This window comes from Streptosporangium fragile, assembly GCF_039534445.1.
GTDB classification, from domain to species: domain Bacteria; phylum Actinomycetota; class Actinomycetes; order Streptosporangiales; family Streptosporangiaceae; genus Streptosporangium; species Streptosporangium fragile.
Genome location: NZ_BAAAVI010000073.1, coordinates 1 through 42,786, shown reverse-complemented (window position 1 = coordinate 42,786; position 42,786 = coordinate 1). Strand labels below are relative to the sequence as shown.

Below are 42,786 nucleotides of genomic sequence, written 5' to 3'. Positions count from 1 at the left end.
CGCCGGGACGGATCGCGCCCCGTCCCGGCGGGCGACCCGGCCCGGCGGGAGTCACATGCGAGACAGGGCGGCCGTCGCGGGCATCGGCATGACGGCCCTGACCCGGCGGTCGGGCAGGACCGAGCTGGAGCTCGCCGTCGAGGCGTCACGGGCCGCGCTGGCGGACGCCCACCTGGAGGCCGGGGAGGTCGACGCGGTCCTCAGCTACCACATGAACGACTCCGCGCCCGTGGTCCAGGTCGCCCGCGCGCTGGGAGTCGAACGGCTCGGCTGGCACAACGACATCACCGGCGGCGGCACCCAGGCGGCGTCGATCCTCGGCGACGCGGCCATGCTCGTCGCCTGCGGGGTCGCCCGCACCGTGCTGGTCTACCGGGCGCTCAACGGCCGCTCGGGCAAGCGGATGAACACCGTCTCCACCGGCCCCCAGGAGCGCTTCACCGTCCCGTACGGCATGGCCGGCCCCATCCCGATGTTCGCCCTGGCGGCCCGGCGCTACCTGCACGAGACCGGGCTCGGCGAGGAGCACCTGCACGCGGTCGTCGCCCAGTCGCGGGAGAACGCGGCGGGCAACCCCCGCGCGCTGCGGCGTGATCCGCTCTCCCTGCGGGACTACCTGAGCAGGCCGTACGTCTGCTCACCGCTGCGCACCGTCGACTGCTGCCAGGAAACCGACGGCGCCTGCGCGCTCGTGATCCGCGACGCGCGGCTCGCGCCCGGCGCCCCGCGAGTCCGCGCGGTGGTCAGGGGAGGCGGGGCCGGCTGCTCCTCGATGGACCGCTCGCCCGACGTCACCGAGATCTTCTCCGCCCACGTCGCGGCCCCCCTGTGGGACGCCTCCGGCATGCGCCCGTCGGACGTGGACGTGGCCATGCTCTACGACGCCTACTCCTGGCTGGTCCCCCGCCAGCTGGAGGACTTCGGCCTGGCCGTGCGGGCCGGACTCGGCGAGTTCCTGCTCGCCCGCCGCCACACCTCGGTCAACCCGCATGGCGGGCTGCTCTCCGAGGGCTACGTGCACGGCCTGAACAACGTGGCGCAGGCCGTCCGCGAGCTCCGGGCGGGCCGGGAGACGGCGCTGGTGACCGGCTTCGGCGGCAGCTACGGCAGCGCCGCCCTGCTGGTCCACGGCTGAGCAGCGGGCGCCGGGTCACCGGGCGGCCGGCGGGTCAGGAGGGCTCCTCCCAGTCCTGGTCCCGCGTCCCGGCGAGCGCGGCCTCCATCGCGTCGAGCTCCTCCGCGAAGCCCTGCAGGCCCCGGGGGCCCAGGCGGCACCAGACGAGCAGCTGGAGCCGGCACGTCTCCGCGTCCGCGTGCCGGTGCCGCGACGCCTGCTGGGCGTGCTGCTCGGCGGCCCACAGCTCCTCGGTGGTGAAGCGGACGCCGTGCTCCTGTTCCAGCCGCCGGATCCGCGGATCGCTGCGCAGTCTCTCGGCGGCGACGCGGCGGGCACGCCGGGCCGCCAGTTCGTCCTGGCCGGGTGCGGGCGGAGCAGGATGCTGCACATCGGGCAGGCGTCGGATCATGAGTGGTTCCCCCTCCGTGCACGACGCTTCCGGAACCTCCGGAGGGTAGGACGCCGGGACGGCGGCGAAGGTTGGCGCGGCCCGGCGGGCCCTCGTCTCCGGCGTCTCCACCGGCGGGGCGGCACCGACGGCATCCGGGGAGCCCCACCGGGTGGTGTCCCCGGCGAGCCAGATCCCGGTTCCCGCCACCCGCATGGGGCGCATCCGGGACCGGGCAGCCGGTCGACGCCTCGGGGATTCCGCGGTTGACGGCGCGGAATCTCCGGACCGGCTCACCGGGGCGGGTTCCACCGGGTGGTGTTCGCCGGGGCCGGGGTCAGGCGATCGGCCCCGCGGACCTCGGGCGCGCGGGCCGGAGCCCGCCCGCCGGGAGGTTCTTCAGCGCCTCGCGGCGGCTCAGGCCGGTGATACCGGTGTGGTCGACGTAGCGGACGACCTCGTCGGGGTTGGTCTTGGCGTACTCGCGCAGGGCCCAGCCGATCGCCTTGCGGGCGAAGAAGTCGGTGTCGGACAGGCTCGGCGCGATGCAGGCGTAGAGCAGGCCGGTGTCGGTGGCGGCCCCGAACCGGTTCTGGCAGAGGATGGCCGTACGGCGCTTCCAGAGGTCGTCGTCGTGGGCCCAGCGCAGCATCAGGGGGCGCATGGTGTCGGGGAAGGCCGCGAGCAGGCCGCCGACGCGGTGGACGGCGAGCTCGTCGACGTAGTCCCACCAGGCACCGGTGACGATCATCTCCTCGTACATCGGCAGCGCCTCGGTCGTCTGGAAGCCGCGGTAGCGGCGGAAGCCGGTCAGCTCGACCGCCGCGTAGCGCTCCTCGCGGTACTCGGCCTCGCGCCACAGGGCCAGCACCGCCTCGCGCCACGCGGAGGCGTCGCCGACGGGATACTCGGTGAAGACCGGCCTCAGCGCGGCGCGGCGGGGCGCCGCCTGCACGCCGAGGAACGGCATGGCCGACTTCATGTAGGCCTGCATCATCGGCGCCTTGGCGGGGTCGGCCGCGTCGGTGAGCGCCGTGCGGACGGCCTTCCGCAGTGTCTCCACGCCGGTCTGCCAGCTCTCGTCCGCCTCGCGGACGGCTCGTCCCTCGCCGGCCGCTCCGCTCGCCGCGCCGGGTTCGCTCACGGGCGTCATGCGTTCTGGCTGCTCCGCTCGCCGGTGGCCAGGCCGTCGAACAGGACCGTGATGTAGTGCTCGGCCAGGCCACCGGTGTTGAGGCGGCCCCCGGGGCGGAACCAGCGCACGGCCACCCAGATGGTGTCGCGGATCATGCGGTAGGTGAGCTTGGGATCGACGTCGGCGCGGAACTGGCCAATGGCCTGGCCACGCTTGATCTGCTCGACCCACATGCGCTCGACCTCGTCCTCCGCCTTGACCAGGTAGTCGAAACGGTCGCCGGGGAGGGAGCGCAGGTAGTTCCAGTCGTTCTGCATGACGGTGATCGCGGCGCGGTGCGGCTCCAGGGTGCTGAAGCCGATGCGCACCATCTCTGAGAGGATCGTGCGCGGGTCGCCGTCTCGCTCCAGGGCGGCGCGGTAGCGGCCGACGAGGTCGTCGAGGAAGGTGGTCAGCACCTCGTCGACGATCGTCTCCTTGGAGTCGAAGTGGTGGTACAGACTTCCGGAGAGGATGCCGGCCTCCTCCGCGATCTCGCGGACGGTGGTCGCCTGGAAGCCCTTGCGGGCGAAGAGCTCGGCGGCGAGCTTGACGAGGTGGTCGCGGCGCTCCGACGCGGAGCCTGATGCGGCGGTGCGCTTCGTCGTGCCCTGGCGCTTGACCGGGGTCGTGGCCGCGCCGGAGTTCTTTCGCATGTTCACGCCTTCCATTATGGGCCCTTGCGCAATCGCTTGTTCACCCGAACACTCCAGCTCACCCCGCATCTCGGATGTAATCAAGCGCTTGCTACATATGGTGACCTCCCGGGTGCCCGCCCTGGCGGCATGCGGTACGACGCGATCTCCCTGCGGCGGACCCGGCTTCCCTCCCGTGTCCGGGGTCGCGTCCGGCGGCGGGCGCGCGACGGAGTGATCATCCGGGCCGCCTCCCATCGCCGGTTTTCCGGCTCCGCCTCCCATCGCCGGTTCCCGCGTCCGTGGCCGTGCCCGCGCCCGTGTTCGTGCCCGCGTCCGGTCCCGGTCCCGGTCCCGATTCACGGTTTCCCGGACCGCTCGGCCGGAACCCTTCGCCGATGAATCCGGGGCTCCGGTGTGCCGGCGGCTCCGGTGTGTACGGCGGCCGCGGTCCCGTCCCGGGCGCCCCCTGGCTCTCTCGTCCCACCGGTCGCGCAGAACTGTGGACCGACTGTCGAAGGCCCATGGTCAGCCCCCTAGAAAATAGGAAACTTTCCTATTAGATTTGCGACATGCCTTCTGGGGAGCGGTTCCCGGAGGTACCGGACAACGTGGTGTCTGCGCGTCTTCGGCATCGGATGCCGACCGGCCGTCAGGCGAGGAGGGGTGAATGAAGCGCGGCCCAGAGCTGCTCCGTCTGGCGGACGCTGTTGTCTTCCCAGGTTTCGTGGGCACGACCCCGCCCGACTGGGTCCGGCGGAGGCTCGGCGAGGGATTGACCGGGGTGGTGCTGTTCTCCAGGAACATCGCCACCCCCGCCCAGGTCGCCGAGCTGACCGCCGCGCTCCGGGCGGAGAACCCGCAGGTGCTCGTCGGCATCGACGAGGAGTCGGGCGAGGTCACCCGCCTGGAGGCCGCAGCCGGCAGCACCCGGCCGGGTAGTTACGCCCTCGGCGTGGTCGACGACGTGGGGCTCACCGAGGAGATCGCCGCCGACCTCGGCCGCGACCTGATCAGGGCGGGCGTCACCGTCACCTTCGCCCCCTCCGCCGACGTCAACTCCAACCCCGACAACCCGGTCATCGGGCTGCGCGCCTTCGGCGCCGACCCCGACCTCGTCGCCCGGCACGCCGCCGCCTGGATCCGCGGCATGCAGTCCGCGGGCGTGGCCGCCTGCGCCAAGCACTTCCCCGGTCACGGCGACACCTCGGTCGACTCCCACCACGGCGTCCCGCTGGTGGCCGCGACCGACGAGGAACTCCGCGACACGGCCCTGCGGCCCTTCCGCGCGGCCGTCGCCGAAGGGGTGCGTTTGGTCATGACCGGCCACCTGCTCGTCCCAGCCCTCGACCCGGCGATGCCCGCCACGCTCAGCGGCCGGGTCCTGCACGACCTTCTCCGGGTCGAGCTGGGATTCGACGGCGTCATCATCACCGACGGCATCGAGATGGCGGCCGTCTCCGGCCCGTACGGGATCGGTGGCGCCTCGGCGCTGGCCATCGCCGCGGGCGCCGACGCGATCTGCGTGGGCGGCGAGCACGCCGACGAGGAGACCGCGACCGCCGTCCGCGACGCCATCGTGGACGCCGTCGTCGAGGGCCGGCTCCCGGAGGAGCGGCTGGCCGACGCCGCCCGCCGGGTCTGTGATCTCGCGCTCTGGAGTGCCTCCGTCCGCCGGCCGGTCGCCGGACCCGCCCCGGCCGCCCCGGACGGCCTCCGCGAGCCGTCGATCGGCCTGACCGCCGCCCGGCGGGCCCTGCGGGTCACCCGCCGTTCCGCCGTCGCGGCGTTCCCGCTGCCCGCCCCGCCCCATGTCGTCGAGTTCGCCCCCCAGATGAGCCTCGCCATCGAGAAGGACACCCCCTGGGGTGTCGGCGAGCCGCTCGGCAAGCTCCTGCCCGGTACCACGGTCACCCGGCTGGACGCCTCGGCCGCGACCGGGGTCGCCGTGGAGGCCGCCCTTGCCGCCGCGTCCGGACGTCCCCTGGTCGTCGTCGTCCGCGACGCCCACCGCCACGCCTGGCAGATCGACGCGCTCACGCACCTTCTGGCCGCCCGAGGCGACACGGTGGTGGTCGAGATGGGACTGCCCGGCCGCTCCGACTTCGGCGCCGTGCACATCGCCACCCACGGCTCGGCCCGCGTCTGCGGGCAGGCCGCCGCCGAGTTGCTCGCCGGCGACGCGGGTCCGGCCGCCTGAGGCTGCGCCGCGGTCACCGCCGGAGCGGCTTGCCGCGGCTCGTGCGCGGCGGCCACCGGGAGCCGCTCGTCACGGCCCGGCCCCCTCCGGAACCGCTCGAAGACCGCTCGGGAACCGCTCCGCCGCCGCGCGGAGCGGTTCCCGCCGCTCTGGACACGCGGCTGAACACCCGGAAAACTCTGGGTGATCGCGGCGAAAGGACCTTGGCATGGACGGGATCTGTGACGGGCGCGTGGTGATCGTGACCGGTGCCGGCAGGGGCATCGGCAGGGAGCACGCCCTGGAGTTCGCCAGGCAGGGGGCGAAGGTCGTGGTCAACGACCTCGGCACCGGCCGCGAGGGAGCCGGCAGGTCCAGCGCCCCGGCCCTGGAAGTGGTCGAGGAGATCCACGACCTGGGCGGCCGGGCGGTGGCCAACAGCGACGACGTCTCCGACTGGGGTGGCGCCGCACGGCTGGTCAAGATGGCGTTGAGCGCCTTCGGGCGGCTGGACGTGCTGGTCAACAACGCCGGGTTCGTCCGCGACCGGATGCTGGTCTCGATGACCGAGCAGGAGTGGGACGACGTGATCCGGGTCCACCTCAAGGGCCACTTCCTGCCGCTGCGGCACGCCGCGGCGCACTGGCGGGAGCGGTCGAAGGCGGGCGACGCCGTGGACGCCCGAGTGATCAACACCTCCTCGGGGGCCGGACTGCTCGGCAGCGTCGGCCAGGCCAACTACTCGGCGGCCAAGGCGGGCATCGCGGCGCTCACCCAGGTGGCCGCCGCCGAACTCGGCCGCTACGGAGTCACCGCCAACGCCGTCGCCCCGGCCGCCCGCACCCGGATGACCGAGGAGGTCTTCGCCGCCACGATGGCCCGGCCCGAGGAGGGCTTCGACGCGATGGACCCGGCCAATGTGGCGCCCCTGGTGGTCTGGCTGGGCTCGGCCGGGTCCCGGCACGTCACCGGGCGGGTGTTCGAGGTCGAGGGCGGCGCCATCTCGCTCGCCGACGGCTGGCGCCACGGCCCGCGTGCCGATCGGGGGACCCGCTGGGACCCCGCCGAGGTCGGCGACGCCGTGACCGGACTCCTCGCCCGGGCCGCCGACCCCGAACCGGTCTACGGCGCCTGACGCGCTCCCGGCCGGGATCCGGAGCGGGGGCCGGACCCGTGGGCACCCTTGGGTAAGGTGCTCAATAGATTTTCGGTGCTTACATGGGGGCTTCATGGCGATCTCCGCGGCGTATGTGACGTCTGCCGACCCGGAGGGTTTCGACGACGAGAAGGAGATCGCCGTCGCGGCCTGGGCCGAGGCCGGGATCACCGGGCACATCGTGCGCTGGGACGACCCGGAGGCCGACTGGGCGGCCTTCGACGCCGTCGTGGTCCGCACGCCCTGGGACTACGTGACGCGACGGGCGGAGTTCCTGTCCTGGGCGCGCCGGGTGGAGTCCGTCACCCGGCTGCTCAACCCGGCCGCCGTGCTGGAGCGCAACACCGACAAGACCTACCTGCGGGACCTGCGGGCGCCGTCCATCCCCACCTTCTGGGTCGCCCCCGGGGAGGCGGTGGACTTCCCGTCCCTCGACGAGTACGTGGTCAAGCCCTCGGTGTCGGCGGGGGCCCGCGACACGATCAGGACCGCCGACCGGGACAAGGCCCTGACGCACGCGTCGCGGCTGGTCGCCGAGGGGCGCACCGCGATGATCCAGCCGTACCTGGACATGGTGGAGGCCGAGGGGGAGACCTCCCTGCTCTACTTCGGCGGCCGGTTCAGCCACGCCGTGCGGCGCAACCCGATGCTGGCCGGCACGGCCGTCGCGCCGGACGCGGAGAACGGCCTGGCCACGCTCCGCACCCCGGACGCCGACCAGATCGCCCTGGCCGAGCGGGTGCTCGCGGAGTTCCCCGGCACGCTCTACGCCCGCGTCGACCTCGTCCGCCTGCCCGACGGCAGCCCGGTCCTCATCGAGCTGGAACTGACCGAGCCCTACCTGTTCCTGCGCTACGCGCCCGGCGCGGCGGCCAACCTGGCCCGCGCGCTGGCCGAGGCGGTCTGACCGTCGCCCCGGCCGCGGCTCCGGGAGCGCGACCGGGCACCCCGCCCGGGGCGGTGCGCGTCCCGCGAGCGGGGACGCGCACCGCGCGGACTCAGTGCGGCAGGACCACCGCGAGCGGTGAGATCCCGGCGGCACGGAGCGCGCCCGGGAGCTTCGCGGCCCAGGGGTGCTCGTGTGGGTCGAGGCCGCCGGGGTTGGCCACGACGAACCTGACCGCGCCACCGGCGGCGCCCTGCTCGGTCCAGGCGGCGCCGAAGCCGTTCAGCACCGCGGCGACCCCGTCGCGGTCGGCGGCCGCGACCGTGACGCGGATCGGCGGCTCCCGGTCCGGGATGGCCGCCGCCGCCCGGGACGCGTCCGGGACCGGGGTGACCGCCGCCCGCGCACGCGCGGTGGGCAGGTCGGCGGTGATCGCATTGGCGACGATCTTCGCGGTGCCGTCGGTGAAGGCCCGGAAGTTCGGCTCGGCGGCGAACAGCACCGCGTGGCCGCCGCCCACCGGCTCGTCCACCACCGCGGCCGTCCCGCCGAGTTCCTCGGCGCCCAGCGCGAAGCCGGACAGGAACCAGTCGGGGGAGTCCGCCGCCGGGTAGGCGGCCACCACGTGCGACGGGTCCGCGGCCCGCATCACCAGGTCGTAGGCGTAGAACTGCATCACGTCCGGCCCGACGCCCTCGCTCAGCGGTCCCTCGGCCACGGTCGTCCGCAACAGCGAGCCGGGCACGTCCGAGGCCGGTTCGGTCAGCGTCACACCGGAGACCCCGGCCAGCGCGGCCAGCTGGGCGCCGCCCGCCCAGCCGACGTAGCGCCCCCCGCCGCCGACCCAGCCGCGCAGCGCGGCGCGGCCCGCCTCGCCGAGGGTGGTGTTCGCCGCGCCGGCGGGGCCGTCCGGAACCAGCAGCACGTCCAGCCCGTCCAGCCTGCCCGCGGCGACGTCGGCCGGCGTGAGCACCCGGTAGGGCAGCTTCCAGTCGCGGTCCAGGCGGTGGCGGAGCCAGCCGGTGGACTCGTTGGCGTTCTGCTCCGGGCCCGCGAGCTGCAGGACGCCGATCGCGCGCGAGGTGGAGAGCCGCGCCGAGGGGGCGTCCACCGGCCTGACCGGGGTCGCGGCGGGCAGCAGCACCTGACCCGAGGAGCCGCCGGAGACGTTGCCCAGCAGCGGCAGGCTCCAGGCGGTGACGTCGTAGAAGTAGGGGAACGGCGTGTAGGTGTCCTCGTTCAGCATGGCCTGAACCCAGTGCTTCTGCCCCTGGGCCAGCGGGATCCAGTAGGTGCCCTTGGGCAGGGTGGTCTTCGCCTCGGGCCTGCCGTACGGCTTGAAGTCCCGGACCGTCAGCGGTCTCGTCAGCTTGAAGACCTGGACGTCCATCCGCTGCAGACGCCGCACGACGAGCTCGGTCTCGGCCTTCTTGGCCGGGTCGTCGGCCCGCAGGAAGTAGTGGCGCACCCGGCGGTCGGGCACCTGGGTGATGACCTCGTTGCCCGGGTTGTAGACCTTGTTCGGCTCCAGGTGACCTTCGATGCCCTGCTTGAGCGCGTCGGCGTACATCCGGTGCCAGGTGGTGAGGATCTCGGTCTTCCGGTCCGCGGCGGCCGAGAGCGAGACCCACTGGGTGAGCCACTGCTCGAAGGTCCGGTCGGCGATCGGCGAGGCGTTGCCCTTCTCGAAGGTCATGCCCGCCGCGTTGAACCCGGCCGTGGGGACCGTGTCGCCGTAGCCCATGTAGAACAGGTCGTAGACGTCGCGGTTGAAGAACGGGATGCCGCGCCCGGTGAACTCGGCGATCATCGCTGAGCCGTAGGTGTTGTTGATCCAGTCGACCGTCGGCTCGGCGATGTCGTGGTAGATCGGGTCGGCGTTCGGCGGGAAGAAGTACTCGGTGCCGCTCATCTCGTGGGCGTCGATGAAGAGCTGCGGCGGATACTTGCGCATCAGCTCGATCTTGCCGTCGGTCTCCGGCTGGGTGCGGGCGAACCAGTCGCGGTTCATGTCGAAGGCGTACGCGTTGCGCCGGGTGTCGGCCTCGCGGCCGTCGGGGTTCTGCGTCGGCAGGATCACCACGACGGCGTTGTCCAGGATGCGCCCGGCCGCGCAGTCGTCGCGCCCGGCCAGCTCGTAGAGGGTCTTCAGCGCGGCGTCGGTGCCGCTCTCCTCGCCGCCGTGGACGTTCCCGGCGACCCAGAGGATCGCCGGGGTCTTCCCGGCCAGGACCCTGGCCGCCGGGGCGGGGGTGAGGGGGTTGCGCAGCAGCTTGATCGAGGCCTCGATCGCGCCCAGGTTGCGGATGTTGCGCGGGGTGCCGACGATCGCGTACTTCAGCGGCCGGCCCTCGCCGCTCGTGGCTAGGGTGCCGGAGACGACCCGGTCGCTGGCCCGGTCGATCGCGGTCAGCAGGGTGTCGGACTCGGCGGTGGTGACCTCGCGCTCGCCGAGGTCGAAGCCGAGCACGCTCTTGGGTGTGGGTACCTTGCCGTGGTAGACGGGAGAGGTCCGGGTGGCGTCACAGGTGCCGGCGGGGGATGCGGCCGGGGTGGGATCCGCCTGAGCGACCCCGGCGGGAAGGGCGACGGCGACGGCCAGAACGGCCGGCGCCACGACCTTGAAGCGCTTCAGCATGAGGTAAAGCTGTCACCTGAAACAGATGACATCAAGGTGTAAATTTTACGCTTACGTTACGGATGGTGCATCGCCTCGCCGAGGTGCGCTCCAGCGCGATCCGGCAGCGCGGGACCGGAGCCCGAGCAGCGGTGCGGCGCCCGGCCCGGCGGGTCGACGTCCCGTGCGCACCGTCGGTCGACGCGGGCTGACGTCCCGCGCTCACTGGCGGTCGGTACCGGCTCGGCCTTCGGCCGGGCCGTCCGCGCCGCCGGGCCACGAGCCGGGCCGTCCGCGCCGCCGGGCCACGAGCCGGGCCGTCCGCGTCGTACGGAGCGAACGCCCGGCTCCGGACGCTAGCTCTGGGCGCTGATGCCGCCGTCCACCGGGATGATCGCCCCGGTCAGGTAGGCGCCGGCCCGTGACGACAGGAAGATGGCGGTCCCCGCCATGTCCTCGGGGCTGCCGATCCTGCCCAGCGGCACGTGGGAGGCGACCGCCGCGCGCGTCGCCGGGTCGTCGAGCGCGAAGGCCATCATCTTCGACTCGAACGGTCCCGGCGCGATGGCGTTGACCGTGATGGACTCCTTGGCGAGCCGCTGGGCCAGGTGGCGGGTGAGCATGTGCACGGCCGCCTTGGCCGCGGAGTAGGCGTAGTTCTCCATGGAGGGCACCCGGATGCCGTCGATCGACCCGATGTTGATCACCCTGGCCGGGGCCTCGGGGCTCGCGGCGGCGCGCAGCAGTGGCAGGAAGCGCTGGGTCAGGTAGAACACGCCCTTGACGTTGATTCCCCAGAGCTTGTCGAAGGCGTGCTCGGGATACTCCTCGAGCGGCGCGCCCCAGGTCGCCCCGGCGTTGTTGACCAGCACGTCCAGCCGTGTCTCCCGCGCCGAGACCGCCTCGAACAGGGCGGACACGCCGTCCTCGGTGGACAGGTCGGCCGGTACGGCGGTGCATCCGAGTTCGGCGGCGGTCTTCTCGACCTCGGCCGCCTTCCGCGAGGAGATGTATACCGTGGCGCCCGCGTCGACGAACCCGGCCGCGATCATCCGGCCGATTCCCCGGGAGCCGCCCGTGACGACGACGGTCTTGCCTTCCACCGAGAACAGAGTCATGTTCTGCAGCATGCCGTACCTCGGCCGTCCCCGTCCATACCGACTGGTCGGTTCATCCTCGGCTCGGGTCGCCGGCGGCTCCCGCTCCCGGCCGTCCTGCCAGGTCCCGGCCGGGAGCGGCGGGATGGGGGCGGACGGGCCGCGCCGGTCAGGGACACCGCCCGTCCTCTCCTCCCGGGTGCCTTCCGGGGCGTGCGTCACCACGCCGAGGCCGCTCCGCCGCCCGCACCACCGCTGATCGGCGCCGGGCGGAGAACGGGACGGAGCGGGGTGGCGGAGAACGGCGCGGGGGCGTCCCCGTCAGAGGCCGGGCAGCAGGCCGTTGCGGAACAGGTCGACGAAGAGCCCGTGGTCGGCCCTGGCCCGGGCGCCGTAGGCGTGGGCGAAGTCGACGAGTGTGCGGGTGAAGCCCTCCGCGTCACCGTCGATCACGGCCACGATCGCGTCCTCGGTGGAGAAGTCGACCAGATCGTGGCTCGACTCGTCGTCGGCCACCGAGTGCATGCGGGCCACGGCCCGGCCCAGGTCGCGGATGACCGAGGCCAGCTCGTCCGGCTCGTTGACGTCGCCCCAGTCGAGGTCCGCCGAGTAGGGGGACACCTCGGCGACCAGCTGGCCCACGCCGTTGAGCGTGGTGTAGCCGAGCCACGGGTCGGCGTACGCCTGCAGCGCCCGCTGCGACTCCGCGGTGCGGTGACCCTGGTGCCTGAAGTAGTGGTGCACCTTCTCGTCGGAGATGTGCCGCGCCACCGCGGGCACCTGGGCCTGCTTCATGTAGAGGATGACGTCGTTCTCCAGGGCCTGGGTGTGGCCCTCCAGCAGCATGTTGTACGACGGCAGCCCGGCCGAGCCGATGCCGACGCCGGTGCGGAGCGCGAAGTCCTTGATCGTGTGCTCGACCGTCGAGACCGCGGGCAGGGTCGTCAGGTAGTCCTGGAAGGCGACCTCGACGGCCTTGCGGGTCTCCTCGTCGACCGGGTAGCGGCCCTCCATCAGGGCGAACCGGCGGTCGAAGTTCTCGATGGTGGTCTCCCTGTCCAGCAGGGCCACCCGCGTGTTCAGCCGGGCCAGCTGCAGCACCCGGTGGAGCACCCCGGTGGTGGTCTCCAGGGTCAGCGAGCCGATCGCGTGGTCCCCGCCGTGGGAGATGCCGGTCAGCTCGGTGAGGTAGGAGTGGGCGAACTCCGTCACCAGGCCGGTGATGACCTCGTCCGACAGCGCCTTGGCGTACCCGATGAGCGCGACGCTGGCCGCGAACCGCTTGAGGTCCCAGATATAGGGGCCGACATACGCCTCGTCGAAGTCGTTGACGTTGAACACGAGGACACCCGAGGCGTTCATGTAGGTGCCGAAGTTCTCGGCGTGCAGGTCACCGTGGATCCACACCCGGCGCGTCTGCTCGTCGAGGAAGGCGTCGTCGGCGAACGCGCCGGTCATGTCCGCGTAGAAGAGACAGGCACTGCCGCGGTAGAAGGCGAAGGGGGAGGCCGCCATCTTCCGGAACTTGCGCCGGAAGGCGGCGGGGTCACGTCGCATGGCGTCACCGAACTCGGTGATCAGGACGTCGAGAATGTGCGCCGAGCGCCCATCGATGCTCATGACACGCACGTTAGGGGATGAGATTGGGACATCACCCGACGCACGATATTACAGATCTGGAACGTACTAATGACCTTTGCGTCCCCGTTCCGGCGTCGGCCCGATCCGGCGGTCACCGCTCCCGGCCCGCTCGGCCGCGTCGGCGTGCTCGCCGACGTCGTGGTCTTCCTCGCCGGGTCTGACGACCGTCGGCTCACGGGCCGGAACGTCCGCGCCACGTGCTGTCCCGGTTGACGGGCCGTGGGGGCGTCCGGCGGCGGGGATGTCCGGTTGCGCGGGCTTTCGCCCGCAGGAGGGCAGGCTGTCCGGCGGGGCCGACCGGGGCGGACGGCCTTCGGATGCGCTCCGGCACCCGAGGGCGTCCGCCCCGGTCGTCACTTCGCCGGGGCGGTCATCAGGGAGGAGAGATGAGCGTCCACGTGGTGCACGGCAGGGGGTTCCCCGACAGCGCGTTGGTGACATTGCACACGGTGGAGTAGAGCCTGTCGTTGTTCACCCGTGCGGTGATCCTCACAGCCACGGGAGCGGCCATGCCATCGATGGGAGGCACGGGGTACACCTGGGAAATGGAGATGTTGGTGACGTAACCACCCTGGCTGCCCGGCACCCCTCTCAAGTTGTGCCACGTCGAGGTGCGGGGGTCCCTGAGCCACGGGACGCCGTTGTGGGCCGTCACGTGGAAGGTGAGCACGGTGAGCGGGGTGACGGACGTCACCACGGACGCGGAGTCGAGCCACGCGTGCGGGTCGTCGTACCGGACCGCCGCGCTCTCGGCGTGCTGGGCGGAGGCGGCGGCCTTCGCCGTGGTGGCGGCGTTCGCGGTACCCGACAGCGCCACAGGTCCGCAGGCCGCCACCGTCGCCGCGACGGCCCAGGTCAGCAGACGACCGGCGCCACGGCTCGGCGTCGCGCTGCTCTTACGAGAAATCAATTGATTTCCCTCCAAGATGAGAAATTGGACTTTCCGGTCACCGCGTTGCGAGCGATGCGAATCAGAGATTCCCGCCCGGCGAAACGTGGACACCTGGGCGAATATTCAATGACGGCAAACAAGTGCTACGTCAACGGGAAAGTCGCCTATCTAATTCCGATGTTTGCAGACTTCTCCCTTCTTGTGGCTTTTGGGAAGCTTGCTGATGGATGGCGTGTCTGGGCTGCTCGTCGGTGACGTCTTAGGTCAAAGGTGTCGTCAAGGGTGAACGGCTGATTTCCTGCGCCTGGTTGGAGAATGCCCCTTATTCTGCATTTTGGGTGATTGTCGAGGCTTGCGGTTTCCGGCGATATAAGAGGGGAAATCGCATATGGTGCGAAGGGTGTCTGTGGCGCGGAAACCGTCATCGGTGGCAGTCGTTCACCGCTCCGGAGAAGACCGTCAGACGCCTGACCGTCACCTGCCCGGCCTCGGACAGCAGGTCCCGGCTCCACTCCACGACCGCGCGCAGCGTCCGGCGCGCGGCCTCGGCGGTGCGGCTGCCGCGTGACAGCGGACGGAAGCGGTCGTCCAGGCGGGCGGCGAGCTCCGGGACGTTGGGTGTGCGCATCACGGTCCGGCCCCTCGGTCTCCCGGGCCCGGACTCCCCGGCTCCACGACCCCAAGCCCCGCCGGTCGCGCCCGTCGCCGGTGGTCCTTTCTTCGGCGGTCATCCGCGCTGCGGTAAGGCAGGGGACATTCGCCCGTCGCCATACGGACATCGCGGACGAAGAAGGTACATCGCGGGGCGCCTGACCAAGCGGCGCCGCCTCGTGATGAGCAAGGAGCCTGACCATGACTGACATCGACCGGCGGGGATTCCTGCGCGGCGGGCTGGCCGCCGCCACCCTGGGCGCGGTGGCGGCCGGGCCGCTCGCGGCGCTGTCCGCGCGCACCGCCGACGCGGCGACCATGGTGAAGCGGTCGTTCAGCCCCGACTACGGACCGCTGTACCCGGTCAAGGATCAGACCACGGGCTTGGAGCTGCTCAAGCTGCCCCGCGGGTTCGAGTACCTCACCCACGGCTGGACGGGCGACATCATGTCCGACGGCCGTCCCACGCCGTCGACGCACGACGGCATGGCCGCGTTCGTGCCGAGCGAGGGGCTGAAGAACAGGATCCGGGCCGGCGGGGCGGGCGGCGCGGGCAAGGGCCACTGGACGGCCCTGGTGCGCAACCACGAGGTGGGCGGCTTCAGCGGCGCCTACGTGGAGCCCGCCTACAACCCGGCGGCCGGGGGCGGCACCACGAACCTGGTGTTCGACACGCGGAAGGGCGAGTTCCTGGAGAGCTGGGCGAGCCTGTCCGGCACCATCCGCAACTGCGCGGGCGGGCCCACGCCGTGGGGGACGTGGCTCTCGTGCGAGGAGACCACCACGATCAACGGTGACATCCGGCACGGCTACATCTTCGAGGTGCCGCACGACGGGATCAGCGACGCCAAGCCGTACCGGGCGATGGGCCGGTTCTCCCACGAGGCCGTCGCCGTCGACCCGGCCACGGGGTGGGTCTACGAGACCGAGGACGCCACGCCCAGCGGTTTCTACCGGTTCCGGCCGAACGTCAAGGGCGACCTCGGCCAGGGCGGCGTGCTGGAGATGATGACGATCGGTTCGTCGCCCTACAGCACCTACGGTGACGGGACGGGCAAGAGCTACCCCGAGATCGGCTGGGTCGTGATCGACAACCCGGACCCCGGCGCCGGGGAGACCAGCGTCGTCCAGCAGGGCATCGCCAAGGGCGGCGCGTCCTTCCGCCGCCTGGAGGGCGCCTGGTACCACGACGGCAAGGTCTACATCGTGAGCACCAGCGGCGGTCCCACCGGGCAGGGCCAGGTGTTCGAGTACGACCTCGCGAGCAACACGATGAAGGTGCTGTTCGCCTCCCCGAACGCGTCCGTGCTGAACAACCCCGACAACATCTGCGTCAGCCCGCGCGGCGGCATCGTGCTGTGCGAGGACGGCTCGGGAGTGGAGTACCTGCACGGGCTCACCACCGACGGGGAGATCTTCCCGTTCGCCGAGAACGCCGTGGTCATCCCGGCGGGCGGGGTGCAGGGCAAGTCCGTGGCGCCGGGCGACTACACCGGTTCGGAGTGGTGCGGCTCGACGTTCGACACCAAGGACGGCGGCTGGCTGTTCGCGAACATCCAGTCTCCCGGCATCACCTTCGCCATCACCGGCCCCTGGCAGAACGGCTCCCTCTGAGAGAGGCGGGCCCCGCCCGCCCCGGTCCCGGAGCCGGGCGGGTCCGCCCCCGGCCCCGGTGACCGCCGGTCTCCCCGGTCCGGGGTCGTCCCCGACGGCGTGGACGATCCCCCCGGACCGGGAGGGAGCCGGGACCGGCCGCCGCCGTCCCGCGGAGGCGGCCCCGTGTTCACCCGGGTGCCGGGTGCCGCGTCATTTCGGCAGGCCCAGCGTGCGCTCGGCGATGATGTTGCGCTGGATCTCGCTGGACCCGGCGTAGATGGTGTCGGCCCGGCTGAACAGGTAGAGCCGCTGCAGGTCGTTGAGCTCGTAGGGCGGCCCGTCGGCGACCAGGCCGGCCCGGCCCTGGACGGCCTGGGCCAGCTCGCCCAGCCGCCGGTGCCACTCCGACCAGTACAGTTTGCCGATCGAGACCTCCGGTCCGGGCTCCCCGGCCGACAGCGAGGTCATCGTGCGCAGCGCGTTCAGCCGCATGATCTCCAGCTCCAGCCACGACCGGACCAGCCGGTCGCGCAGCACCGGGTCGTCGGCGGCCCCGGTGCGCCGCGCGGTGGCCACGACCTCGGCGAACTCCCGCCGGAAGCCGATCTGCTGGCCCAGGGTGGAGGCGCCACGCTCGTAGCCGAGGGTGGCCATCGCGATCCGCCAGCCGTCGCCGGGGGCGCCCAGGATGTTGGCGGCGGCCGTGCGGGCGCCGTCGAAGAAGACCTCGTTGAACTCGCTCGTACCGGTCAGCTGGCGGATCGGCCGGACCTCGATCCCCGGCCGGCCCATCGGCACCAGCAGGTAGGACAGGCCCCGGTGGCGGGTGGAGCCGGGCTCGGTCCGGGCGAGCACGAAGCACCAGTCGGCCACGTGGGCCAGCGAGGTCCACACCTTCTGGCCGGTGATCACCCAGTCGCCGCCGTCGAGGTGTGCCCGCGTCCGCACGCCGGCCAGGTCCGACCCGGCGTCCGGTTCGGAGTAGCCCTGGCACCACAGCTCCTCACCCCGCTGGATGGGCGGGAGGAAGCGCCGTTTCTGCTCGTCGGTGCCATGGTCGAGGATGGTCGGCCCGATCAGCCCCTCGCCGATGTGCCCGACCCTGGCCGGGGCCGCGGCCCTGGCGTACTCCTCGTGGAAGGCGACCTGGTCCGCCAGCGAGGCGTCCCGCCCTCCGTACTCCTCGGGCCAGCCCAGGCAGGTCCAGCCCGCCTCGCCCAGCCGCCGCTCCCAGGCGAGGCGGACGTCGTGGCCCTCGTGCTCGCGGCCCGGCCCGCCCAGCCCGCGGGCGTGCGCGAACTCGCCCGTCAGGTTCTCCTCCAGCCAGGCACGCGCCTCCTCGCGCAGGCTCATGCCACGAACCGGCCGTAACCACCCCGGAAGAACACCAGCGGTCCGCCGTCGCCCTGGACACCCAGCTCGTGGACCTTCGCGACGACGATGACATGGTCGCCCGCCGGGTGTTCCGCCTCGATCGAGCAGTCGAGCCAGGCGAGGGTGTCGCTGATCACCGGGTTCCCGGCCGGGGAGTCGCTCCAGTCGAGCCCGGCGAACTTGTCGCCGCCCCGCCCGGCGAGGGCCGCGCAGACCGGTTGCTGGTGCTCGGCGAGCACGTTGACCGTCTGGACCCGGGCGGCGCGCAGGCGCGGCCAGCTCGTGCTGGTGTGGGCCACGCAGAAGGCGACCAGCGGGGGGTCCAGGGAGACCGAGGTGAAGGAGTTGGCCGCCAGGCCGCACGGTTCGCCGCTGGCGGGGTCGATGGCGGTGATGGCCACCACCCCGGTGGGGAAGTGGCCGAGGACGGACCGGAACCACCGGCTGTCCGCGGCGCCGCCGCGGTGGCCTGCTCCGTCCGCCGGGCGGCGGCCGTCGGATCCGTTGGGCGGGCCCTGCGAAAGGCCAGTATGCATGGCGACTCCGTTGGCGGTGATGCCGCGCCGGGTCAGGACGGCGCGCGGATGACCGTCGGCGTTCGACAGCCGGGTCGCGTGGCTGCTCATCGTCGTACCCGTCTCCTCAATCGCGCCCGAACGGCCTCCGATGGAGTTCGGTGGCGGACGGCATCCTCCACCGTCTGACCGCCATATTACCAAGCGCTTGCTTGGATTGTCGCCGACCCCCGGAAAATCGGCCATCCGGCCCGCCGCGTTCCCGCGGGGGCCGGGTGGAGGGGCGCGGGGCGGCCCGGCGGCGACGGCGGCCGGACCCCGGACGGCGGGCGGGTGCCTCGTTGACATGTGGTGACGCCCGGCCTAGCCTCTGGCCAAGCGCTTGCTTGGATTCGGGAGGGTTGGGTGCGCGGTTTCCGGGACCGTACGGCCGTCGCCGGCGTCGGATACACGCGGTTCTCCAAGAACTCCGGCGTCAGCACCCTCACTCTCGCCTGCGAGGCCGTCCTGGCCGCGCTGGAGGACGCCGGCCTGACGGCCGACGACGTGGACGGCATCGCCACCCACCGCGTCGGCGACTCCGCGCCCCCGTCCCTGCTCGGTCCCGCCTTGGGCATCCGCGAACCGGCCTGGTACCTCGACCAGTTCGGCGGCGGCAGCGTCTCCCACTCGGTCGTCGGGCAGGCCGCGCTCGCGGTCGCGGCCGGGGTGGCCGAGACGGTCGTCTGCTACCGGGCGATCAACGCGCGCTCGGAGTTCCGGATGGGCGGGACCGGCCGGGCGCTGCCCGCCGGGACCGAGGTGCAGTACCAGGCGCCGTACGGCTACGTCGCGCCCCCGCAGCAGTACGCCATGCTCGCCCGCGCCCACATGGCGAAGTACGGCACCCGCCTCGAGCACTTCGGGCGGCTGGCGGTGCTCCAGCGCGCCAACGCGGTCAAGAACCCCCGCGCCCTCATGCGCACCCCGATCACCCTGGACGACTACCTGGCGAGCCGATGGATCGCCGAGCCGTTCCGGCTGCTCGACTGCTGCCTGGAGACCGACGGGGCGTGCGCGCTCGTCGTCACCACCGCCGAACGGGCGGCGGACTTGCGCAGGCCGCCGGTGCTGATCTCCGCCGCGGCCTGGGGCGGCGGCGACTCCTTCCTGTCCGGCGGGCGGGCGGACGTCACGGTGAGCGGCGCGGCCGAGCTGGCCCCGCGCCTGTACCGCCAGGCGGGCGTCGGCCCCGCCGAGATCGACGTGGCCGAGATCTACGACTGCTTCACCTACTCGGTGATCGTGCAACTGGAGGACTACGGCTTCTGCGCCAAGGGAGAGGGCGGGCCGTACGCCGCCTCGGGGGCTCTCGAACCCGGCGGTGAACTGCCGGTGAACACGCATGGCGGGTTCCTCTCCGAGGGATACGTGCACGGCATCAACCACATCGCCGAGGCGGTCTCCCAACTGCGCGGCGACGCCGGTGACAGGCAGGTGGCCGGTGCCGAAGTGGCCCTGTCCACCGCCCAGCCCGGCTACATCCTGCCCGCCACCTCGGCCCTGATCCTCAGGAAGGGGTGAGACGTGCGCCCGGTCGCCGACCGCGACTCCGCGGAGTGGTGGGCGCGGACCGCCGCGGGGGAGTTCTCCGTCCAGCGGTGCGACTCCTGCGGCACGCTGCGCTTCCCCGCCCGCGCGTACTGCCACCGCTGCAGGACCCGCGGGTGGCGCTGGCAGCCCGTCGCGCCCGCCGGGCGCGTCGAGAGCTGGATCGTCAGCCACCAGCCCTTCCTGCCCGGGGCCACCGAGCCGTACGTGGTCGTGATGGTGCGCCTGGCGGACGCCCCGGAGTGCGTCATGTACGGCAACTGGCGCGGCGCGCGGCCACCGGCCGCGGGCGAGCCCGTCCGCGCTCACTTCACCGTCGTGGACGACGGGCTCTCGCTGATCGACTGGGCTCCCGCGGGCGAGGAGGGGAACGGCGCGGGGCGGGGGCGCGGCGGAGAAGGCCCGGCGGGGCGCGGACGGGACACGGAAGACCGCGCGGGGTGAGGGCGCGGCGGGGGACGGGGAACACCCGTGGGCCGGGGTCGGGGAGAGGCGGGAACGCCTGCCGGAAGGTCGAGGGTCGGGGGAGAGGCGGGAACGCCTGCCGGAAGCGTCCTGACGGGCCCCTGTCCTGCCAGGCGCCCTCCTGACGGAAAGCGCGCCCTGGCGGGCGTGGGGGACCCGCCAGGACGCGTTCCGCCCCGGCGCGGGCGGCGGAGGACCCCGGCGAGGGATGGGGTCCTCGGCCGTTAGCCGCGCGCGGAGTCTGTGACGGCGGAGGCGCGGACCTGGGGCTCCGCTTCCTCCGCCGGGTCTTCGCCGGGGGCCGGCCGCCGGTGGTGCCGTGAGATCAGGCGGGCGGCCCCGACCGGGTCGTCGGCCGGATGAGAGGACTCATGTCCATCCTCATTCCAGACAAATACCCCATTTCTACACCAAACGGTTAGATCTGTCAGTACTGAAAGCACGGACATGCCGTTTCCGTTGCTCTGGTAGGTGTGGGTGAACCCCTGGCGGTGCAGCGCGTAGCGCAGTAGACGCGTTGCCTCGCGGGGGTCGTGCCAGGGCGCCTGTGGCGTATCCGGGTGGAGCGGCAGCACCGGTCTTCCCCCCTCGCCCGAGCTTTCGATGGATTTGTACCAACGATTGGATGATGCGGGTCTTGGGAGGTTGGGTCAAGGGGCTGTTCCCCGCTAGAACCAGATCGTCTAGTTTTGTTGGCACAAAGGGGACTAAATGGCGCGGTCAACGCTGTATCAACGGGTGGCCTCCGACCTGAGGAGGACCATCTACTCCGGTGCGCTCGCGCCGGGTGATCAGCTGCCGACCGAGGCGGAGCTCATGCACGCGCACCAGGTGAGCCGCAACACCGTGCGTCTCGCGCTCGGCGAGCTGGTGAACGAGGGCCTGGTCACCCGCACCCCCCGCCGGGGCACCGTGGTCCGGGAACGACGCCCGCTGCTCATGCACCCCCAGCGCGAGCTGCAGCCCCAGCCCCAGGAGGAGACCCGGGAGGCCTTCGCCTGGGCGGTCTCCCAGGAGGGGCGGGTGCCCAGCCAGCAGATCGAGGTGTCGATCGTGCGACCGGCCGAGGAGATCGCCAGCAGGCTCGAACTGGGCGACGACGAGCTCGCCGTGGTCCGCCGCCGCCTGCGGTTCGTGGACGGCCAGCCGTACAACACCAACGACTCCTACTTCCCGCTGGCCCTGGTGGGCGACTCCGAGATCGCCCGCCCCGGCGACATCGAGCGCGGCGCCAACAAGGTCCTGGAGGAGCTGGGCCACCGCCAGGTGCGCGTGGTCGACGACATCTGGGCGCGGATGCCCAACAGCACCGAGGCCGAGCGGCTCCAGCTCCAGCTCGGCACGCCGGTCATCGTCTACATCCGGGTCGGCTACGACAAGGACGACGCCCCCGTGCGCGTCGCGGTGTCGGTCCTGCCCGCGGACAAGCACCTCATCAGGTACGAGCTGGAAAGCCGTTGACATCTTCGTGACCGCCCTGACGGGCCGGCCCTGCGCGCGTCCGCACCGCGGGCGACCACCGGGCCGCGCCCGCCGGGCGGTTGAGCGCGCCCTCGCCCGCTCGCTCGCCCCCTCCCCTCTCCTCTAGACCCCCGGGCATCCGCCTGGTCCGGCACGGGCACCGTACGTCATCGGTCGATGACTGTCCGTGCCGTCTCGTGTACCCGACGCAACGAAGGGATGAATCATGCGTTCCGACACCGGTAGTCCCACCATCACACCCCGGCTCACGCTGCGCAGGGCCACCGACGCCGACCTCGGCGGAGTGCTCGCGCTCCTCGCCGAGGTGGCCGGCTGGCTCGACCGCCGCGGCGTACGCCAGTGGCCCGCCGCAGGCTTCCCCGCCGAGCGAATCGCCCCGCTGATCGGCGAGGGCGTCCTGTACCTGCTGGACGCCGGGGACGGTGCGGGCGTCCCGGCCGCCACCATCGCCCTGGACGGTCACGCCGACCCCGAGTTCTGGACCCCCGGCGACGACCCGCGTGCGGCGCTGTACGTGCACAAGCTGGCCGTCGCGCGCGCCCACGCCGGTCGGGGGCTGGGGGAGGCCCTGCTGGACTGGGCGGGCCTGCGGGTCCTCGCCCAGGGCAGGAGATGGCTCCGGCTTGACTGCTCCAAGGACAATCCGAGGCTGCAGGACTACTATCGGAGCCAGCGGTTCGCACACATCCGCACGGTCGACCTGCCGCACCGCGCCTCGGGTGCTCTCTTCCAGCGCCCCGGGGGCCTGCGGGGCAGGGTGCCCGACGTCGCACCGCCCTTCGCGGACCGCCGCGGGACGTTCGTCCCGGGCATGTCCGAACCACGGCGATCCCAGGACAAAGTCATCCGATAGCCTCATTTCATGACCGGATCCTTGCTTGAGGTGATCGCGCTTGACGTGCGTGATGCCGTCGCGGCCGAAGACGGCGGTGCCGACCGCCTGGAGATCGTCGTCGACATGGCGGCCGACGGGCTCACCCCGGCAGCGGAGACGGTCGCGGCGATAGCCGGCAAGTGCGCGTTGCCGCAGATGGTGATGCTGCGCGGCGACGCCTCGTTCCTGGCCACGCCCGCCTCCCTGGAGGCCCTGGCCCGTGATGCCAAGGTCCTCGCGGAGGCCGGCGCGGCCGGGTTCGTGTTCGGCTTCCTCGACCGCGAGGGAGCCGTCGACCTGGCCGCCACCGAGGCGCTCATCCACGCGGTCGCACCGCTGCCCTGGACGTTCCACCGGGCGGTCGACCACGCGGCCGACGTCCAGGCGGGCTGGCGCGCGATCCGCCTGCTGCCCAACCTCGCCACCGTCCTCACCTCCGGCGCGCCCGGCGGGGTGGCGGACGGCCTGCGGGTGCTCAAGGCCCGGTGCGAGGCCGGTGACGGTCCGCTGATCATGGCGGGCGGCGGCCTGCGCCCGGGCCACGTCCCGCTGCTGCTGGAGTACGGCGTGCGCGCCTTCCACGTCGGCAGCGCCGTACGGGCGTCGTGGTCCGACCCGGTGGACCCGCGCCGGGTGCGCGAGTGGCGTGCCCTGATCGACTGAAGCCGTCCCGGCGTCCCGCGAAGGTCCGTCCCGCCGCCGAGGCCCGTCCCGCGCCTCGGGAGCCCGTCCCCGGCGTTCTCGTGGGGGCGGTCGCCCGGCGGGCCCTCCGGCTCCCGTACGGGTCAGGCGTCCCCGAGCGCCAGGTCGGCGCGGCGCAGGGCGGCGGCCATCGTCTTGACCGTCGCGGGCTCGTCCATCACGCCCCCGCCGGCGTCCCGCTGCTCCTGCCAGGCGCGCACCCGGCGGGCGTACTCCGCGCGGCGCGACAGGTGGAAGGCGTAGACCGCGGCGTATCGGCTGACCAGATGCGAGGGGTGCATGTCCCAGCCCTGGTAGAAGCCGCGGCTCAGGGAGTGACCGACCAGCTCCGCGTGGCGCCGCCACAGGTCGTGCACCGCGTGCCGGTCGCCGGAGGTGGGCGCGGCGGCCAGTGAGCCGTCCGACAGCTCCACTCCGGTCCCGGCGAAGACCGCCTGCATGACGTGCCGGGCGTGCTCGCAGACGGGGTGGTCCAGCCGCTGCTCGTGCGGGGGCAGGGAGCAGCTCGCCGTGTAGTCGAAGACCCCGAAGTGCGCCGCGGCCAGCCGGCCGCGGAGCGCGGCGACCAGGCCCGCCTCGAGGAACAGCACGGTCTGCGGGGCCTCCACCTGGATCTCGAACCGCAGCGTGCCTCCGGCGAGCCCCAGACCGGCCTCCAGCGCGTCGAGGCAGTCGGCGAACTGGTCCAGGTAGGCCCGCATGAGCACCTTGGGGAAGGTGACGACGAACCCCTCCGGCAGGAGCCCGGCCCGCTCGATCACCTCCGTCAGGAAGCCGTCCAGTGTCCTGATGCTCCGGACCGGGTCGCCGTCGGCGAACGACTTCACCCGCAGGCCCCACCGGCGGGGGAGGGTCCCGGCCTCGTGCATGGCCGCGACCGCTTTCGCGGCGGCCGAGGCGTGTCCGTCCTCGGCATCCGGGCGCACGCCGTAGCCGTCCTCGAAGTCCACCCGCAGGTCCTCGACCGGTTCCCGGGCGAGCTTGGCGGCCACTCTCCCGTGCACGGCCCCCGCCACGTCCCCGTCCACGCCGAAGACCGCGGCCAGGTCCTCCTCTGGCAGGTGCCGCCGGAACAGGCCGAGCGCGGCGTCCCCCCATTCCTCGACCGTCCCGGCGCCGAACCGGTCGGCGGGGACGTAGACGGTGTGCACCGGTTGCCACTCGACCGCCCGGTACGGATACAGCGCCGACTGCTCGCGGTGGATCTGCTCGAACCCCGGGACCAGGGCGGCCGGATCGGCGAGCGTGACGCGCATGCTGGTGCTCCTCAGGACATGTCGGTTGGATCGCACCCTAACCGCCCGGACGGCACCGGTCGTCGCGGGGCCGCCTTCGGCGGAGCCTGAGCCGGTCCGTGCGGGCGGAGCGTGCGGGCAGCCGCGTCACGTCCGGGTGCCGGGGCCTCTCAAGGGCGCTTGAGCGTTCCGCAAACGCCTCCGACCGATCCCATCCTCAAGTGCCTTCAACCAATCCCAAGTCAGCCGCAAGCCCCATCCTTCAGAGTTTCGGCGCCATATATCTGTTTTTGATGGGATGACATGAAGAGAACCAAGGGAGTCCTCGCCCTGGCGAGTTCCCTGCTGGCCGCGGTGCTGATCGTGCAGGCGGCACCCGCCTCGGCGGCCCCCGCCGACTCCGCCGGGGCTTCCGCGCCCGCCCGTCCCAAGGTGGCCGTGGCGGTCAAGGCGAGCCCGGCGAAATACACAGGTGAGTGCCCGGCGACCGTCGGCTTCCTGGCGAAGATCAAGGTGAGCCGGCCCACTCCGGTCACCTATCGCTGGCTCCGCGGCGACGGTTCCAGGACCGCTGCGCGGACCGTCACGGTGAACCAGACGAAGTGGGTCAAGGACCGCGCCACTTTCGACAGCGGTGCGAAGGGCTGGCAGGCCCTGGAGGTGCTGAGCCCGCGCCACCTCGTCTCGAAGCAGGCGAAGTTCGTGATCTCCTGCACGGCGCAGGCCGACAAGGGCGGGATCGACGTCGTCCGAGCACACTCCGGGCAGGGCTCCGGGGACGGCGGTCCGGTCGGCTCCGGGCGGAAGCCGGAAGGCAGTTCCGGGAACGGCGGCTCCGGGAACGGCGGCTCCGGAGACGGTGGCCGTGTCGACACCTGGGCCACGGTCGAGGCCTCACCCGCGTCCTACACGGGCCCGTGCCCCTCGACGGGGGTCCGGGTGAACTTCACCGGGGCGATCGAGGTGTCCCGCACCCCCGCGAAGGTCCAGTACCGCTGGATCGACAGCGACAACGGCGCCGGCCCGGTGCAGACCCTGGACTTCGCCGCCGGCGCCACGACGCGCCGCGCGGTCTCCCCGGACGGCCGCTCCGTCAACGCGACCCACACCGGCTGGCGCTCCATCGAGATCCTGAGCCCGAGCCCGTCCAGCTCCTACCGCGCTCCCTACTCGGTGACCTGCAAGAACAGCACCCCGGACCCGTCGCCGAGCCCGACCCCCGACCCGGTCGGGGAAGTCGTCTCGGTGAACAACCTCGAGGTGCTGCCGGGTGACGGAGGGGAGTGCCCGGTGGCCACCCGGGTCAACGCGACCATCACGGTGTCGGCGGCGGCGAAGACCGTTTACTACAGGGCCGTCGTCCAGGGCTCCAAGCAGGAGGTCACCGGCACGACGGAGATCCCCGGACCCGGTCTGACCAAGACCGTCCAGCTCTCCTTCCCCTTCGGCAACCAGAGCGACAAGATCGTGGTCGAGGCGTGGGTCTCCCCGGAGAAGAAGGTCACCTCCGCCCCGCTCGACTTCACGGTCACGTGCGGCCCGCAGGTCACGGTGTCCGACGTGCGGACCAGCCCCTCGTCCTACGAGGGGGAGTGCAGCGTGCACAAGCCCCTCACGCTGCGGCACACCGCCAAGGTCACCGTTTCCAGCGCCCCGAAGTGGCCGGTCACCGTCACCTACATGTGGCGCTGGAACAACGGCGGCTACTGGGACGAGACGAAGCCCTTGACGTTCGACAAGCCCGGCACTCAGGACATCTCTCATGAGACCAGGGCGTACTACAGCAAGCGCGATGAAGTGGTGATCGCACAGGTCCTGTCCCCCTACAAGGCGACCGCGGAGTCCGCTCCCTACTCCGTGACGTGCACGACACCCGCCAAGAAGAACTGAACGGCGTCCCATGGAGATCGTGACCGGTCCGGCCCGGACCGGTCACGATGCCCGTTTCCGGTGTGCTGCTCTTCACCGGTCTCAACCCGACCACACGTTTCAGCCACCATAATTAACGATCTCAGTGTGAATATTGGTAATGAGGTGACATGAACGGATTCAAGGGACTGTCCGCGCTGGCGGGGTCCCTGCTGGCCGGCCTGCTCCTGGTGCAGGCGGCACCCGCCGCGGCGTCCGCCGAGGGAACGGCCGCGGGATCGGCCGCCGCGCGGCCGAAGGTGACCGTGACGGTCAAGGCGACCCCGGCCAAGCACGCCGGCGCGTGCCCGGTGAACGTGACCTTCACGGCGAAGATCAAGGTCGACAAGCCCACCAAGGTGGCCTACCGCTGGCTCCGGGGCGACGGCTCCAAGAGCCCGGTCAAGGTCGTCTCGGTCAAGAAGACCAAGACTCTGAAGGACCGCGCCACCTTCAAGGGCGCCCTGAAGGGCTGGCAGGCCCTTGAGGTGCTGGAGCCGCGCCGCGTCGTCGCCAAGAAGGCCGACTTCACGATCTCCTGCAAGGCGACCGGCGGCGGTGGCGGCGGCGAGAACGGTGACAACGGCGAGGCGGTCCCGCCGGCGGACTCCTCGGCTCCGGCGCCCGGCGGCTCCGACGGCCAGCAGGGCGGCCAGACCGCAGAGTGACACCGTGCCCGGCCCGCGCGGCCACCGGACGACGTGGCGGCCGGGTCCGGCCGGTAGCCCGTCCCCGGTCCGCCCGCGGGCCGGGGACGTCGGCATCCTGGGAGCATGGATTCCCCGGGACACAGGAGATACGAACCGGAGCCGACGGCGCCGTCGGCTCTCGCCGAGCCGTCGCCGTCGCCGTTGCTTGCCGCCGGGCCGTCGCCTCTCGCCGAACTCGACGATCCCCGGCTCGCCCGCGCGGGCGTACGGGTGATCCTGAAGCGTGACGACCTCATCCATCCGCTCCTGCCGGGCAACAAGTGGCGCAAACTGAAGTACAACCTGGCGCTGGCCGCCGAATCGGGTCACGAGACCCTGCTGACCTTCGGCGGCGCCTACTCCAACCACGTGCGGGCCGTCGCGGCGGCCGGCGCCCGCTTCGGGTTCCGGACGGTCGGCGTCATCCGCGGTGAGGAACACCTGCCGCTCAACGACGTCCTGGCCTTCGCCGCCGGCTGCGGCATGCGGCTGGTCTACATGAACCGCACCACCTACCGCGTCAAGGACACCGCGCCCGTCGTCGAGGCGCTCCGGGAGGAGTTCGGCCGCTTCTACCTCCTGCCGGAGGGCGGCAGCAACGAGCCGGCCGTGCGCGGCTGCGCGGAGCTCCCCGGAGAGATCGACGTGCCGTTCGACGTCGTCTGCTGCCCGGTCGGCACCGGAGGCACGCTGGCGGGCATCGCCGCCGGGCTGGGGCCCGGCCGGCGGGCGCTGGGCTTCTCGGTCCTGCGCGGCGGGCGCTTCCTGGCCGGGGACGTCGCCCGGCTGCAGACCGCCGCCTACGGCGAGGTGTCGGCCAACTGGACGATCGACGACGGCTTCCACGCCGGCGGCTACGCCAGGCGCAGCCCCGAACTCGACGCCTTCATCGACGACTTCGCCGCCCGGCACGGCATGCTGCTCGACTGGGTGTACGTGGCGAAGATGATGTGGGGGATCTTCACCCTGGCCGGACGCGGGACGTTCCCGCCGGGGACCACCGTGATCGCCGTGATCACCGGACCGATGGCGGACGCCCCGCGGTAGGGCGGGCGTGACCCGGACCCCGGACCGGCGGCCGGGAGCCCGCGGCCGGGGAAGCCGCGGCCGGTGGACGAGGGAGCCCGCGGCCGGTGGACGGCCCCGGGACCGGCGGCCCGAGCGCGGGACGCCCGCGGTGGGACGCCCGCGGGGTCACCGGCCGCAGGCGGTGAGCATGGCGGCCAGGCCGAGCAGCTTCACGCGCTCGCCGCGGTCGAGGGACTTGGCCAGCTCCGCCTCGGCCGCCTCGATGGACAGCCACTGCTCGTACGTGACGGGCGAGACGCCGCGGGCGGCGAGGAGGTCGTCCAGGTCCGCGTGGCGTACCGGCTCGCGGCCGGCGAGGTCGGCCAGGAGGGTGCGGACCGTCTCGGCGGCGTCGGACTTGTTGGTGCCGATCACGCCGGTCGGGCCGCGTTTCAGCCAGCCCGCGACGTACTCGCGGTCGCGGACCCGGCCCGCCTCGTTCGGCACCGTCATCGTCGACTCGGAGAAGGGCACGCCGGGCAGGGGCACGCTCCGGTAGCCGACCGAGCGCAGCACCATGCCGACCGGCAGGGTCTCGAACTCACCGGTGCCCGTGACCCGGCCCTCCACCAGCCGGGTGCGTTCGAGCTTGAGGGCCTCCACCCGCCCCTCGCCGAGGATCTCCACCGGCCGCATCCAGAACCGCACGTCCACCAGCCGGGGCCGGCCCGCCAGGCCGCGCGCGGCCCAGCTCTGCAGGACCTCCACGTTCCCCCGGACCTGCCGGGACGCCGCCGTGACGTCCGCCCGGCACTCCTCGCGCCGCACGCGCACGTCCGCGTTGGTCAGCTCGCCCAGCTCGCGCAGCTCCTTCAGGGTGAACTTGGCGTGCTCGGGGCCCCGGCGGCCGATCATGTGGATGGTCCTGACCCGGCTGGCCGCCAGCCGCCTCAGCACCTCCTCGGGCACGTCCGTGGCGCGCAGCTCCTCGGCGGTCTTGGCGAGGACGCGCACCACGTCGACCGCCACGTTGCCCACGCCGATCACCGCGACCTCGGAGCTGTCGAGGACGAAGCGGTCGGCGGGCACGTCGGGGTGGCCGCAGTACCAGTTGACGAAGTCGGTGGCGGCCACGCTGCCCGGGAGGTCCTCGCCGGGGATGCCCATCCGCCGGTCCACCATCGCGCCGGTGCAGTAGACCACGGCGTCGTAGCAGGCGAGCAGGTCGGCGGCGTCGACGTCCTTGCCGAACTCGACGCCGCCGAGGAACCGCACGTCCGGCAGTTCCAGCACCCCGCGCAGGTAGCCCGCGATCGACTTGATCGAGGTGTGGTCGGGGGCCACGCCGTAGCGCACCAGCCCGTACGGCGTCGGCAACCGCTCCAGCACGTCCACCGTGACGGGCCCGGTGGCCTGCTTCATCAGCGCCTCGGCCGTGTACAGCCCGGCAGGCCCCGATCCCACAACCGCGACTCGCAGTGACACGTCGCCTCCTCGGCGCTGGCTGTCGAGAAGGCGATTCTTCATCACCGCGCTCCACCCGGCCAGCCCTCACACCACCTATCATCGGGCAGTCCCCCTAGTGGGCCACCCGGGCCCGCAGGGCGCGTTTGTCGATCTTCCCGTTGGCGTTGGCGGGCAGAGCCTCCACCACGATCACCCGCCGGGGCGCCTTGTAGTTGGACATGTTGTCGCGAGCCCAAGCGATGATCTTCTCCGGGTCCACGGCGGCACCCGGCCTCGGCACCACGAACGCCCAGCCGACCTCGCCCAGCCTCGCGTCCGGCACCCCGATCACCGCGGCCTGGGCCAGCGATCCCTCCCGCAGCAGCAGCCCCTCCACCTCGGCGGGGGAGACGTTGAACCCCCCGCTGATGAACAGCTCCTTCTTGCGGTCCACGATCGACAGGTTGCCGCGGGGGTCGAGGGTGCCGACGTCACCGGTGTGCAGCCAGCCGTCCCTGATCACCTCGGCCGTCTTGTCCGGCTCGCCCCAGTAGCCGCGCATGACCCCGTACCCGCGGACGAGGACCTCCCCGCGCTCTCCTGCGGGGACGTCGAGACCGTCGTCGCCGACGATCCTGACCTCCATGCCGGGCACCGGGCGGCCGGCGCTGGAGGCGACCACCTCGACCGGATCGTCGGCCCTGGTCATGGCGACGACGGTGCCCTCCATCAGCCCGTACGCGTTGATCACGCGTTCCAGGCCGATCTGCTCCGTCAGCCTGCGGACCAGCTCCGGGGGGACGGAGGCCGCGCCGCAGATCGCCACGCGCAGCGCGTGGTCCCCGACGTCGGTCTCCTCCAGCAGCCGGTGGAACAGCGTCGGAGGGCCGGCGAGAATCGTGATCCGCCGGTCGCGGATCAGGGCGGCCAGGAGTTCCGGGCCGAACACCCGGATCGGCATCATCGTGGCCCGGCGCATCACCGAGGCCAGCAGGCCGGCGTTGAGCCCGAAGCCGTGTGAGAACGGCGCGATCACCGGGTAGCGGTCGCCGGGGCCGAGGGTGACGATCTCCGCCCAGTCCCGGTACCCGCGCAGGGTGGGGGCGTGCTCCAGCATCACGCCCTTGGGCGTCCCGGTCGTGCCCGAGGTGGACATGATCTCGCACAGGTCGTCCGGCCGTACCGCCCGCGCGCGGTCCTCGGCCTCGGCGTGGCCGATCCGGGATCCGGCCGAGAGCAGCTGCGAGGGCCGCAGCGACCCGGGGCGTTCCAGCTCTTCGGGCACGATCGAGTGCCGCAGGTCCGGCAGGCCCGCGAAGGGCAACCCCCGGGCGGGCCCGCCCGCCGTCTCGGCCAGCAGGTCGGCCAGGACCGTCCCGTCGTGGCCGTGTCCGGTGATCAGCACATTCGTCCCGGTCGAGCGGAGCACCCCGGCGGCCTCGACCCCCTTGAAACGGGACGAGAGCGGCACGAGGACCGCCCCGGCGTCCCAGACGCCGAACGCGCAGACCACCCAGTGGAGGTCGTTCGGTCCCCAGATCGCGACCCGGTCGCCCGCCCGCACACCCAGCGCGATCAGGCCTCTGGCGATGCCGCCGGCCCGGGTGCGCAGCTCGGCGAGGGTCAGCCGCACCGGGCCGTCGACCACGACGGTGTCGGAGGGATGCTCCTCGGCCAGGTCCCTGAGCATCCGGGGGATGGTCTGCCAGTCGGGTACTTCCATGCCGTCGCGCCTCCGATGAGGGTCAGCGGGCGATCGTCGTACGGTCCCTGCCCAGGTGGTGGCCGCGCGCGTCGTTCACCACGCCCGGAGCGCCGGACTCCGAGACCCGCTCGGAGATCTGCACGGCGATCGCGACCGGGGTGAGCGCCTTGAGCGACTGCTCGATGCGCGTCTTCCACATGGGGTTCCTGACGAGACTTTCCCGGTTGAACGTCACCGTCAAGACCGCCGCGTCGAGCGTGCCCTGCCGTGACACGCCCAGCTCCCAGCCGGAGACGCCGTCTATCTTGCCCAGCGCACGCTGGATCCGGTTCAGCGAGAGCCACACCCCGCGTACCAGCACGTGGTCGCCGACGGTGTGCTCGGGCGCCGGGATCGCGTCCCCGCCGGAGACACGGACGACCTGCCCGGTCCGCACCACCGACGCCGGATCGGCGCCGGCCACGACGATCTCGGCCGGGCCGGCGGCGTACGGCGGGGCGAGCAGCTCGTCCTTCTCCAGCGAGGCCAGCCGCACCGCGCCGGGGGCGAGCGGGGTGAGCGGCGCCGACTCCGAGGGCCGCCAGGCCAGCGGGGCCCCGGTGAGCGGTGAGGAGTACACCTCCGTCACCTTCGCCGCGAACTCCGCGGCCAGGTGCGACATCGTCCGCCGGGAGACGATCTCACCGGTCAGGACGACGTGCCGCAGACCCAGGTCCAGCGGGTCGAGCAGGAACTCCAGGTGCAGCCGGGCCAGCAGGTCCATGGCGCCGGTCGGGGTGATCACCAGGGTGGTCGCTCCCAGCGACTCCAGCGCGTGGTGCAGCCTGAGCCTGCCCCGCGGGCCGACCGAGGCGCCGGCCTGCGCCACCTCGGCCGCGGCCTGCGCCCACCGGGGCCCGGCCAGCTGGCCGTCGCCCGACAGGGCCGCCACGACCCGGTCGCGCCCGTCCACGCCGGCCGCGCGCAGCGCGGCGGCGCAGGAGGCGGTCAGCCCGGCCTCCTCGCCCGCGGGGACGACGCTGTCGCAGTCGGGGGAGACCAGCAGCAGGCCGGTCGCGGTGCGGCCCGCGGCCGCGAGGTCGTCCCGGGTCAGCCACGCCGACGGTGCCGCTCTCCCCGGTGCGGCGGAGCCGTCGTGCGAGGGGTCCGGCGCCGGGGGCGGGGCGTCCGCGCGGCCGGGGGCGGGCCCCGGACCGGTCGTCATTTGATCACCTCGGTCATGAACAGCCGCATCGAGTCGCAGACGTGCTCGTGCGCCAGCCCGCCCACCTGCGCCTGGAGGATCAGGTCGGTGGCTCCGGCCTCGGCGAGGCGGGCCACCGCCTTGCGTGAGCCCTCCACGTCGTCGATCACCACCATGTGGTGTTCGCGGAGGGTCGCCATGGCGTCCTCGGGGGGCATGCCGGCGGCGAGCTGGCCCAGGACCCTGTGGGTGGCGTGCCGGGCGTCGTAGTAGTCGGGCGGGGTGACCAGGTTGACCTGGCGCCGGATGTACCACAGGACCGGGTCGGCGGCGATCTCGAAGGCCCGCTCCCGGGTGGGCGCGACGAACCACGGGATCATCAGCGCGACCCGGCGGCTGTCCGGGTCGAAGCCGTTGTCGGCCAGGCACTGCCGGTATCCGGCGATGTCCTCGGCGACGTCGTCGATGCCCTTGAGCATCGTCATGCCGAGCAGGTTGTGGCCGTGCCTGGCGGCGGCGAGGTAGCCCTCCAGCGAGGTGGAGGCCACCCACACGGGCGGGTGCGGCACCTGGACCGGGCGGGGATAGACCGCGACGTCGGGGATCTCGAAGAACTCGTTGGAGCGGCTGACCGGCTCGCCGTCGGCGTTCCAGATGGCCAGGGTGGCCTCCAGGGAGTCCTCCCAGATCTGCCGCGATTTCTCGAAGGGCCGCTGGAAGGCCTGGTACTCCAGCGGGGAGGCGCCTCGCCCGGTGCCGAACTCCACCCGCCCGCCGGAGACGACATCGAGGGTGGCGACGCGCTCCGCCGTGCGGATGGGCGACTGGAACGGCAGCAGCACCACGCCCAGGCCCAGGTGGATCCGCTCGGTGCGCTGGGAGATGGCGGCGAGCACCAGGTCGGGGGCCGACGAGTGGGAGAAGCCCCGGGTGAAGTGGTGTTCGACGAACCAGGCGGTGTCGAAGCCCAGCCGGTCGCCGAGGACCACCTGGTCGATCACGTTGCGGAACGTCCGCTGTTCGACCTCGCGGGACCGTCCGCGGACCTCCAGCTCGTATCCCAGGCTGATCCGTAGGGACGCCATCCACGCCTCCGTTGTCTTCTCGTCCGGCCCCCGACCGAGGCTCTTCATTTAACCAAGCGCTCGCTTGGCGAGATTACCAGCCTGGTGGGACGGCAACAAGCCGACCGGGGACGGCCGGCGATGAAACTAGGACTTGCGGGGACAAGCCAGGCGGCTCACAGTTGGTTCTCGTGAGTTCAGGGGCGGAGAAGCGGCGAAAAGCGGGTGCGCGGCGCCCGAAAGATGGCACGCTCCCAGACATGAGGGGACCGCACCGGGCAGCTCGTCTCGGTCCGCCCGACGACGGCCAGCCGTCCTGCGGACGCCGCTACGAGGCGTTCGGGCGGGTGATGGCCGCGCTCGCGGGCGAGCCGGAGCTCATGGAGTCCTGCCGCGACCTGACCTGGCGGCGCGGCGCCGACCACAGCTGGCACATCGAGTGGCGCGACGGCCCCCAGGCGGCCGAGATCGCCGCGGTCCTCACCGCGCACGTGCCCGATCCCGCCTGTCCCGGGGCCCTGGTCACCCCCACCGGCCCCGTCACCGCCGGGACCGCCACCCTCGACGTCATGGGCGTGCTGTTCGTCCTGCGATCCGTCGACCCGATGTGCCGCGAGCGCTTCCGGGGCAGGCCGGGGCTGCGCCGCCTCAGCGAGGCGCTCGACACCACCCGCCGGACCACCTCCCGCCACCCCTGGGAGGTTCTCCTCGGCGGCTGACCTCGCTCGCCGGTGCACGGGCTCCCGGCTCGCCCATGACGTGCGGGGCGTTTCCGGCCCGCGACGCGTGGAACGTCCCGGCGCGCGGCGTGTGAGATGTCGCGGCATGCGAGTGTTGAGTGTTCCGGTGCGCGGCGTGTGAGACGCGCCGGTGTGCAATCTGTGTGTGGACTGTCCCTGCGCGTCCGGTGCCGCGGGGGTCACAGGCACGCGGCACCGGCCAGGCGGGCGCGGTGCGCCTGCGGGGGACCGAAGAGCTGGGCGTCCGCGGTGGCCCGCTTGAAGTACCGGTGGGCCGGATGCTCCCAGGTGATTCCGGTGCCGCCGTGGACCTGGATGTTCTCGCCCGCCGCCGCGAGGTAGGCCTCGGTGCAGTAGGAGCCCGCGATGGCCGCCCGGACGGCCAGCTCCCGCTCCGGCGCCCTCGCGGCGGCCAGGGCGGCCGAGCGGGCCGACTCGACCAGCAGGAGGATGTCGGCGAGCTTGTGCTTGACGGCCTGGAAGGAGCCGATCGGGCGGCCGAACTGGTGGCGCTCCTTCGCGTAGGCGACGGCCGCCTCCAGGCATCGGGCGGCGCCGCCCACCTGCTCGGCGGCCAGTGCCGCGACGCCCAGGTCGCGGACCCGGGCGTGGGCCGCTCCGTCGCCCAGCCGGGTGACCGGGACGCCGTCGAAGACGAGCTCGGCGAGCGGGCGGGTCTGGTCCAGGGTCGGCAGGCGCCTGCGGGCGGAGGGGACCGCCTCGACCAGCGCCCCGTCCACGAAGATCAGCACCAGTTCGCCGTCCAGCGCGTGGCGGGCGGTCCCGGTCAGCCGGTCGCCGGCCAGGACCAGCTCCGCGTCGCCGGGAAGGAGCACGGTCGCGGTGGCCGAGCCGTCGGCGAAGGCGGGCAGCAGCCGGGCCATGGCCGCCCGGTCCCCGGACGCCTTGACCGCCTCCACGGCCAGCACCGCGGTGGACAGGTAGGGGTGGGGTGACAGGACGCGGCCCAGCTCCTCGCAGACGACGGCCGTCTCCGCCATGCCGTAGCCCGCCCCGCCGTACTCCTCGGGCACCGCCAGACCGGCCACGCCCAGCTCACCGGCGAAGCGCCCCCAGGGGGCGTCCGGATGCCGGGCGAGAAAGGCGCGGACGGTCTCGCGCAGCTCCCGCTGATCTTCGGAAAGGCTCAGGGAAACACTCACGACCGCATACTAAACAAGCGATCGCTTGTTTAGTAATATTTGCGACATTTTATGTGTTATCGCAGGTCAGATATACTGCGCGTGGCCACGGGCAATGATGATCGGGGGATCAGTGGCTTTGATTGAGCCGAACTACACGCTTGACTTCGTGGAGGGAGATCGCCGGGACCGCGCGATTCTGCGGCACATGGTCCTGTCGCTCTTCGTCGGGATGACGCTGGGAGTCGTGGGCGCGCTGCTCGCCTACGGGCCCGAGCTGCTGTACGCCCTCTACGGCCCGTACGTGTACATCGTCTTCGTGGTCGTCGTGGGACGGACCGCGGCCGGATTCGGCTGGGCCGTGCTGGCCAGCGCGCTGGCCACCTTCGGGTCGACGATCTCGCTCATGGCCGCCACCATCTTCGCGTCGGAGACCGAATTCCCCGTTCTCGGCACCGACGGCGCCCAGGTGAACCTGACGATCGTCATCCTGGCCTCGATCGGGGTGCTCTCCTACCTCGCCAAGCGCGCGGACCTGGGGGGTGACTTCGCGGCCGGCGCGGCGGGCGGGCTCGCCGCGCTCGAAGCCGTCGACAGGTCGCTGCCCATAGGGCCGGGCCACGTGCCGGGATTCTGGCCGTGGGGCGCCCTCGCCGTTGCCGTGCTCGTGCTGGGCATGATCTTCACGCTCCGCCACGGCCTCGGCCGGGTCCGCGGCGCGCTGATCGCCCTGATCGTCGTGTCCTCCTATTTCGTGTTCGTCGCGGGACTGTGAGCGGCCGATGGCCGCCAAATGGCTTGCGGGAGTCGATAGCCTGTAGAGCATCGTTCCCTGCTAGCGAGGAGTAGCCGTGCTGCTGCGCATGTCGTCGTTGTTTCTTCGAACGCTGAGGGACGACCCGGCAGACGCGGAAGTCCCGAGCCACAAGCTGCTCGTCCGCGCCGGTTACGTCCGCCGCGTCGCGCCCGGGATCTACTCCTGGCTGCCGCTCGGCAAGACCGTCCTGGAGAACGTCACGCGCGTCATCCGCGAGGAGATGGACCGCATGGGCGGGCAGGAGGTGCTCTTCCCCGCGCTCCTGCCCCGCGAGTACTACGAGGCGACCGGCCGCTGGACGGAGTACGGCGACACGCTCTTCCGCCTCAAGGACCGCAAGGGCGCCGACTACCTGCTCGGCCCCACCCACGAGGAGATGTTCACCGACATGGTGAAGGGGGAGTACTCCTCCTACAAGGATTACCCGGTCACCCTCTACCAGATCCAAACGAAGTACCGCGACGAGGCCCGTCCCCGGGCCGGCATCCTGCGCGGCCGCGAGTTCGTCATGAAGGACTCCTACTCCTTCGACCTCGACGACGACGGTCTCAAGCGCTCCTACGAGCAGCACCGCGAGACCTACATCAAGATCTTCGATCGGCTCGGCATCTCCTACAAGATCTGCTTCGCCACCTCCGGCGCGATGGGCGGCTCGGCCTCCGAGGAGTTCCTCGCCCCCGCCGAGACCGGCGAGGACACCTTCGTGGCCTGCCACAACTGCGGGTACGCGGCCAATGCCGAGGCCGTCGTCACCCCCGCCCCGGAGGCGATCACCGGTGAGCGTCCCGCCATGCGGGTGCTCGACACGCCGAACACCCCGACCATCGAGACGCTGGTCAACCACGTCAACGAGCACCACGGCCTCGGCATCACCGCGGCCCAGACGCTCAAGAACGTCGTGGTCAAGGTGACCGTCCCCGGCTCCGGCAAGACCGAGACCCTGGTCGTCGGCGTGCCCGGAGACCGCGAGGTCGACTTCAAGCGGCTGGAGGCGTCCCTGGCCCCCGGCGAGCCCGCCATCTTCGAAGCCGAGGACTTCGCCAGGCACCCCGGCCTGGTCCGCGGCTACATCGGCCCCCAGGTGCTCAAGGACCTCGGCATCCGCTACCTCGTCGACCCGCGCGTGGTCGCCGGCACCGCCTGGGTGACCGGCGCAAACGAGCCCGGCAAGCACGCGGTCGACGTCGTCGCCGGTCGCGACTTCGTCCCGGACGGCACCGTCGAGGCCGCCGAGGTCCGCGCCGGTGATGCCTGCCCGGTCTGCGGCTCCGGCCTGTCCATCGACCGCGGCATCGAGATCGGCCATATCTTCCAGCTCGGCCGCAAGTACGCCGACGCCGCCAAGCTCGACGCCCTCGGCCCCGACGGCAAGCCGATCCGCATCACCATGGGCTCCTACGGCATCGGCGTCTCCCGCGCGGTGGCCGTGCTGGCCGAGCAGAGGCACGACGAGCTGGGCCTCGTCTGGCCTCGTGAGATCGCCCCGGCCGACGTGCACGTCGTCGGCACCGGCAAGGACGGCCAGATCGAGGCCGCGACCCGGATCGCCGAGGAGCTCCGGGCACGCGGGCTGCGCGTCCTGCTCGACGACCGCCCCGGCGTCTCGCCCGGAGTGAAGTTCAAGGACGCCGAGCTGCTCGGCATGCCCACCATCCTGATCGTCGGCCGCGGCCTCACCCAGGGCGTCGCCGAGCTGCGCGACCGGGCCACCGGCGTCAAGGAGGAGATCCCGATCGCCGAGGCCGTCGACCGCGTCACGGCGGCCTGCCACGCCTGACCCGCCGCGACGCCCGGGCGGACGCGCATCGAGGACGCGATCTGCCGGGGCGGACCGGATCCCCCGCCCGCGCGGCGCGGCCACGCAGGCGGGGAGAGAGCCGGGGCCGCCCGCCGCCGTGCCCGCGGAAGGCGCACAGCGGCCCCGTGAAGGCTCCGCGAGGCCCTCTGAAGGTCACGGAAGGGAGCGGCCCACCCCCGCGGGGTGGGCCGCTCCTCGTCGTTCTGGGGCGTCGTTCCGGGGCGCCGTACGCGTGCCGCCCGGGGCGTGTCAGTAGTGGTGGTGGTACCGGGAACGCTTGCCGATCGCCTTGCCCACGTGGAAACCGCCGGGCAGGGTGACGGTCACGTATTTGCGGCCGTCGGGGGTCCTGGTGATGTTGAAACGGCGGTTTCCGAAGCTGTGGCCGACCCCTCGCGGAGACAGGTCGACGCGGAAGGGGCCGATTTTGATCGACTTCCTGTATCCCCAGCCCATGGTCTTCTCCCCGAAAACTCGTGGTGTCTCATGAGAACGAACGCCGCCGGGGAACGGTTCCCGGGAAACGCCGTCAGCGGCGCGCGGTGCCGCCGAGCGTCTTGCGCCAGTGGAAACCGCCGGGCAGATTGACGCTCAGCGTGCGGCGCCCGTCGGCCGTCCTGGTGACCCGGAAAACGCGGTTGCCCCAGCTGTGACCCACTCCACCGCGCGAAAGATTGAGACGGAACGGACCGAACTTCATGGACTTCCGATATCCCCAGCCCATCGCTTCCTCCTTGGACGTATTCGCGGAGGTTCAGCTACCCGGCAGGTTCGCGGTAAACGTCACCGGAAGCGGTCCTGAACGGCGTCCGCGAATACGGAGAGCCCCATCGGGCGGGGCACCGCCGGGGCCGGCCGGCGCCGATCCCGGACGCTCGCCTCGCGTCGGGAAACGGATCCACCGTGAAAACCGATAAAGGCCGAAAAACGATCAGGAAATCGCCGGCGGCGGTCTCCCGGTCATTGTGAGACGGTCGGCGTCGGTGTCGGCGTGGGCCCGGGCGTCGCCCGGGGCATGCCGGGGAAGGCGTCGATCTCCGGGCGCAGCTCGTAGGAGCGGGCGGCGCACTCCTGCATGGCCAGCGCGGCCAGCCTGCGCACGGAGGTGTCCGCGGAGGCCGCCAGCTCCAGGTAGGCACCGGTCACCCCGCGCTCGACCAGCACGGCCAACTCCACCGCCTGGGCCGCGCTCGACGGCGTGACCGGCAGCGCGTAGGCCGCCGTCGGCTCGGCGGGCGTGCCACCCGCGGCGATGATCATTTCCCTGAGCCGGTCGCGCCGGGTGCGGTGGGCGTTGAACGCGGCCGTCGCCCTGGTGCGCAGCCTGCCCGTGGTCCTGGCCGCGATCACCCCGTACGCGTAGACGGCCGCGTGCTCGGCCGCCAGCGCCGTGTCGAGCCCGCCGACGGCCCTCAAAGCGACCTCGACAGGGCCAGGGCGTGCGCGGCTTCGCAGGCGCCGATGGAGGCGATCAGCTGGGCCAGCGCGGGGGAGGCCCCCGCCAGCTGGCGCGGGCGCAGCGCCGCGGCCCTGCGCTCCAGGTCCATCAGGCCGCGCACCGTCGGCCTGCGGCTCTCCGACGGCGACGGGGTGGGCGCGGGCGACGCGGAGGAGGCCGGTGCCGGAGCGGAGGACGAGGAAGCGGCCGTGGCGCCCGGCGGGAGGCGGCGGCGGAGCTCGGCCAGGTGCGCCTCGTGCCGCTGCTTGAAGGGCGTGAGCCGGTCCTCGCCCGCCGAGGCGTACAGGGCGATCGTCCGCTCCTTGCCCGCGATCAGCTCCTGGACGAGAACGGTCTCCGGGTCGGGCGGCTTGGCCGCGAGGCGCACCGGTTCCTCCTCGGCGCACCCCGTCAACGTCACGGTCGCCACCCCGAGTGCGCCGCCCCGCAACAGGGCGCGCCGGGAGACGGAACGCACGGACGACCTCCGGTTATGTGTCAGGCAGCTGGCGCACCTAGCATCGTACGGGCTTGGCATAATCGCACTCACCACGCTTCTCGGGCGGCGTCGCCACACCGAGTGGCGCTGTTTCTACGCCCTGGTGTGGATAGGCTGGTTATCCGCATGGGCGAGGTCCGCCCGGCTGAGATCGTGACAATAGGAGGTCGGCATGGGCAGCGCCACATCCCGCGACCGCCTGATGAAGCTTCTGGAACCCGTCGTCGGAGCCGAAGGGCTCGACTTGGAGGACGTCACGGTCACCCCCGCGGGTAAGCGGCGCCTGCTGCGCGTCGTGGTCGACCGTGACGGCGGGGTGAGCCTGGACGACGTCGCCCAGGTCAGCCATGCCGTCTCCGCCGCGCTGGACGCGGGCGACGCCATGGGCAACGCTCCATACGTGCTGGAGGTCTCCTCCCCCGGGGTCGACCGGCCGCTCACCGAGCCGCGCCACTGGCGCCGTGCCACGAAGAGGCTGGTCAAGGCCGACCTGCGGGACGGCACGACAGCGGAGGGGCGGATCGTCGCCACCGACGACGACGGCGTCGAGCTGGACGTCGACGGCGTGCGGCGCCGCATCGATTATCAGGACCTGACCCGAGGGCGGGTGCAGGTGGAGTTCCGCCGGTTCGATGACGCCGAAGACGACGGCGAAGACGGCGACGAGGGCTAAGGGGGGAGCCTCGTGGACATCGACATGAGCGTCCTGCGTAGCCTCGAACGGGAGAAGGACATCTCCTTCGACCTGGTCGTCAAGGCGATCGAGGACGCGCTACTGATCGCGTACTTCCGGAGCGAGGGCGCGGCCGCCAAGGCGCGGGCCGAGCTCGACCGCACCTCCGGGCACGTGACCATCTTCGCCGCCGAGGTCGATCCCGAGAGCGGCCAGGTGGTCCGGGAGTTCGACGACACCCCGGGCAACTTCAGCCGCATCGCCGCGACCACCGCCAAGCAGGTCATCCTGCAGCAGCTCCGCGACGCGGAGGACGAAATCAACTTCGGCGAGTTCGCCAGCCGCGAGGGTGAGCTGGTGGCGGGCGTCATCCAGCAGGGCAAGGACCCCCGGGTGGTCCTGGTCGACCTCGGCAAGATCGAGGCCGTGCTGCCCCACAGCGAGCAGGTCCCCGGCGAGGAGTACGTCCACGGCGACCGCATCCGCTGCTACGTGGTCCAGGTCAAGAAGGGGCACAAGGGTCCCTCGGTGACCCTGTCGCGCACCCACCCCGGCCTGGTGAAGAAGCTGTTCGCGCTGGAGGTCCCGGAGATCGCCGACGGCACCGTCGAGATCGCCGCGATCGCCCGCGAGGCCGGCCACCGCACCAAGCTCGCGGTCCGCTCGCGCCGGCCCGGCGTGAACGCCAAGGGCGCCTGCATCGGCCCGATGGGCTCACGGGTGCGCAACGTGATGGCCGAGCTGCACGGCGAGAAGATCGACATCATCGACTGGTCGGAGAACCCCGCGGAGTTCGTGGGGAATGCCCTGTCACCCGCGCGTGTTTCCCACGTAGAGGTGATCGACTACGAGGGTCGCGCCGCGCGCGTGACCGTGCCGGACTACCAGCTCTCCCTGGCCATCGGCAAGGAGGGGCAGAACGCCCGGCTGGCCAATCGCCTCACCGGCTGGCGCATCGACATCCGTCCGGACACCCAACAGGGGGATGCGGCCGGTTCCGCAGATGCGTCCACACGGTAAGCTGGAATATGGTGGCCAGGCTGCCCCACAAAGAACATGCGTGGGGTGCCGGGTTCGCACGGTTTCCTCCGAGCTGCTCCGCCTGGTGATGGTCGAGGGCGTCATCGTCCCCGACCTGCGACGACGGCTCCAGGGGCGTGGTGCTTCGCTGCACCCTTCCCTGAGCTGTCTCGAACTCGCAGAGCGTCGCCGAGCGTTTCCGCGCGCTTTCCGCGTCGCGGGACCGCTCGACCTGTCGCTCGTGCGGGGTCATCTGGAAGAGCTCTCGGCTGAAAGGATCGGGTGAAATGGTTACCGACTGTCATGTAGGACGCCGATTTGATGGGCTGGTCAGATAGCTATGAGCGCCTGATGAGCATGCGGCGATGAGTACATCAACGTAACGACGGTCCGGCGGCACCGCCTCCCGGGCCGAGACAAGGGAGTGCAGTGGCGAAGGTCCGGGTATACGAGCTCGCCAAGGAGTTCGGTGTGGAGAGCAAGGTCGTCATGGCCAAGCTCCAGGAGATGGGCGAGTTCGTGCGTTCGGCGTCCTCGACTATCGAAGCACCGGTAGTCCGCAGGCTCACGGAAGCTTTGGGCGGCCCCTCCAGGGGCTCGTCCGACAGGGGCAGAGGCCCCAGGCCGCCGCAGGCGGCCCCTCGGCCGGGTGACGGCCAGGCAGGCAACGGCGCTCCGACGCCGGCCTCCATCCCCAAGCCGGGCCCCAGGCCCGGCCCGCGTCCGGGCCCCGCTCCGGCGCGCCCCGCGGCCCCCGCGCCGCAGGCCCCGCCGGCCGCGGCCCAGCCGCAGCAGGTCCAGCCCCAGCAGCAGCCGCCGCGGCAGCCCTCGCCGGTGCAGCCGCCGCGCTTCGAGGCTCCCCGCACGGACGCCGGCCGCCCGGTCCCCGGTCCCAAGCCGGGCCCCAGGCCCGGCCCGCGTCCCGGCCCGGCGCCGCGCCCCGAGGCCCGTCCCAGCGGCGGTCCCGGAGCCCCCTCGGGCCCGCGTTCCGGCGCGGGCGCTCCCGGTGGAGGCGCTCCCAAGCCCGGTCCGCGCCCCGGCCCGCGTGGCCCGCGTCCCGGCAACAACCCGTTCTCGTCGAACGCCAGCGGCATGGGCCAGTCCCGTCCGCCGCGTCCGGGCGGTCCCGGCCGTGACGGCGGTCCCGGCGACCGTGGCCCGCGTCCCGGTCCCCGCGAGGACCGTGGTCCCCGCGACCAGAACCGTGACAGCGCGGGTCCCCGTCCGCCGGCCGGTCGTTCCGGCGCCGGTGCCGCCGGTCCGCGTCCCGGCCCGCCCCCGGGCGGTCCGCGCCCCGGCGGCGGCGCTCCGGGCGGTCCCCGTCCCGGCGGTCCGCGTCCCAGCCCGATGATGATGCCGCAGGGCCGTCCCGCCGCCCCCGGCGGCGGCG

General features: G+C 72.3%; 41 protein-coding genes. 21 read left to right on the top strand and 20 right to left on the bottom strand.

Annotated elements, in window-relative coordinates:
* Window positions 1–55 precede the first annotated feature (55 nt).
* Complete coding sequence (locus tag ABD841_RS33565) at window positions 56–1,135, top strand: thiolase C-terminal domain-containing protein (RefSeq protein WP_344980205.1); 1,080 nt, start codon at window positions 56–58, stop codon at window positions 1,133–1,135.
* 34 nt (window positions 1,136–1,169) lie between these two features.
* On the opposite strand, the gene ABD841_RS33560 is transcribed toward ABD841_RS33565, so the two are convergent.
* The 3 genes from ABD841_RS33560 to ABD841_RS33550 all read right to left on the bottom strand — a co-directional run bounded on the left by ABD841_RS33560 (window position 1,170) and on the right by ABD841_RS33550 (window position 3,350).
* Window positions 1,170–1,526 carry a hypothetical protein gene (locus ABD841_RS33560; protein ID WP_344980203.1) on the bottom strand — a complete coding sequence of 119 codons (357 nt, stop codon included), beginning with the start codon at window positions 1,524–1,526 and terminating at the stop codon, window positions 1,170–1,172.
* Between the two features lie 316 nt (window positions 1,527–1,842).
* Complete coding sequence (locus ABD841_RS33555; RefSeq protein WP_344980201.1) at window positions 1,843–2,658, bottom strand: DNA alkylation repair protein; 816 nt, start codon at window positions 2,656–2,658, stop codon at window positions 1,843–1,845.
* On the bottom strand, window positions 2,655–3,350 hold the full coding sequence (locus tag ABD841_RS33550) for a TetR/AcrR family transcriptional regulator (protein ID WP_425582080.1): 696 nt from the start codon (window positions 3,348–3,350) through the stop codon (window positions 2,655–2,657). The genes ABD841_RS33555 and ABD841_RS33550 overlap by 4 nt, the downstream gene beginning before the upstream one ends.
* Before the next feature lie 634 nt (window positions 3,351–3,984).
* On the opposite strand from ABD841_RS33550, the gene ABD841_RS33545 reads away from it, so the two are divergent.
* The 3 genes from ABD841_RS33545 (at window position 3,985) to ABD841_RS33535 (ending at window position 7,556) form a co-directional block, all read left to right on the top strand.
* The gene (locus ABD841_RS33545; protein ID WP_344980197.1) at window positions 3,985–5,514 is read left to right on the top strand and encodes a glycoside hydrolase family 3 protein; all 1,530 of its coding nucleotides are present in this window, start codon (window positions 3,985–3,987) and stop codon (window positions 5,512–5,514) included.
* Between the two features lie 208 nt (window positions 5,515–5,722).
* On the top strand, window positions 5,723–6,628 hold the full coding sequence (locus tag ABD841_RS33540; protein ID WP_344980195.1) for an SDR family oxidoreductase: 906 nt from the start codon (window positions 5,723–5,725) through the stop codon (window positions 6,626–6,628).
* 94 nt (window positions 6,629–6,722) lie between these two features.
* Window positions 6,723–7,556 (top strand): ATP-grasp domain-containing protein, encoded by an 834-nt coding sequence (locus tag ABD841_RS33535; protein ID WP_344980193.1) that lies wholly within the window; start codon window positions 6,723–6,725, stop codon window positions 7,554–7,556.
* 91 nt (window positions 7,557–7,647) lie between these two features.
* Here the strand turns inward: ABD841_RS33535 and ABD841_RS33530 are convergent, their stop codons facing one another.
* The 3 genes from ABD841_RS33530 to ABD841_RS33520 all read right to left on the bottom strand — a co-directional run bounded on the left by ABD841_RS33530 (window position 7,648) and on the right by ABD841_RS33520 (window position 12,869).
* Window positions 7,648–10,173, bottom strand: coding sequence for a M14 family zinc carboxypeptidase (locus tag ABD841_RS33530; protein WP_344980191.1), 2,526 nt, complete (start codon window positions 10,171–10,173; stop codon window positions 7,648–7,650).
* 335 nt (window positions 10,174–10,508) lie between these two features.
* Window positions 10,509–11,270: an SDR family oxidoreductase gene (locus ABD841_RS33525; RefSeq protein ID WP_344980189.1), complete on the bottom strand. Its 762-nt coding sequence runs from the start codon at window positions 11,268–11,270 to the stop codon at window positions 10,509–10,511.
* A 300-nt stretch (window positions 11,271–11,570) separates the two neighbouring features.
* Complete coding sequence (locus ABD841_RS33520) at window positions 11,571–12,869, bottom strand: DUF2252 domain-containing protein (RefSeq protein WP_344980187.1); 1,299 nt, start codon at window positions 12,867–12,869, stop codon at window positions 11,571–11,573.
* Window positions 12,870–12,938: 69 nt separating this feature from the next.
* Between ABD841_RS33520 and ABD841_RS33515 the strand changes: the two genes are divergently transcribed.
* On the top strand, window positions 12,939–13,103 hold the full coding sequence (locus ABD841_RS33515; protein ID WP_344980185.1) for a hypothetical protein: 165 nt from the start codon (window positions 12,939–12,941) through the stop codon (window positions 13,101–13,103).
* A gap of 160 nt (window positions 13,104–13,263) precedes the next feature.
* Here ABD841_RS33515 and ABD841_RS33510 read toward each other — a convergent pair whose 3' ends face one another.
* Together ABD841_RS33510 and ABD841_RS33505 are read right to left on the bottom strand one after the other, a co-directional pair.
* Window positions 13,264–13,800 (bottom strand): hypothetical protein, encoded by a 537-nt coding sequence (locus tag ABD841_RS33510; protein ID WP_344980183.1) that lies wholly within the window; start codon window positions 13,798–13,800, stop codon window positions 13,264–13,266.
* A 403-nt stretch (window positions 13,801–14,203) separates the two neighbouring features.
* A complete protein-coding gene (locus tag ABD841_RS33505) occupies window positions 14,204–14,410 on the bottom strand; it encodes a hypothetical protein (RefSeq protein WP_344980181.1) in 207 nt (68 codons plus the stop codon).
* 224 nt (window positions 14,411–14,634) lie between these two features.
* Here ABD841_RS33505 and ABD841_RS33500 point away from each other — a divergent pair, with 224 nt between their 5' ends.
* Window positions 14,635–16,047, top strand: a complete 1,413-nt coding sequence (locus ABD841_RS33500; protein ID WP_344980179.1) for a PhoX family protein — start codon at window positions 14,635–14,637, stop codon at window positions 16,045–16,047.
* Window positions 16,048–16,239: 192 nt separating this feature from the next.
* Here the strand turns inward: ABD841_RS33500 and ABD841_RS33495 are convergent, their stop codons facing one another.
* Both ABD841_RS33495 and ABD841_RS33490 read right to left on the bottom strand, forming a co-directional pair.
* The gene (locus tag ABD841_RS33495) at window positions 16,240–17,382 is read right to left on the bottom strand and encodes an acyl-CoA dehydrogenase family protein (RefSeq protein WP_344980177.1); all 1,143 of its coding nucleotides are present in this window, start codon (window positions 17,380–17,382) and stop codon (window positions 16,240–16,242) included.
* The gene (locus tag ABD841_RS33490; RefSeq protein ID WP_344980175.1) at window positions 17,379–18,029 is read right to left on the bottom strand and encodes a flavin reductase family protein; all 651 of its coding nucleotides are present in this window, start codon (window positions 18,027–18,029) and stop codon (window positions 17,379–17,381) included. The genes ABD841_RS33495 and ABD841_RS33490 overlap by 4 nt, the downstream gene beginning before the upstream one ends.
* Window positions 18,030–18,323: 294 nt before the next feature.
* On the opposite strand from ABD841_RS33490, the gene ABD841_RS33485 reads away from it, so the two are divergent.
* The 5 genes from ABD841_RS33485 to ABD841_RS33465 all read left to right on the top strand — a co-directional run bounded on the left by ABD841_RS33485 (window position 18,324) and on the right by ABD841_RS33465 (window position 22,992).
* Window positions 18,324–19,481 (top strand): thiolase C-terminal domain-containing protein, encoded by a 1,158-nt coding sequence (locus ABD841_RS33485; protein ID WP_344980173.1) that lies wholly within the window; start codon window positions 18,324–18,326, stop codon window positions 19,479–19,481.
* 3 nt (window positions 19,482–19,484) lie between these two features.
* Window positions 19,485–19,952 carry a Zn-ribbon domain-containing OB-fold protein gene (locus ABD841_RS33480; protein ID WP_344980171.1) on the top strand — a complete coding sequence of 156 codons (468 nt, stop codon included), beginning with the start codon at window positions 19,485–19,487 and terminating at the stop codon, window positions 19,950–19,952.
* Between the two features lie 732 nt (window positions 19,953–20,684).
* Window positions 20,685–21,434: a GntR family transcriptional regulator gene (locus tag ABD841_RS33475; RefSeq protein WP_344980169.1), complete on the top strand. Its 750-nt coding sequence runs from the start codon at window positions 20,685–20,687 to the stop codon at window positions 21,432–21,434.
* Between the two features lie 226 nt (window positions 21,435–21,660).
* A complete protein-coding gene (locus ABD841_RS33470; protein ID WP_344980167.1) occupies window positions 21,661–22,308 on the top strand; it encodes a GNAT family N-acetyltransferase in 648 nt (215 codons plus the stop codon).
* A 9-nt stretch (window positions 22,309–22,317) separates the two neighbouring features.
* Window positions 22,318–22,992 (top strand): copper homeostasis protein CutC, encoded by a 675-nt coding sequence (locus ABD841_RS33465; protein ID WP_344980165.1) that lies wholly within the window; start codon window positions 22,318–22,320, stop codon window positions 22,990–22,992.
* A 122-nt stretch (window positions 22,993–23,114) separates the two neighbouring features.
* On the opposite strand, the gene ABD841_RS33460 is transcribed toward ABD841_RS33465, so the two are convergent.
* Entirely contained in the window at window positions 23,115–24,287 is a 1,173-nt protein-coding gene (locus ABD841_RS33460) for a DUF6986 family protein (RefSeq protein WP_344980163.1), read from the bottom strand.
* 282 nt (window positions 24,288–24,569) lie between these two features.
* Between ABD841_RS33460 and ABD841_RS33455 the strand changes: the two genes are divergently transcribed.
* From ABD841_RS33455 to ABD841_RS33445, 3 genes are all read left to right on the top strand, one after another.
* Window positions 24,570–26,156 (top strand): hypothetical protein, encoded by a 1,587-nt coding sequence (locus ABD841_RS33455; protein ID WP_344980161.1) that lies wholly within the window; start codon window positions 24,570–24,572, stop codon window positions 26,154–26,156.
* A 149-nt stretch (window positions 26,157–26,305) separates the two neighbouring features.
* On the top strand, window positions 26,306–26,842 hold the full coding sequence (locus ABD841_RS33450) for a hypothetical protein (RefSeq protein ID WP_344980159.1): 537 nt from the start codon (window positions 26,306–26,308) through the stop codon (window positions 26,840–26,842).
* Between the two features lie 105 nt (window positions 26,843–26,947).
* Window positions 26,948–27,910 (top strand): 1-aminocyclopropane-1-carboxylate deaminase/D-cysteine desulfhydrase, encoded by a 963-nt coding sequence (locus ABD841_RS33445; RefSeq protein WP_344980157.1) that lies wholly within the window; start codon window positions 26,948–26,950, stop codon window positions 27,908–27,910.
* Between the two features lie 147 nt (window positions 27,911–28,057).
* On the opposite strand, the gene ABD841_RS33440 is transcribed toward ABD841_RS33445, so the two are convergent.
* From ABD841_RS33440 to ABD841_RS33425, 4 genes are read right to left on the bottom strand one after another with little or no spacing between them, the layout of a single operon-like run.
* Window positions 28,058–29,398, bottom strand: a complete 1,341-nt coding sequence (locus tag ABD841_RS33440) for an FAD-dependent oxidoreductase (RefSeq protein ID WP_344980155.1) — start codon at window positions 29,396–29,398, stop codon at window positions 28,058–28,060.
* A gap of 52 nt (window positions 29,399–29,450) precedes the next feature.
* Window positions 29,451–31,040 (bottom strand): AMP-binding protein, encoded by a 1,590-nt coding sequence (locus ABD841_RS33435; protein ID WP_344980153.1) that lies wholly within the window; start codon window positions 31,038–31,040, stop codon window positions 29,451–29,453.
* 22 nt (window positions 31,041–31,062) lie between these two features.
* The gene (locus tag ABD841_RS33430; protein WP_344980151.1) at window positions 31,063–32,226 is read right to left on the bottom strand and encodes a hypothetical protein; all 1,164 of its coding nucleotides are present in this window, start codon (window positions 32,224–32,226) and stop codon (window positions 31,063–31,065) included.
* Complete coding sequence (locus tag ABD841_RS33425) at window positions 32,223–33,290, bottom strand: LLM class flavin-dependent oxidoreductase (protein ID WP_344980149.1); 1,068 nt, start codon at window positions 33,288–33,290, stop codon at window positions 32,223–32,225. The genes ABD841_RS33430 and ABD841_RS33425 overlap by 4 nt, the downstream gene beginning before the upstream one ends.
* A 239-nt stretch (window positions 33,291–33,529) precedes the next feature.
* Here ABD841_RS33425 and ABD841_RS33420 point away from each other — a divergent pair, with 239 nt between their 5' ends.
* The gene (locus ABD841_RS33420) at window positions 33,530–33,988 is read left to right on the top strand and encodes a hypothetical protein (RefSeq protein WP_344980147.1); all 459 of its coding nucleotides are present in this window, start codon (window positions 33,530–33,532) and stop codon (window positions 33,986–33,988) included.
* A 200-nt stretch (window positions 33,989–34,188) separates the two neighbouring features.
* On the opposite strand, the gene ABD841_RS33415 is transcribed toward ABD841_RS33420, so the two are convergent.
* Window positions 34,189–35,172, bottom strand: a complete 984-nt coding sequence (locus tag ABD841_RS33415; RefSeq protein WP_344980145.1) for an acyl-CoA dehydrogenase family protein — start codon at window positions 35,170–35,172, stop codon at window positions 34,189–34,191.
* A gap of 112 nt (window positions 35,173–35,284) precedes the next feature.
* On the opposite strand from ABD841_RS33415, the gene ABD841_RS33410 reads away from it, so the two are divergent.
* Together ABD841_RS33410 and ABD841_RS33405 are read left to right on the top strand one after the other, a co-directional pair.
* Entirely contained in the window at window positions 35,285–35,926 is a 642-nt protein-coding gene (locus ABD841_RS33410) for a hypothetical protein (RefSeq protein ID WP_344980143.1), read from the top strand.
* Window positions 35,927–36,002: 76 nt separating this feature from the next.
* Entirely contained in the window at window positions 36,003–37,745 is a 1,743-nt protein-coding gene (locus ABD841_RS33405; RefSeq protein WP_344980141.1) for a proline--tRNA ligase, read from the top strand.
* 270 nt (window positions 37,746–38,015) lie between these two features.
* Here ABD841_RS33405 and ABD841_RS33400 read toward each other — a convergent pair whose 3' ends face one another.
* The 4 genes from ABD841_RS33400 to ABD841_RS33385 all read right to left on the bottom strand — a co-directional run bounded on the left by ABD841_RS33400 (window position 38,016) and on the right by ABD841_RS33385 (window position 39,682).
* Window positions 38,016–38,222: a DUF4236 domain-containing protein gene (locus tag ABD841_RS33400; RefSeq protein WP_344980139.1), complete on the bottom strand. Its 207-nt coding sequence runs from the start codon at window positions 38,220–38,222 to the stop codon at window positions 38,016–38,018.
* Window positions 38,223–38,295: 73 nt separating this feature from the next.
* Window positions 38,296–38,490: a DUF4236 domain-containing protein gene (locus ABD841_RS33395; RefSeq protein WP_344980137.1), complete on the bottom strand. Its 195-nt coding sequence runs from the start codon at window positions 38,488–38,490 to the stop codon at window positions 38,296–38,298.
* Window positions 38,491–38,726: 236 nt separating this feature from the next.
* On the bottom strand, window positions 38,727–39,182 hold the full coding sequence (locus ABD841_RS33390; protein WP_344980135.1) for a ferritin-like domain-containing protein: 456 nt from the start codon (window positions 39,180–39,182) through the stop codon (window positions 38,727–38,729).
* Window positions 39,179–39,682: a hypothetical protein gene (locus ABD841_RS33385; RefSeq protein ID WP_344980133.1), complete on the bottom strand. Its 504-nt coding sequence runs from the start codon at window positions 39,680–39,682 to the stop codon at window positions 39,179–39,181. Before ABD841_RS33385 ends, ABD841_RS33390 begins: the two co-directional genes overlap by 4 nt.
* Window positions 39,683–39,875: 193 nt before the next feature.
* Here ABD841_RS33385 and rimP point away from each other — a divergent pair, with 193 nt between their 5' ends.
* From rimP to ABD841_RS33365, 4 genes are all read left to right on the top strand, one after another.
* Complete coding sequence (gene rimP, locus ABD841_RS33380) at window positions 39,876–40,376, top strand: ribosome maturation factor RimP (protein ID WP_344980131.1); 501 nt, start codon at window positions 39,876–39,878, stop codon at window positions 40,374–40,376.
* Between the two features lie 24 nt (window positions 40,377–40,400).
* Complete coding sequence (gene nusA, locus ABD841_RS33375) at window positions 40,401–41,396, top strand: transcription termination factor NusA (RefSeq protein WP_344980129.1); 996 nt, start codon at window positions 40,401–40,403, stop codon at window positions 41,394–41,396.
* Window positions 41,362–41,682, top strand: a complete 321-nt coding sequence (locus ABD841_RS33370; protein WP_344980128.1) for a YlxR family protein — start codon at window positions 41,362–41,364, stop codon at window positions 41,680–41,682. Before nusA ends, ABD841_RS33370 begins: the two co-directional genes overlap by 35 nt.
* A 143-nt stretch (window positions 41,683–41,825) precedes the next feature.
* The coding region (locus ABD841_RS33365; protein ID WP_344980127.1) for a translation initiation factor IF-2 N-terminal domain-containing protein at window positions 41,826–42,786 on the top strand (961 nt) is incomplete at its 3' end.

What these genes read in the sequence shown, in the direction of transcription:
- ABD841_RS33445 (WP_344980157.1), top strand. Translation starts at nt 26,948, where the DNA reads ATGGATTCCCCGGGACACAGGAGATACGAACCGGAGCCGACGGCGCCG.
- ABD841_RS33475 (WP_344980169.1), top strand. Translation starts at nt 20,685, where the DNA reads ATGGCGCGGTCAACGCTGTATCAACGGGTGGCCTCCGACCTGAGGAGG.
- ABD841_RS33495 (WP_344980177.1), bottom strand. Translation starts at nt 17,382, where the DNA reads ATGAGCCTGCGCGAGGAGGCGCGTGCCTGGCTGGAGGAGAACCTGACG.
- ABD841_RS33395 (WP_344980137.1), bottom strand. Translation starts at nt 38,490, where the DNA reads ATGGGCTGGGGATATCGGAAGTCCATGAAGTTCGGTCCGTTCCGTCTC.
- ABD841_RS33555 (WP_344980201.1), bottom strand. Translation starts at nt 2,658, where the DNA reads ATGACGCCCGTGAGCGAACCCGGCGCGGCGAGCGGAGCGGCCGGCGAG.
- ABD841_RS33565 (WP_344980205.1), top strand. Translation starts at nt 56, where the DNA reads ATGCGAGACAGGGCGGCCGTCGCGGGCATCGGCATGACGGCCCTGACC.
- ABD841_RS33540 (WP_344980195.1), top strand. Translation starts at nt 5,723, where the DNA reads ATGGACGGGATCTGTGACGGGCGCGTGGTGATCGTGACCGGTGCCGGC.
- ABD841_RS33420 (WP_344980147.1), top strand. Translation starts at nt 33,530, where the DNA reads ATGAGGGGACCGCACCGGGCAGCTCGTCTCGGTCCGCCCGACGACGGC.
- ABD841_RS33505 (WP_344980181.1), bottom strand. Translation starts at nt 14,410, where the DNA reads ATGCGCACACCCAACGTCCCGGAGCTCGCCGCCCGCCTGGACGACCGC.
- ABD841_RS33400 (WP_344980139.1), bottom strand. Translation starts at nt 38,222, where the DNA reads ATGGGCTGGGGATACAGGAAGTCGATCAAAATCGGCCCCTTCCGCGTC.
- ABD841_RS33520 (WP_344980187.1), bottom strand. Translation starts at nt 12,869, where the DNA reads ATGAGCATCGATGGGCGCTCGGCGCACATTCTCGACGTCCTGATCACC.
- ABD841_RS33370 (WP_344980128.1), top strand. Translation starts at nt 41,362, where the DNA reads ATGCGGCCGGTTCCGCAGATGCGTCCACACGGTAAGCTGGAATATGGT.
- ABD841_RS33460 (WP_344980163.1), bottom strand. Translation starts at nt 24,287, where the DNA reads ATGCGCGTCACGCTCGCCGATCCGGCCGCCCTGGTCCCGGGGTTCGAG.
- ABD841_RS33465 (WP_344980165.1), top strand. Translation starts at nt 22,318, where the DNA reads ATGACCGGATCCTTGCTTGAGGTGATCGCGCTTGACGTGCGTGATGCC.
- ABD841_RS33440 (WP_344980155.1), bottom strand. Translation starts at nt 29,398, where the DNA reads ATGAAGAATCGCCTTCTCGACAGCCAGCGCCGAGGAGGCGACGTGTCA.
- ABD841_RS33535 (WP_344980193.1), top strand. Translation starts at nt 6,723, where the DNA reads ATGGCGATCTCCGCGGCGTATGTGACGTCTGCCGACCCGGAGGGTTTC.
- ABD841_RS33515 (WP_344980185.1), top strand. Translation starts at nt 12,939, where the DNA reads ATGACCTTTGCGTCCCCGTTCCGGCGTCGGCCCGATCCGGCGGTCACC.
- rimP (WP_344980131.1), top strand. Translation starts at nt 39,876, where the DNA reads ATGGGCAGCGCCACATCCCGCGACCGCCTGATGAAGCTTCTGGAACCC.
- ABD841_RS33450 (WP_344980159.1), top strand. Translation starts at nt 26,306, where the DNA reads ATGAACGGATTCAAGGGACTGTCCGCGCTGGCGGGGTCCCTGCTGGCC.
- ABD841_RS33525 (WP_344980189.1), bottom strand. Translation starts at nt 11,270, where the DNA reads ATGACTCTGTTCTCGGTGGAAGGCAAGACCGTCGTCGTCACGGGCGGC.
- nusA (WP_344980129.1), top strand. Translation starts at nt 40,401, where the DNA reads ATGAGCGTCCTGCGTAGCCTCGAACGGGAGAAGGACATCTCCTTCGAC.
- ABD841_RS33425 (WP_344980149.1), bottom strand. Translation starts at nt 33,290, where the DNA reads ATGGCGTCCCTACGGATCAGCCTGGGATACGAGCTGGAGGTCCGCGGA.
- ABD841_RS33490 (WP_344980175.1), bottom strand. Translation starts at nt 18,029, where the DNA reads ATGAGCAGCCACGCGACCCGGCTGTCGAACGCCGACGGTCATCCGCGC.
- ABD841_RS33545 (WP_344980197.1), top strand. Translation starts at nt 3,985, where the DNA reads ATGAAGCGCGGCCCAGAGCTGCTCCGTCTGGCGGACGCTGTTGTCTTC.
- ABD841_RS33435 (WP_344980153.1), bottom strand. Translation starts at nt 31,040, where the DNA reads ATGGAAGTACCCGACTGGCAGACCATCCCCCGGATGCTCAGGGACCTG.
- ABD841_RS33470 (WP_344980167.1), top strand. Translation starts at nt 21,661, where the DNA reads ATGCGTTCCGACACCGGTAGTCCCACCATCACACCCCGGCTCACGCTG.
- ABD841_RS33430 (WP_344980151.1), bottom strand. Translation starts at nt 32,226, where the DNA reads ATGACGACCGGTCCGGGGCCCGCCCCCGGCCGCGCGGACGCCCCGCCC.
- ABD841_RS33530 (WP_344980191.1), bottom strand. Translation starts at nt 10,173, where the DNA reads ATGCTGAAGCGCTTCAAGGTCGTGGCGCCGGCCGTTCTGGCCGTCGCC.
- ABD841_RS33560 (WP_344980203.1), bottom strand. Translation starts at nt 1,526, where the DNA reads ATGATCCGACGCCTGCCCGATGTGCAGCATCCTGCTCCGCCCGCACCC.
- ABD841_RS33455 (WP_344980161.1), top strand. Translation starts at nt 24,570, where the DNA reads ATGAAGAGAACCAAGGGAGTCCTCGCCCTGGCGAGTTCCCTGCTGGCC.
- ABD841_RS33550 (WP_425582080.1), bottom strand. Translation starts at nt 3,350, where the DNA reads ATGGAAGGCGTGAACATGCGAAAGAACTCCGGCGCGGCCACGACCCCG.
- ABD841_RS33500 (WP_344980179.1), top strand. Translation starts at nt 14,635, where the DNA reads ATGACTGACATCGACCGGCGGGGATTCCTGCGCGGCGGGCTGGCCGCC.